This window comes from Bacillus massiliglaciei (assembly GCF_900098925.1).
GTDB classification, from domain to species: domain Bacteria; phylum Bacillota; class Bacilli; order Bacillales; family DSM-1321; genus Peribacillus; species Peribacillus massiliglaciei.
Genome location: NZ_LT622359.1, coordinates 57,672 through 115,342, shown reverse-complemented (window position 1 = coordinate 115,342; position 57,671 = coordinate 57,672). Strand labels below are relative to the sequence as shown.

Here is a 57,671-nt window from a genome sequence, read left to right as displayed (position 1 = left end):
TGTCAAAAAAATTGTGTAGTCTATCTTATCGATTTTCTAAATGGCAAAAACCTTTAACAAACCCGATATAAACAAAAGGAGAAAATAAGATGAATCCAAAATATGAAGCTGCTTTTAAACCATTTACCTTCCGTTCTGGAGTTGAAATAAAGAACCGTATTACAATGGCACCTATGACCAATACGGCGGCACATGAAAATGGTGAAGTATCAGACGAAGAAGTTGCGTATTATCAAGAACGTGCCGGTGGTGTAGGAGCAGTAATCACCGCATGCACATACGTTACCAGGAATGGAAAAGGATTCCCGGGTGAATTTGGTGCATATTCCGATTCCCTAATCCCTAGTTTAAGACGTGTGGCGACAGCTATACAGGAAAAAGGATCAAAGGCGATTTTACAAATTTTTCACGGTGGCAGAATGTGCCCGCCTGAAGAATTGCTAGATCGTCAACCAATTGCTCCGAGTGCGGTAGCAGCGGAACGGGACGATGCCGTGGTACCTCGGGAAATGACTGCAGACGAAATCGATGAAATTATTAAAGCATTTGGTGAAGCAACCAGAAGAGCAATCGAAGCTGGGTATGATGGAGTTGAAATCCATGGTGCCAATACGTATTTGATTCAGCAATTCTTTTCTCCACACTCAAATCGCAGAACTGACAAGTGGGGTGGAACTCTGGAAAAACGTATGTCCTTCCCTCTTGCTGTAGTTGACGCGGTTAAAAAAGCAGTTTCAGAACATGCAACAAAACCTTTTATCATCGGCTATCGGTTATCGCCTGAAGAAAGAGAGAATCCTGGCATCACCATGGAAGACACGTTGCAATTAGCGGACAAGTTAGCAGACCAGGACCTGGATTATCTCCATATTTCTGTCGGCGGCTATTGGAAGGGATCGATCCGTGATAATAACGATCAAACATCCCGTGTTGTTATGATTCACGAACGTGTCGGCGATCGTGTTCCTGTGATGGGTGTTGGAATGCTGCGGACACCCGATGAAGTGATGGAAGCATTTGAAACAGGTGTACCTCTAATCGCTTTAGGGAGGGAATTGATAATGGAACCTCAGTGGGTACAAAAAGTACAAGCCGGCGAAGAAGACAAAATCCGTACAACATTATCTAAAAAAGATCAACAAGAACTGGCTATTTCTGATAAAATGTGGGAGTACTATACTGCCATCCCTGGCTGGCTTCCTATTGTATAAGGAGTTCATTTATCTCATTCCATCTCTGCTTCCTTGAATTGTTCAACATAAAAATGGGAATCGTTATATTAATTGTCCTTGCTCAGCAAGTATAAGAATATACCTTATACTAAATAAGACGGACATAACTAAAATGTCCAACACTTAAAACGAATATTTTAGGTAAGAAATGTTCTATACTAGAAAAAATCCGAACTACTTCAACATTCTAATTGTACAAAGTTGAATTGTAGTTCGGATTTTTCTTCAGCGAAAATACTTTTGTCCCACCTCTCCTTTATGGAGTATGAGAGCAGAATATTTGATTATTTGTTTATAACTAGTAATTATTATTAATAAGATAATCAACAATAGACTCCCATAGAAAGGATTGGATCTAAAGTGAAACTGGGAATAAAAGATAAAACGGCACTCGTGACAGGCGGCAGTAAAGGTATTGGAAAAGCAATTGCCGCCGCGTTTGCCAAGGAAGGCACCAATGTGTAATTTGTGGCCGTGGTGAAGAAGCATTACAAGAAGCAGCAGCGGAAATTGAAAAGCTCGGAGGCAATGTGCTTGCCGTTCAGGCTGATTTAACGAAACAAGCTGATGTGGAACATCTGGTCTCCTCTGCAATCGACCGCTTCAAATCAATCGATATACTAGTAAATAATGCAGGAATAGCCAGTGGATTTGATGATTTTGAAACATTGGATATGGAGGCCTGGCAGCATATATTTGATGTGAATGTATTTGGGACTGTCCGCGTAACTAAAGCAGTTATCCCTTTTATGAAAAAAGCCGAATTTGGACGAATCATTAATATTTCATCGGAATCAGGACTTCAGCCTGATTCGTTTATGCCTCATTATAATGCTTCAAAGGCAGCAATTATCAATTTTTCAAAGAGCTTATCAAAGACATATGCCTCAAAGGGAATTCTCGTGAACACTGTATCACCAGCATTTATCATGACACCAATGCTGGAAAATCTTTTAAAGGATAATGCGAAGCAGCTGAATATAAACTATGAAGAAGCTACTCAACAATTTTTAAAGGAAAACCGTCCACATGTCGAAGTAAAACGGCCTGGAACAGTTGATGAAGCAGCGTCTGCTGTGGTTTATCTTGCTTCTGAACAGGCTTCCTTTATTAATGGTGTAAACCTCCGGGTAGATGGCGGTTCGGTTGCAAGTATATAAATTAAGCTAATTTTTAAGAAAGTGGCTGGGACATAACTAAAAAGGTCAACTCAAAAGGCTAATGATTATAGAATATTATAGCTCTTAAACAGAAAATCCGAACTGATTCGATTTCTAACTTAAAGAAATTTGAATCATAGTTCGGATTTTTCATTACCTTGAGTAAATCATTTTGGCGTCTAAAAAAGATTTAAAAATTCTTTTGCTGCTTTTGATAAGTAACTATTCTTCCTCCAAATTACTTTGGGTTCAGATATTAAGGTCTGATCCTTTAGCTGAATGACTCTAAATCCTCCCAACGAATGGAGGGATAATAATGAGAGAGGTAAGATCGTTGCACCAAACCCAGATGAAACGAGACCAAGTAACATAATTAAATCCTGACATTCGCACAGGATATTTGGTTCTAAATCTAACCGTTGAAATTCATTGACAATTTGTCCATACGCACCTAAACCATAGTTTGGCCGCAGAAGAATCAATGGCAAATCGATGATTTCCTCTAACCTGCATTGTTCTGATCCACTCCATGTCCATTTTTCAGGCAAAACAAGCACATATGGGTCACTTTCCAATGGCATTTGAGAGATACTTTTTTCTGTTATTGGACTATTTGTTATCGCAATCTCAATCTGACGTTTAGATAACATTTTTATGAGATGAATCGTTTCACCTTCCCATACTTTGAAAGTAAGACCAGGATTTTTCTCACGAATATCAACCACCTTAGAAAGAATTAGAGATGCACAATAAAGATTGGATCCCACAGATAAAATCCCGCTGGCGTCTTTCCTCAATTCTTGAATTTCAACCATTGTTTCATCAAGTTTATTTAAAAGTTCTTTTGCTCGAAGATGTAATCTTTCCCCCTCCAAGGTTAAATTGAGACTTTTGTTATCTCGATCAAATAAAATGACGCCTAGCTCTTCTTCCATTTGTTTGAGTTGTCTGCTCAAAGGAGGTTGAGCAATATTTAATTTCTTTGCAGCTGTCGTGATCTTACCTTCTTCTGCTATAGTGACAAAGTATTTTAACTGTCGAATATCCAAGATGAAACCTCCATCATACCTAAATTGTATAGTAAAAAGATAAAACAGATATTTTAAGTATTGTTAAATTAAGTATACACTATGATGTAGTTTAATTCATAAGTTGAAGGAGGGTGACTTTGTTGTTCAAAAAAAATATCATACAATTTCCCAAGCTTTTATCGGTTGGGAATATATCGAATGGATTTGTGGCCTGGCTTTTTGGTTCAGCTGGACCATTATTAATTGTTTTACAAGCTGCTGCAAAAGGTCATTTGTCTGATAGCACAACCAGCTCATGGATTTTCGCCATATATGGAATGGGGGGACTCCTAACGCTCATCGTCTCCTTATATTATGGGCAACCCATAGGCTATGCCTTTTCAATACCTGGAGCCATTCTTGTAGGCTCAAGCTTAACCCATTTTTCTTTCAACCAAGTGGTTGGTGCCTATATTATAACTGGGATCCTTATTTTTCTTTTAGGATTATCTGGCGTTGTTACAAAATTGATGAAGGTTTTGCCTATGCCAGTTATGATGGGGATGGTGTCAGGCGTCTTACTCCCTTTCGGAACTGAAATGATCGGCTCGGTTGTAAAAAATCCTTTACTCAACGGAATCCCGTTACTTGTTTTTCTTGCTCTTTCTTTTTTCTTACGATTTTCAAAAAAGTTTCCTCCTATATTGGGGGCGATCATTGCAGCCATTCTTTGTCTTAAATTTTTGCCGAACGTATCTGTACAGTCTCTCCATATCACAATGGGCATTCCCCATTTTATCATCCCATCATTTAGTTTTTCCGTTGTAGGGGAACTTGTTATTCCATTACTCTTAACGGTTATTGCTATTCAAAATGCCCAAGGGATTGCTATGTTAGAGTCCCATGGCTATCGTCCGCCGATCAATGCCATGACCAATTGGAGCGGAATCGGTACCATTATAAATGCTTTTTTTGGAGGCCACCCTGCCTGTATTGCAGGTCCCATGACAGGCTTACTTGTTAATAAAGAATCAGGAAAACTTGAACATAGGTATGTCGCTGCTATTGTATTAGGAGGATTATCCTGTCTATTAGCTCTATTCTCTCCAATGGCTTCGCAAATTCCACATGTCATTCCTGCCTCATTAATTCAATTACTAGGTGGCATCGCCATGATTAGTGTACTGGTTGACTCTTTGAAAATGAGTTTCTCTGGTCCATTCAAATCAGGCGCTCTCTTTTCCTTTATAATCACAATCTCTGGGATTTCTATTCTTCATATCGGAGCGGCATTCTGGGGTCTGATTGGGGGTACCTTGGCCACCATGTTCTTGGATAAACAAGATTTTTATAAAGCCGAATCAAGTGACCAAAACAATGAAACTAACTTGAGTGAAGCTTTTAGCAAGGACAAAATTTCCTAACACCGTTTCTTCAGACCTCGGACTACCTCTCATGTACAAAGAGGCTGAGACAAAAGGATTCTAGCCAAAGAAAAATCCGAACTTGGATTCATCATTCGAGAAAAAGAATGGTGAATCGTTCGGATTTTTTCGACCCTGCGTATTTAGTGATGAGCATTTTAGTTATGTCACAGATACTTCTTTGTATAGAAAAAAACCTCATTTACATATGATACGGTTTTACCGTAATGCATCAAAATGAGATCCATCTTATTAAGAACAAGGCTATGTAACTTTTATTTTCCCATTATGAAAAAATTCGTGTGATGCTATATGTTCGGCGACTTTTCATTTGTTTTTTATGATCATCGAGGATTTCATCTGGATACTGCCAACCATCCTTTTATGACTACTTTTTCCCCGCATTTTCCTTCTACTCTGATTTTATGCTCCATTTGTTTGATAGTCAGAGTTATTTGAACTTCCAAATAAACGGGTGAGGTAAATGTAAATTCATGCTGACACACCCGCTCTTGAGGAGTGAGAATTTCGTTCGAAACCATCATTAACACTTTTGCTGCTGTTAACATACCATGGACAATTTTATTAGAAAATCCTTGTTGTTTTGCCGTTTCTATATCTAAATGTATGGGATTGTTATCACCTAAAACCACCGCATACTGTTCAACCTCTTCTTCGGTAATTTTAAAGGCAAGCTTTTTCATCTCAAACCTCCCAAAATCAAATCCGACACTCCCTCAAAACAAAGTTGTCCATCATTATTATATAAATAGAGAGTTTGTTTAATAAAAGTAAGCTTTTGACGTTGAAATGAATTTGTGACTTCAACTACCGCTCTATAGATCTCATTTATATACATTATTTGATGTAGGGTACATTTCTGTTTTCGATGAATGCTGGGCTGTTGAAGCTCCCATGGAGTTTCAAACCATTTATAAGCCATCATTGGCATGGTCGGAGGAAGAGGAATTGTTTCGAAACCATAGTCTTTTGCCCCCTCAGCACTCAGATAGATGGAATTTTGATCACCAATCAATTGGATAAATTGCAGTACATCTTCTTGAGTAAAAATAATTTCATACTCCTTCGTTTTCATATTGCCACCTCGAATAGGACTGCTGATCCGATTCCTCCACCGCTGCCTATTGCCGCTAGTACATATTTGACATTCTCTCGTCTTTGTACTTCGTAGAAAAGCCTTGTGACCAAGATACTTCCCGAAGCTCCATAAGGATGTCCTAACGATAAAGCTCCCCCGCAAACATTTATTTGGTCACATGGAATAGAAAGTTCTTTCATACAGGCAACTATCTTCGAAGAGAAAGCTTCATTTATTTCGATTAAGTTAATATCCGCAATGGTTAACCGGTTTCTGTTTAATATGGCTTGAATAGCAGGAATAGGGGATGCTCCGGGATAATTTGGATGTACACCTGAGATTTCACTATCCAAAAATCGCAGGATAGGCCGGAAGCCATTATTTAATGCTATACTTTCTTCCATAACAAGAACAGCTGAAGCCCCGTCATGAATACCGCAGCTGTTCGCTGCTGTAACCGTACCGTTCTTTTTAAATATGGGCTTCGCCCTTTTTAATAGTACCTCAAGCTTTCTTTTTTTAAATAGTTCTTCATCCAGATGGTAATCCCCAATCGGAATGATCTCCTGAGTAAAATACCCTTTTTCATACGCCTCCCAGCTACGCTTGTAACTTAATAGTGCATATTCATCCTGCATTTCTTTCGAAATGGAATATTTTTCCGCCACATATTCTGCAGCAACGCCCATATCAGGGTCGCCAATTTTTTCAGGAGAAAATCTTGCTCTTGATGGAAAGGGAGAGGTACTCGTGCTTTCTACACCACCAGCAATGTAACAACGGCCAGCTCCAGCTTGGATATAGTAACATGCCATTCGAATCGCTTCTAATCCTGCACTGCATTGACGGTCAATTGTAAGTCCCGTTACAGAATGAGGTAATCCTGCTTCTAATGCAGCAAACCGGGCTATGTTTCCACCTGGCCCAACAACATTCCCCAAAATGATGTCATCAATCTTTTCTTCTAGTCCATTCACTAAATACTGGAGAAGCGGTACCGCAAGCTCATGTGGCTGAATTCCCGATAAAATCCCACTCACTTTTCCAATTGGTGTACGTTTCGCATGGACAATTACTGCTCTTTTAATCACTGGTCACCTTGCTTTCCATTTGTTTTATTAGCTCAGCACGAGCAATCTTTCCGCTCGTTGTATATGGCATTTCAGATAGAAAAAACCATTTGCGAGGAATTTTATAAGAAGACAAATACTTTTTACAAAGTCTTTTTAACTCTAATGGGCGTCCCTTTCCTTTCACTGCCGCAGCCACAACCTGACCCCAATACAAATCTGGCAGACCAATTACAGCAACTTCCTCAACATCCGGATGCAAGGAAATCACTTTCTCTATTTCTTCAGGAAAAATATTGATTCCTCCATATAAAATCATATTTTGCTCACGGCCTATAATATATAAATAGCCATCTTCATCAAAATAGCCCATATCATCGACTGTAGCCCATCCCTCTTCATCCTGAATTGAATGAACGGTCCTTCCATTGTGATCAATGTATCCATTTATTATCAGCCCGCTTCTTACATAGATCCTTCCAATCTCATTGGGCTTTGCTAAGACCTGATCTTGCTGCCGTATTTGTACCGCTACGCCGTAACATGGCTTCCCAACGGTTGCTGCCTTTTTCATACCATCTCGATTAGAAAGTACAGTAACAAAACTCAATTCACTGGCTCCATAAAACTCATACATGGTTATATTAGGAAAAATATGACAGATTTCTAATTTTAACCTTTCAGGCCATTTTGCACCCGATGAAAGGATTTTTATAGACTTATTGATTTGAATTCCTTGTTTCAGAAATGCCTCTGCCATTGTTGGAACAACATACATCGTTGTAATGGGATAGGATTGTATCCATGAATGCCCTTCAATAGGAGAAAATTTGTCTAATAAATAGACGGTTCCTCCTAAATACAAAGTGCTGATAGCTCCATAAAGAAAGTGAGAATGCACTAAGGCTCCAGGAATTAATACATGATCCGATTCATTTATTTCGAAGTCAAAACGGTTACAATCAAAGCTCGCCAGCCATGAATCCTGAGAACGGACAAATGCTTTAGGATCTCCGGTTGTGCCAGAAGTGAAGCCAATATAAAAAGGCAAATTTTCTTGTGTATGCCTAATTATGTTTGCTTCAAACCGGAAGATTTCCCGTAAACTGTCATCCAAACTCATTACATTTGGAATAATATGTTTAATCTGATAGTAAATCTCTCTTGTTGTGACAATGATCGAAGGATTGGAAAGTATTACTCTCTTTTCTAATTCAATTGTTTTCCATTTCAAATCATACGGAACCGCAATCCAGCCAGCCTTGGATGCACCTGCAAAGAGTTGCAGGAAAGGGATTCCATTAGGCAGAAGGATTCCTATTGTTTTATTTTCTGAATGCAGTGAGTGCAGCCAATTTGCCGTTTGATTGACTAATTCACTCCATTTTTGATAATTGATTTGTTGATGATTAGTATGAATGGCTATTTTGTTTGAGAAAATTTTAGCAGAAGTTTCATATGATTTAGTTATATTGCCCATCATTATCACCTCTATAGAAAAAGACACATCAAGGTGTATCTTTAGGATTTACATATTTTAGTTGCGTTATTAGAGTAGCTCGCTGCCAGTGATCTTGAAAAAACTGGGTGCTTTCTTAGTCTGTAAACTAAAATCGAAGCTAGTACAGCTTTTAACACATCCCCAGGAAGATAAACTAAACTAACTTTTACAGCATTTAATACTGATATGTGCATGATTAATGCTTGAACAGGGATACCAATTAAATAGATAAGCAGGATTCCAACTGTCAGATTAATAAATAAAACATGGTGTAGTTTTAAATTTGCTATACGTGATAAGAGATATCCAATAACGAATGCTGTAATTGGCCAAGAAATTAAATAACCAACACTCGGTCCAACAAATACATTTAATCCGCCTCGGCCTCCCGATAGAAGAGGTACTCCAACAGCAACTAGCAGTAAAAAGACAGTTTGGCTCATTGCTCCTAATCTTGCCCCTAATACTCCCCCTGCAATAAGGACACCTAGTGTTTGCAATGTAATAGGTACGGGTGTAAACGAAAGAGTAATAGGCGGAACGATACCTAGAGCACCCATGACAGCAGCAAACACCGCAACAAAAGTAATTTCTTTAATTTTCATTTTACGTATTCTCCTCAAAATAAATATATAATTAATTCAATTATGATAATATTCAATCGAATGATATATGTCAACCTTATATTAAAATAGTTAACATTTATTAAGTTAGTTAGTTTGGTAGGCAAGCAAAACAGCACCTTCCATACATAATGGAATGGTGCTGTTTCTGTAACGCATCTAAATAAGAATTTTTTAAACGAATTAAGGAAATAATGAAAGAAAAATAAGCGGAGGTTTTCCGATTATATGAAGAATGGGGATCATTTCGGTTATAAATAAGGGGAATTTTTTCCGTTATATGAAAAATCGAGCTCATTTTGAGGCAAATAAGCGGAAGTTTTCCGATTAAGTAGCGAAAACCCCCACATTTTTCCATTTTTTGGATTGATAGGCGGAATCTCTCCGTCTATTTAAGCGTTTTCTTATGATATTTTCATATTAAGCGAAATTTTTCCGTCTATTTATCAGATTGGGCGTTTAACCTGATCTCCCAATCGATAAGAGCGGACCCTCTTGATCCCAGATGCGGGAATCAGCATCTTTTTATCGACGAGTTGAGAAAGCACCTTTTTTACCGTCTTGTCACTTAACTTCAAATACCTCTCCACTTCTTTAGGAGATATGGATTCTCCTTTTCGAACCGCTAGCCGAAGGATTTCCTTTTCGACAATAGACAAAGATGTCTGGTCAAGTTCATCACCCAGCCGTTGGCCAATCACTTGCTGAACAATCTGTTGGCATTGACGAGGCTTCTCTTTCACTTGATCATAAGAAAAGCGGAGCACGGTCCATCCGTCAATCACTAACTGATTTTGACGTTCCAGGCTGTCGGAAAATTGCCATCTGCTCATGTTCTTTAGGTGAGGCCCATACCCGTCGACCTCAAAACATATCCGGACACCAGGACGAATATAGGCAAAATCCAAATACCTTTTGCCATCCTTGAAATCATCGACTTCATATTCTGGGTGAAGATACTTGAAGTGGTAAAATGTTGGCCACCACACTTGCTTCAAAAACAACATTTCAGCCTGGTTGTGACCTTCTTGCAAGCGCCGCAGCCGTTCACCGGTTCTTGCCTGCAAGTGAGCATTCAAAAAGGCCTGATATCTTCTTCAAATCCCATATATTTCCTCCTAGTTAATTATTTGAACTGCGGACAGATTTTTAAAATAAATGATGTTCATGCGAGTGGCTTAGATTGCAGAAAATAGAAGCGGAGCAGCAAATCTAAAAGAAAAGCACAGAAGAATTTGAGGATACTACTATTTTTCAGTCTAGTAAAAATCTTACATTTGTCAATAAAGAGAGGCGTTTGGCTGAAACTATTGAGTTCTCCGCGGCCTCTCTATTTGAGGTTTTATACCATTTTAATCTGGATGCCAGTTCAGCCACAACTTATACCTTCAGTACTTACTTTTTTTCTTTATTGGCATCCAAACTTCGCTATATACATTTTCATAAGTACCATCATGCTTGGTAAAAGAAATTCCAGGCAGGTCGGCGATTTCATAACCCGATGATGGCAGCCATTCTGAATAAGTTTTCGCAGTCGTTTCTTGAAGAGTAGCAGGGAATGGTCCTTGGTTAGGGAAAATTGCCCACAGACTTTCCTCGATAGAAAGTTGTTCTAAATCAGCAAATGGATTTTCTTTTGTTGTTGCAAAGCCAATCATATGCGTTAAGTGACCTTTTTCTTCCAAGTAACCATCATCAAAATTATAAGATACGTTCAAGACTTGATGGGGGTATACATCGGCTAATTGATGCATCTCGTTTCTTTGCTGTTCGGTAATGGACTGAGCTAGTTCTAAAATTGCATGATTGGCACCTTCAAATTGTATGGGCACCCTTTTCGATACACCGACTATATTAAACTTCTCTTTCTTTTCAATTTTGAATTCCATCGAAAATCCTCCTCTTATATCTATAAAGAATGAAAATTTGGGAAATGATTTTTGAATTTTATTCTTCATTACTTCTGAAGGTAAAAAGCCACACCATTCGCGAAAGGCTCTTGAAAACCCTTCGATTGATTGATAGCCATACTTATAGGCAAGATCGGTAACCTTCGCACCGTTTATTAATTCAACATTCGCTGCTGATAATCTTCTGTTTTTGATATACTCGTTCAATGACATTCCTGCCATATACGAAAACATTCTTTTAAAATGATAATCAGACAGCCCGACTATTTTTGATATTTCTTTTCCGGAGATCTCTCTCGTTAAATTTTTCTCGATGTAGTCCATTAATTGATTGAATTCTTGTAACATTTCATTCCCCTCCTTTACAGTTACATCATAGTGTAACCATTGATTTTTCACTCGATATTTTCTATACGGATTTTATCGGATTAAGAAAAGCCCGCACTTCCTAATGATACGGTTCTTCGTAATCTTACTTTCATCATAGTTCTAAAAAATACGCTACGAAAGCCATCTGGCAGTTTCTATCCACTTGTCTGAGCGGGATCCCTCTTCTCAAATGGCTATGAAAATATTGAACTTCCTGGATAAATGTTGAATTTAAGGAGTACATCTAGAATAATAGACAGAAGAATGTCAATACATACATAAGGAAGTGAACAACATGAGAAAACTAGCTTTGCTATTCTCAGGAGTGCTTCTCCTTTTTTTCCTGGTCTCTTGTTCGGAAAACACAGCTACAACTAATCAGAGTGAAAAAAAGGACGAAGAACCAGCACAGGAAGAAGGCAATTCAGACGAGAAGGAAGCCAAAAAAGAAAAGGAAGAAGAGAAGGCCGCTATTCAGCCATTCAAACCGATGGAACCAGCAGAAGATGCTTCTCCTCTAAAAGAACAGTTATCTGAAGAGGATATGGAGAAGATGCCCTCTGCCGAAGCTCGCGGAGGAGATCGTACCAGGATGATTCCAGTTGGAGAAACATTGGTAAAAGGAGCCGAGGATCAAACCGACGGCCCTTTAAAAGATCATAGAATCGTAGCCTATTACGGACATCCGAACTCTGCCAATATGGGGATATTGGGAGAAATGGAACCAGATAAATTAATGGAAAAATTAAAAGAGCAAACACAGGCCTATTCAGATGCAGATCCTTCGCGTCCTGCTGTGCCCATGATTGAACTAATTTCTACCGTAGCCCAGCGTGACCCGGGAACTGAAGGCAAGTACTACCACCCAACTTCACCTGAGCAAATTGACGAATATGCTGCTCTCGCTGAAAAAAATGATGCGTTGCTTATGCTGGATGTCCAACTCGGAACAGATTCCGTCCTCCATCAAGTTAAATTACTGGAAAAATGGCTGAAGCTGCCGCATGTCCACCTCGCCATTGATACCGAGTTTCATGTGAAAGAAGGAGAAACTCCGGGGCTCAATCTCGGTCAAGTAGACGGAGCTGAAGTGCAAGAAGCAGTGCAGTACTTAACGGAACTGACAGCAGAAAATGAGCTGCCAGATAAAATTATCCTTGTCCATCAGTTTATGGACGAAGCATTAACGAACAAAGATGCTATTCAGCCAAGCGAAAATGTAGAAGTAGTCTTAAACTATGACGGGTGGGGCGATTCCTCCACGAAAATGTCACTCTACCGCAAGTTCGTGCGAAACGAAGCAGTCCAATACGGCGGGTTTAAAATCTTTTATAAAAAAGATAAGCCTGTGTTAAGTCCGGAAGAGGTCTTGAAGCTAGATCCCAACCCGGCGATTATTAATTATCAGTAATTTTAGTTGAAAGCAAAAGTGTCAGGTACCTTCAGTGGTACCTGACACTTTTGTTATGTCTTAGCGAAAAATTCCACCAAGACATTAACAACAAACCATTATTCGGCGTATAACCTTGCCCTTATTAACTTCACACCGATCGACTATTTCAAAACCAACTTCATTAAGTATTCCATCTATATCTTCAGTCGTCACGACAACCATTTTTTTTGCAAAGCGACGTGCACATTGGAGCATTTCCAATTTTTCCTCATCGGAAACGACTGAACAAAGGTTATAAGGCATATCGATAATGGCTATATCGTACATTTCCGTTATGTCTCTGATATCCCTTAAAAATACAGGTCCAGAAAACCCAAAATGCGCGAGGTTATTACGAATGCCTTTCATTACTAAAGGATTGTAATCACTGCCTGTTATATTAATGCCCATAGATGAGGCCTCGATCAATACGGTCCCTATGCCGCAGCATGGATCAATCACAGTAACGCCCGTTAATTCTGGAACTGCAATATTCACCAGCGCTCTTGCTACTCGGGTAGTTAAGGCTGTGGAGTAGTTATGAGGCTTTTGTTGATGAATAAGCCACATACCCTCGTTTTCCGAATAACTCCCGAAATACCATTTTCCTTTTACCTTAGTAACGGCCAATACGATCTCCGGATGATCAAGATTCGCTGTACCTTGAATCAAGCATCCAATTTGTCTAGCGATCGCTTTCCTTTCTTGAAACTCCATTTTATCAAGGGGATCGATACCTCGATAATTGACGCCGATTACCTTATAGGTACTCTTCAATGGAGGCATTTCCTGAACCTTTTGCAAGAGGTCTTCCAAAGTATCACACGTAAATAGAACTTCTATTTTCTCTTTTATAAAAGGACTCCTGCTCGGGTCCATATCCATACTGCTCTCTAATACAAATGAATATAAGGCAGAGCAAAATAATGAACGGACCTCCAATTTACATAAATCCTCTTCTTCTTCAGCATAATTAAATGTATATAAAAAGGTGCTTGGCACTAAATGCTCTTGGATCAAGTTCTTTTTTCTCCTTCTTTCTTCAGATAAGCCTTAAGATACTCTGTTTTTCACAAAATCTCAAAACGCCATACTCTTGATTTGGAGTATGGCTGCCTTGTTTTCACTGCATTTATTAACTATTCTCTTTTACAATTGCTCCGGCATAGACATTCCAAAAACCATCCTCTTGAAGGCTATTGAAGGATCTATTCTATGCTTTTTTGTTTATCTTTAAATGATAACATATTTGCCTGCAAGATTTTTGTTTATTATGAAACCTCTTCCCCGATTAATCCGAAATGCACGGTAAATCTGTTAGCCTCATGAGCTAAGGAAGTTATAAATGAGGTTTTAGAACTGAATTATTGAACTATAAAAAAAGCCTATTCAAGATTTAATGCTCTTGAGTAGGCTTGTGTGCACTTTGGAAAAAAAACCTTATTTACTTATGACCGGTTCACCATTTCATTCTATTTAAGAGTCCGCAATCTATAACTTTAATTGCTTCCCTTCAAATGCTTTAACCTCTAATGGGGCAGTCAAAAAGTTCTTTGCATTTGCTACGAACTTGGTAAAGTGCTCGCTTGCATTATGATTGGCAACAGCTTGCATATCCTCCCAAATTTCCACCATCGTAAATAGATTTTCCTTTTCTGTGTCTTTTTGAAGGCGATATGAAATATTTCCGTTTTCTTCTCTTGAGGCAGCAATTAACGGCTGAATTTCCTCTAGAAACAAATCCTGTTTCGCTGGATTTATATGGAATGTTGCATGAATAATAATCATCGAGCGTCAATCCCTTCTTATTAAAATTCCATTACTTCCATTGCGCGACTTGATCAATAGGCAGACGAACGGATTGATATCCGTTATCTGCTGCTTTACCAATTGAGATTAACATAACCGGAACATAACGGTCTTTATCCAATCCAAATGCTTCTGCAATTTTGTCTTTTTCATATCCGCCGATTGGATTTGTATCGTATCCATAAGCGCGGGCAGCAAGCATGAACTGCATGGATACAAGACCGCCATCTACTAAAACAACATCTTCCATTTCTTCTCGTGAAATCGATTCAAAATAGCTTGAAAAGGACGCGTGAATTCTTTCTTTTACTTCTAAAGGCATAAATCCCTTTTCTACAGCTTCACCGTAAATTTCTTCAAATTTCTCAAAATTATTCATATCACCAAATACAGCGATAACTGCTGATGAGGTTTCAACTTGAGTTTGGTTAAAACGGGCCAGTGGAGCAAGTGTTGCTTTTGCTTCAGGACTTTCAATCACAAGAAAGCGCCATGGCTGCATATTAACAGAAGAAGGAGCACGTGTTGCTAATGTAAGAATTTCTGTCATTTCTTCATGGCTGATTTTTACGGATTTATCATAATTTTTAATGGAACGGCGTTCTGTCACAATTTTATTAAAATCATTCGTTATTTGGGTTGTATTCCTAGAAGTCATTGTTATATTCTCCTCTTTTCGTTATGAGTGTTTTTATAATATTGAAGTTCTTTACGTACTTTTATTCAATTTAGACAAACATATCGTAAAGTGTCTAAAATACTAATTGCCTAAACCTTACTCCACTTTCTTTAAGTTGTAAACTGAAATGCATTGGAAGATCAGAATTTGAATGAACACCATTGGATTATGATATAATTTCCTGATAAAAGGAGTGGTAACTTGAGAAAAATTGCACCTGATGAAAGACAGATGATGAGAAAAGCCTATGTAAAAAAGTTAATCCCTATCGTTCGGACTCAAGGATTCCTTTCCCTTACCACTCAAGAGATCGCAAAAACGATGAATTTAAGCCGGGCTTCCTTGTATAACTACTTTTCTTCGAAGGAAGACATTATTATGGAGCTGACTAATCTCTGTATTGATTATATAAATGAAGCTGGTCAAACCATTTCCAATGAAGAGTTATCTTATCCGCTTCGTTTGCAAAAAGTGTATGAACAAGCTGTTTTTTCAGCTGTCTATGCTTCAGATATTTATTTAGCTGATTTAAAAACAAGCTGTAGGCACCTTTATGAAAAAAAGATGCAATCAAGAAAAGAACAACTTTCTGCCATTCATACATTTTATCGAAATGGCATAAAAGCAGAAGTTTTTAATCAATTGAATCCCTCCATCTTAATTATTCAGGATGAAATGGTACTAGGGAAATTGGTGAATACAGCCTTTTTAGCGGAAGAAGAATTGTCCTTGAAACAAGCTATATTCGATTATTATGTAGCAAAGAAAACCCAGGTCCTAAACCCCGTGCACTTGCAAAACACGAAAAATGAAGATATTCACGCAATGGTAGAAAACATCCTAAACAAACTGGCAGCCATCTAGAACTATAAAGGAGACTCTTACGAGACGGTAAGAGTCTTTAGTTATTTTTTTTGCAACGATACGTTAGCAAAACTCGCTTTATATTTCTATTGAATACTGTTTAAAATGGTTGATAGCTTTTGATTTAAATTCTTTAATTCCTTCATGTCTATGGAGAGATTTTCAGCAATTTTGAAGGAATACTATTGGATGAATTGCAAAGAACTGTAGACAAATGCCTACAGTTCTTTGTTTTTGACGTCTTATTGCTTAAGGAATTAAAACTGCTTAAAACCTCATTTACTTATGGTACGGTTCACCGTAGCAGGGCTAAATGAGGTTTTTTCCCTTGTCCATTTTAGTTAGCTGGCTGAAGGATCTCCCAATCTCTCTTACTCCAATATTTCTTCCGTAAGCAGCTTAAATCCTTTAATCATCGTGTCTTCTTCCACCTCGATCAATAAACAGCGTTTGCCATTGTAATTGACCTGTTTGACATATCTCAAGTCTTAAGGACTGATCGCAATATTCGCTATTTTTGTGCTGATCTTAATGGACTTGGACGCGTAACTCGGAACGATATGGCTTGCTTTCATTTCATACGTTTTGTCTTCAACCACCTGCTGAAATGCCCTTTCCACTATTTTCAGTAAATCGTTATCCAACTTAAATTGTTTTCGAATCTCTGCTATATCTTTGTTATTCATCTCTAATTTTAACTCCCTGGCTAGTAAGATTCGTGTTTTGGACAAAAAAGAGCATCCAAAGCTACAGTTAGCTTTAGACACTTCTATATTATAACAATCTTTAAGATGAAGAAGGCCTATCTATTATGGATTGCCTTTGTTCCTCTTGGGTCGTTATGCATCTCTACATGTTTTGTATATTTTAAAATTAAATTGCTAATAATGTGTATGAATATGGAATTTTCAAGTACGACTAGAAATGTTTTTTCTCAATAAGAGGGGTGGGATGTACATGTTTTGGGAAAAAAAACAAATTGAACGTAAGCTTGTTACTCAATCAATAGCTGAATCAGAATTATCGATAGAAGCTCTGAAAAAAAGCCTCGTTCAAATGGATGATGCAGAATTTGTGGAAATTGACATTTCCGATATTCGAAAAATTCATCTTGTTTACATACGAACTCTCATTGACACAGAAAAATTAAATGAAAGCATTATAAATCCTTTAACTAATTGTTCCAAACCGTCTATTCAAGATTGCATTGTGAATTCCTCAATTATTCACATTCCTATTTTTATAGAGGCAAAAAAACAGTTGTTTTCAGGGTCCATTTTGTTATTTGATTCTTCGCAAAACCTTTGGTTAGCTGTGCCATTACAAAATCCTATTGGACGTGCCATTGAAACATCTGAAACAGAAACCATCCTGTTCGGAGCAAAAGACAGCTTTAGTGAACAAGTAGAACAAAATATTACGCTTATTCGAAGACGACTCCCCATACATGAACTGAAAGCAGAGAAGTTTACTGTCGGTTCTATGAGTGAGACAAGTGTTGTTTTAATGTACATAGAGGGGCTGACTAATCCAGATTTTGTTTCAACAGTCAAAGAGAAGATTTCTGAAATTAATTTTGATCTCTTCTTTGACTCCTCTCAAGTTGCGGCATTCATGGAGGAACATCAAAACAGTATTTTTCCTCAGTTTCAGCAAACTGACCGTCCTGATGTAGTTGCTTATTCTCTGGGATTAGGAAAGATCACCCTTCTGGTAGACAATACACCATTTGCTCTTGTTGCACCCATTACTTTTTTCCATTTGTTCCAATCACCCGAGGACTATATTAATCGATGGGTAGTTGCCAGTTTTTTGCGCATCATCCGATATGTCTGTTTTCTTCTGTCAGTCTCATTGATTCCTATCTATGTGGCATTGACAACTCATCACTATCAAATGATTCCTATGCAAACACTTCTGGTCTTGGTCGACTCAAGGAGTAAGCTTCCTTTCACTCCTTTTTGGGAAGCATTTATCATGTTAATTTTTATTGAAATCATAAAAGAAGCAAGTTTAAGGATGCCTACAAAAACAGGTCAAACACTTGGGGTTATTGGTGGTATTGTGATTGGCCAAGCGGCTGTTGAGGCTGGATTCGCTAGCAACGTATTAATTGTCATGGTTGGGATCTCGACGATAGCTTCCTTTCTTATCCCCAACTACCTTATGACAAAAGCAAATTCATTAATGCAATTGATGCTTCTTGTTTTTTCTTCTTTACTTGGAATAATTGGGATTGCACTAGGAATCATTGCTATTTTAGCCCATCTTAATAGCTTGTCTTCAATCAAGCAACCCTATTTTTCACCAGTTTCCCCTTTCTTTAGAAAGGATTGGATAGACTTATTCATTCGAGGGCCATTAACCAAGATGTTGGAGCGTCCAGAGCATCTTAAACCTCTAAAACTGAAGAGATATAAAACTAGGAGATGACTTGATGATGATGGAAACCCACCAATTATTTAAAAAGAATGAAACCTATAATGGGTTCTATGCCATGTTGTTGGTAAATCGCCTCCAAATGCTATACTTTTTTCTGATTATGCCAAATATCTTAATCAATCCATATATGATTTGGGTGCTTATAGCTGTCGGGATATTATCCCAATGTATTTGATAAGCTAAAACTGAGCCACCATAGCAATTGAAAAGTGAGCCACTTTTATATGAAAATAATCCTAACTTCATAGAGTTAGGAGCGTATAGAGGTGATTTCATTGGAGAAGAAACAGAAAGTGCTACTTGCCTTTCATCAAGAAGATAAGAGTCAACGTCAAATTGCAAAGGAGCTTGGGATCTCTCGCAATACTGTAAAAAAGTATATTCAAGAAGATCTTGAAAAAAGACAGCTAGATATAAGGGAGTTACCAATTACAGATAACTATCTAACGCCTCCGTCGTATAAAAAACGGAAAGGAAATAAACGTGCATTAACACCATCCGTTATGAAACGTATTCGAAAAATGTTAAAAGACAACGAGTACAAACGACAACATCAAATGCACAAGCAACAACTAAAAATGATTGATATTCATGAAAAGTTATTAGATGAAGGCTTTGAAATTAGTTACACCACTGTTAGAAATTTTGTGAATAGTGAGGAGAAACGTCAAAAAGAAGTCTTTATTCGTCAAAAGGCAACTGCTGGTCATGAGATTGAATTTGACTGGGGAGAAGTAAAATTATTCATTGATCAAACCTTACGTTCTCTTTCAATGGCGGTCTTTACCCTACCATATAGTAATGATCGATTTGCTTATTTGTATGAATCAGAAACAATAGTTTGTGTACAAGATGCACATGTAAAGTGTATTAACTATTTGGGCTTTGTACCAGAGGTATTCACATACGATAATATGCGAACTGTTGTAAAAAACTTTATAGGAACCGATCGTGAGATTACTGATGGTATGAAAAATCTATCGATGCATTATCATTTTAAAATACGACTATGTGAACCGAGAAAGGGAAATCAGAAAGGGCATGTGGAGCGTAGTGTAGAATACATCCGCCGGAAAGCATTTGCCCATCGAGATGCGTTTACAAGTATAGAAGAAGCTCAGGCCTATCTAACAGAAATCATCATGAAATTAAATTCTCGTAAACATTATAAGAAAAACCAAACACACCATGAATTAAAGCTAGAAGAACGTGCAGCTCGGCAAGTAAGTGCAGATATTATTCCATTTGATGCATCTGAGTTGTTTGAATTTAGAGTAGACAAATACAGCACAATTACTTATAGACAAAATCGTTATTCTGTTCCAGAAGGACATGTTGGAGAATGGGTCAAAGTAAAAGCAAGTGCGGAAAAAATACTTATTTTTAGTGAAAAGGCGTGTATCGCGACTCATAAACGAAGTTGGCAGAGCCACCAGTGGGTAATGGATATCTATCATTATTTACGGACATTTGAAAAGAAAAAAGGTGCATTGGCTCAAAGTGAATGTTTGAGTCAAGCACCAACAAAAATAAAAAAATTATACAAAGATTATTATATTGGAAATGAGCGAGATTTTCTAGAGTTACTTATCTATTTAAAAGAACATAACAATCTAGAAAAAGTCTTAGCGGCGGTTGAACAACTTGAGAAGAACCCTATGGTTCAAATATCAACAGATAAGATTATCTTCTTAGCTAATCAAGGCGAACACATTCATAAAACTGTACATTCCAAAAATGAGGTCACCACCCAATCTCTTGAAAATCTTTCAGCCATTACAGCATTATTCGAAACTAAAAAGACAGGGGTGCTTCATTAATGGATAAGCGACAAGAAATGATTGAAATGTGTAAAGAACTTCGACTACCAAGTATTCGGGCATTTATTCAAGAAGATGAAACGTGGAAACAACATCAGACAGCAGAGGATTTTTTATATCACGCATTGGTACAAGAGATGCAAGATCGAGAAGTGCGAGCAAAAGCGAATCGGATTCGTTCTGCAAATTTTCCTGAAAAGAAACTATTAACCGAACTAGAGATAGAGAGATTACCGCAGAATGCGGCCTCTCGCCTCTCACATTTAAAGAAATTAGATTTTATTCAAGAAAAACAGAATGTCTTATTAATTGGATCACCTGGAACAGGTAAAACTCATATTGCGATTGGTTTAGGAATTGAAGCTTGTTTAGCTGGGTATAAGGTGTATTTTACAACCGTTTCATCACTAGTCAATCAATTAAAGGAGAGCCGTTCTGAAAGAACGTTACGTTCATTTGAGTTGAGGTTTGAAAAGTATGATTTAGTGATTATCGATGAGCTAGGTTATATTTCTTTTGATAAAGAAGGTGCAGAATTATTATTTACTCATCTTTCCCTACGTGCAGGACGAGCATCTACCATCGTTACAAGTAATTTATCATTTGATCGCTGGGAAGAAGTTTTTCATGATCCAGTTTTAACAGCAGCTCTAACAGATCGACTAACACATAGAGCTTATATGATAGACATGGTTGGACCATCGTATCGAATATTAGATACAAAAGAATGGCTAGAAAATAGTTCAGTTTAAGTGGCTCAGTTTTTAATTAATAAATGGCTCAAATTTTACTTGCGAAATACATCCCAACTAAACCTTTTTCTTTTATCGAAGTGGCTTTTAACCCGTTTATCTAGCAATGGATATAATGGATTTGTCCAATTGTTTGGGAAAAAATTGGTACGATTTCTCTCTTTCATCGGGTTGTTCTTTATTCTACTTAAACTTTCCGTCATAACGTTAGGATTCAGCGAAATTGTTCAAACATTTATACTTCCATCAACAGATACAAATTATCTTGTCTTTTTTATTTTGTTGTTCTGTTTTTATGTCGCAGGTAAGGGCGTTGAACATACCATTCGTTTTGTGTTGATTTCTTTTTTCTGTACATTTTGGATAATCACATTTTTCGTTTTTTTCTTCTTTCCCCCAATAGCTCAACTCAGTGATTTGTATCCACTTATTCCAATGGAGTGGAAAGTAGAAAATTGGAAAGCTTTTTTTTTAATTTTGTCTTCCTATTCTGGTCCAGAATTTCTGGTATTTTTGGGGCCATGGCTTAAAACAAATAATAAAACCTTTCGCTATTTGTCTTACGGCAACGCTATCACCGTTGTAGAGTATGTATTCCTATTTATAGCATCCCTATTTTTTTTCGGTTCCAATTATTTAAGTAAAACTCAATATCCAATTATTAATATGTCCCGTTATTTTCAAAACCCAGTGTTTGAACGAATTGATATGATCATGCTTTCCTTTGAATTATTTAACCTAGTTTTTGCAGTTTCTCTATTTCTACTATTGTTTTATGGAGCATCTAAAATAGCTTTTGGTAAAATGAGCAAGCCGTCCAGTGGAAAAGGTTTGTTATTCAGTGTATTCCTTATTTTTATCGGAATGGTTCTTGTGAATGAATTATTTTGGAAGTCTTGGGAGAAGCAGAACTTTTTACTTAATCTTCGAATTATAGTTGGAAGCATAAGCTATTTTCTTGTTCCACTTGTTATTGTTTTAGTAATGAAAAAAGAGGCGGGTAAAAAACATGCGTCTACATAAAAAGATATGTAAAAGATTGATACTCCTTTTTATGACTTTTTGGTTATCTGGCTGTGCCTCTTTTACCGAAAACAACCTTATTGAAGAAATTTCTCCCGTTACCTTTTTGTCAATTAGTAAGGGGGATAAAGGGAAATTAAAAGTCAGTACAATTATGCCTCCTCTAAGTAAAGAAAATAAGTTTGTTATGTCACAAGAAGTCAGCTTATTAAAGGAGGGAGTACAGAAGTACAACTTAAACTTCTACCAGGAAATTAAATCCGGACAAATGCGGATGCTGGTAATTAGTGATGAACTTGGAAAAGACGGGATTATGTCCATTATAAATGTATTATTGACTGATCCGGATATTTCTCCGAGAATCTATTTAGTTATCGTAAAAGGAAATTTTGATGAATACTTGGAAAGTCAATTGGACAAAGATGAAAACTTTGATTACTCGTTTTACCGAATGCTGAAGCATTATGAGGAAAAAAACCAAGGAGAATTAACTGTCGTTAATCTTCATCAATTTAAAAATTTTCTCTATACTCCTTATTCAGATCCTTTCTTGCCTGTATTCAAAATAGAAGAGGATGGGATCAACTATGAAGGTACAGCCTTGTTTAAAGATGACAAGCTAGTTGAAACTATTTCATCTTTAGATGATCGTATCTTCCAGCTGATAAACAACGACCACTACTTAAAAGTTTTACCGATTCAAAAATTTAAAATTGTACTGGGTCATGTTAGATCTAAAATAATAGTAGATATCGATAGCAGCTATTCTACAATGACCTATACCGTGAATATAGACACTAGGATTGAGGAATACCGGGGAGAGAAGCAATTATTTGACCCAAAGCAGTTAGAAAATATGAAAAAAGATATCGAAACCCATCTTGAAAAACAAACACATGAACTAGTTAAAAAGATGCAAGAATTGAAAGTGGATCCATTACAGCTTGGCATACAAACAAAAAGACCATTCTCAAAACCAATGGAAGAAAAAAAATGGATTGAAATGTTTGAGAAGATGGACATTAAAATAAAATACAATATTAATATCGATCCTTTGACGGATGCAAATTCAAAAAGGCAAAACCTTTAATTTTCCCTATCGAATAACCCATAACGCAAACAAAATGCCCTAGAATCTAAAGATTCTAGGGCATTTTGTTTACAATCTATTGCTTTGCGTAATTTCTGTCATATTATACAATAACACAAGCTAGCGTTGTGGTCGAAAACTTTGGAAATAACCATGATTTCATCACATCCGCCTGGCTTTCCTCCAAAAATGTCTGCGGCTATTCTTTTACCATTTGTTTGCTACCAATAATCGATGAGCCTAATTGTTGCTGGAGAGCATCTAAGTAAATCTGCCTTTTTAGATGAGTAAGATACTCTCAATTGAATCTGGTTGAAAAATCAATTATATAAATAGGTGTTTTTCATATTATACAGCTTAATTTTATTGGTCAATGTTAAACTGTTCCTAAAAATTTTCTATAGATTAGGTAAGTTTAATGCTGTATTAATATTATCGAGATCCAAATTGATTTGTTCGTTCATATCCCAAGCGTGGTACCATCCCTTTTCTACCATATAACTAGAAATTTGTTCATATCAAGAGGTTTTAGCTGCATCTGGAGTAAATCTTCCAATACCTCTGTTGACATACACATTCAATCCCCTATCTCTTTGTCTATCCTCTAAAATTTCTATATAATGTCCAAAGGCATTTTTCTAGTCGGTTGCGGAAATACCTCATCAAGTCTATTTAAATCCTCTTTTGTTAATTCAATTATAGTAGCTTTCGCATTTGCTAGTACATGTTCTTCTTGAACAGCTTTTGGAATAGCTAGACAATCGTTAGAACGGATTGTCCAAGCGAGAGCGATTTGTAAGGGTTGTACAGCGTATTTTTCTGCAATCTCTTTAATGGTTGGATCCGTTAACAATTGTCTTCTTAATGAACCTCCTTGAGCTAGCGGGCTATATGCCATAATAGGCATGTGATGTTCTCGCTGCCATGGTAAGAGATCATAATCTATACCCCTTGAACCAAGATGATATAACACTTGATTAGTCATACAATTTTTTCCGTTAGTGGTGTTCCATAACTCTTTCATATCATCGGTATCAAAATTGGAGACTCCCCACCTTACTATTTTTCCTTCCTTGCGTAGCTTTTCCATTCCTTCAATGGTTTCTGCTAATGGCACACGTCCTCGCCAGTGTAAAAGGTACAAATCAAGATGATCGGTTCCCAGCCTTTTTAGACTGTTTTCACACGCTTTGGCAATCATATCTAATCCCGCATGATGAGGATACACCTTTGATACTAAAAAGACGTCATCTCTACGTCCTTTAATTGCTTCACCGACTAAGCGTTCAGAATCGCCATCACCATACATTTCCGCCGTATCTATAAGTTTCATTCCTAAATCTATTCCGAGTTGTAAAGCTTTGATTTCCCTTTCTCTCATTTGAGGATTTTCTCCCATGTACCAAGTTCCTTGTCCTATTCTTGGTAGAGAAGTTCCATCAGGCAATGTAACTACACGACTTTCAAGGGAATTTTTTATTTTTGTTAATTTATTTTCGTCCTGTACACTCATTAAAAATCAACACTTCCTTTTGTATCTTTTTATGTGCCTAATGAACAAAAAAAGGCGGCAATACTCTTTTGCAGTGTTGCCACCAGTAAATCACTCAATTCTTACCTTATTTCTATTTTAGTTAGAGCTGCTGCTTGGTAGGGTGGTAAGCTTCGGTTCAACATCCATTTAGGCATTATACTAAGTGAGCTCCACCATCAATAAGAACAGCCGTCCCAGTAGTAAAACCATTTTTAGCAAGGTATACATAGGTTTCAGCTATGTCTTCCGGCTTTGCAATCCGTCCAACAGGGAGCTGTTGTGCAATGCCGTTGAACAGTGCTTGCCTCTGATCATCTGACATTCCAGCATAGATTGGAGTATCTACAATTCCAGGTGAAACCACGTTTACCCTAATAGGGGCTAGGTCTACGGAAAGTCCTCGAACCAATCCTTCAATGGCTGAATTGATTGCCGCTAACGTAGTAGCGCCTTGAGGAGGACGAACGCCATATACACCAGAGGTTAAGGTGATTGAGCTCTCATTGCTTAAATATGGAAGTGCTGAACGGACAGTAATATATTGCCCCCAGAACTTACTATCAAACGCCTCTTTAGCACTTGCCACAGGCAGTTCGCTAAAGTGCCCCATTGCGCCTTCACCTGCTGTTACCACAAGGTGGTCAAATTTTCCAACCTTACTGAAAAATTCTGCTACTTTTTCTTCGCTTCGAAAATCGATTTCAATTGCTTCTACACTGCCACGAAGAACTTGTTTTGCTTCATTTAATTTGGAAACAGAACGGCTGGCAATGATCACTTGAGCAGATTGATCTAGAAACGCTTTAGCAGTTGCTAAACCAATACCAGAAGTACCCCCTAAAACAACTACTCGTTTACCATTTAATGACATAATAAAACCCTTCCTTCTTAAAACCCTTTTTGTATTGATCATTCATTGTGAAATTTATTTCTAAAACGATACTATTCAGTACCTATTATTCAGCTAATAATTTTAAGGATTCACGATTAAAGGCAGGAATGTCATCCGGAAAACGGCTTGTTACAATATTATTGCTTACCACAACTTCTTCATCTTTGTAGTTAGCACCTGCATTTTTGAGATCGTTCCTTATTGATTTGAAACCTGTTATGTCGACGCCTTTTAATAGGTCTGTATCAATTAATACTTGTGGGCCATGGCAAATCGCAAAAACAGGTTTACCTTCTTGTATAAATACTTTTGCGAATTCACCAAAACGGTCATCTTCACGTAATAAATCAGGAGAGAAGCCGCCAGGGATTAGTAAAGCATCAAAGTCTTGAGGATTAACTTCCCCAATTCCTTTATCTATTTTTACTGTTTCACCTTTTTTACCAGTAATATCTTTTCCAGCCTGTATGTCGATTGTGATCACTTGATGACCAGCATCTTTAAATGCTTGTGCTGGTTCTGTGAATTCTACATCTTCAAATAAGTCTGTTATTAGTGTAGCGATTTTTTTGCTCATAATGATAAGCCCCCTTAAATTTGGAAAAGCATCGTTGGTATTATTCTCATTTAACACAATAAATATAAGTAATCTACCGTGTTTAGTATATGTTACTGCTAGATCTATGGGAGTATAAAAACAATTAGTATCGCTCTGTCACTTGTTTAATGATGATGATGTATTTTGGAAGATTTCGTGATGTCAAATCCTGCTTGCGGCACATAGAAATACTTGATCAGATCTCCTTTTAATTAAGGAATCCTGTAAACAACCTCATAACCTGATCTCACGGTTTCACCCATATTCAATGCCTTAGAAAAATCATCAAGAAGGTTTCCTTGCTGATGTCCTCTTTTTACCTTTCGCTTTTTATAATTTCTGCCAGAAGCTCGTATGAATGCAGGCGAGCTTTGTGGTCGTAAACTTGGGCAATGGCCATGATTTCATCAGCCTGGCTCTCCTTCAAAAATGTATGAAGCTTGTCCTTTATCGTCTGCTGGCTGCCAACAATCGATGTGCCTAATTGCTGCTCGAGAGCCTTTAATTGGTAGCTGCTGGCCACTTCGGATATGTCATCTACCGGTGGTTGAAGCTGTGTAAGGTTGCCGCTCATCAGATTCAAAAATTGCTGCTGCAGGGTTGTGAAAAGGAGTTTTGCCTCTTTATCCGTTTCTGCTGCAATGATATTCAATGCCACCATCGCATACGGCTTATCGAGAACATTCGAAGGCTTAAACGCCTTACGATAGATCTGTAGAGCACCCAGAGTGTTAAGTGGCGAGAAATGGGAGGCAAACGCGAATGGCAAACCCAGTTCTCCGGCCAGCTGCGCACTGAAGCCGCTTGAACCCAGCAGCCAGATTGGAATATTCAAACCTTCACCCGGAATCGCTTTTATAGGATTTCCTTGGGCCAAGGATGGATCAAAGTAACCGCGGAGTTCCGCTAATTGCTCAGGAAAGTCATCTCCGGTACTTCCCAAGTCGCGTCTCAATGCACGAGCGGTCCCCTGATCTGTACCGGGTGCCCGCCCCAGACCAAGGTCAATTCGCCCAGGATATAAGGATTCAAGAGTGCCAAACTGCTCAGCGATGACGAGTGGAGCGTGATTCGGCAGCATGATTCCTCCTGAACCAACCCGGATTTTTAATGTACCGGCTGCCACATGGGACATCACCACAGAAGTGGCGGAACTGGCGATAAACGGCATATTGTGGTGTTCAGCGAGCCAAAAACGGTTGTAGTCAAGTTTTTCAACATGCTGTGCGAGTTCTAATGTATGGCGGAAAGAATCAGCAGGAGTACTTCCGGCTGTTATCGGTGAAAGATCCAGCACCGAGAATGGAATTTCGTTTAGTTTAATTGCATGTTTAGACATAAGTTCATCTTCTTCCCTTATCTAATTTTATTAAAAGCTAATCTCATACTGGAATTTCATGAGTCGGAAAGTAAGGCCGCACAAACTCTCCAAGCTCCTGTATGACTTCCTCGGGAGGGCGCTTTGAAAAATACAATACAAATGCCAGGTGATTGACACCAATGGATTGAAATTGATATAAAATTTCTAATAACTGTTTGCGCCCTACACGAAATCCTAAAGGAATCGGAACAGGAAACGGATCGGGATTTTCCGATAAAACGATAAATAAAGTCTGAGTGAAAGGTTTAAACACTCCTGGGGCGTGAATTTCCGACAACTCGCGATACTCGTTAATCAATTGAGTTTGTTGTGGGATAATCCTCGGGTATTGGATCCAACCGTCCCCATTCTGGGCGATCCATTCAATCGATTGATTGCTGAATCCTGTCACCATGGTCGGAATCGAAGAAAAAGGCTTGGGGATCATTCTCATATCCGTTCCATCGATGACGCCTAAATCGCTGTTGATTGTCGGACTGTCCTCCTTTAATAGCCGTTCAAGGAATGCATAATTCTTTTTAAACAGCCCTCCGCTTTCGAGCTTGGATATTCCCAAAGCTGTGAAATCTTTATCCCGGTCTCCTGAAGCCACTCCCATGATCAGCCGTTCGGGAAACAACCGGTCAATAGATGATGCTTCCTTTGCAACTCTGACAGGATGGCGCAGAGGGAGGGCCACACTAGCCGTCCCAAGTGCAATATCCTTTGTATGGGCCGCAAGATAGGTCAAATAAATCCATACATCAAACATTTGACCATTATCATCAATATTCAAATTCTGAATCGTAACGTCCCGAAGCCACAATGCCGCGAAACCATGGTCTTCAATTTTGCGGGCAAGCGACAGCTGATTTTCCATAATCGGATATTTGGACATCCTTGCCGTCGGAATCGCGAAACCAAGCGTCATTTTATCCTTTTGATACAACCTGTTATATGCTCGATGCTGTAATAAACTCACTTCAATTCTCCTTAAATTTTTGTACCAATGTATTTTTCGAACTTTTTAATCGTCTCCTCATTACGGCGATAATACGTCCATTGTCCGATTCGCTTTATTTCAACAAGTCCGCTTTGCAGCAGAATCGATAAATACTGTGAAGTAGTGGATTGCGAAATCCCCGCCTTGCTTCGGATATCCCCTACGCAAACCCCGCCTTCAAATCCTTCATCAGCAATAATATGGGCTTGCGGTGAAAAATGACTGTGGGGATTTTTTAACATTTGAAGAATGCTCACCCTCGTCTGGTTCGACAATGCCTTAAAAATTTCAACGGCTTGTTCATCATTTAAGCTTTCCAATTCCTGCTTCAATGTCATTTGCCTCTTTCTATATCGATTATCACTATATCCCAATGGAAGCTGCATAGATGATTTGAAAGCATCATGCCAAATCGATAATTTACGATATTACCATATTAGCCATCTGATCCTTCCAAATCAAATGATTTGTTTCGAAGGAGATACAGCGAAAAGCTCCCATCTTAAAAAAGACCACTAAAAAATCTACAAATAACAGGTTTGTTCGACGGTTCCGCCACTCCATCTTTGAACTTATTCCATTTTTTTTAGCTTATACACTACTCTATTTGATACAAGGTCTGCAATATTGTTCCTGTATTCCTGATAATGAGCAGACTGAATATGGTATTCCAGCGCTTCCTCATCCTTTCAAACTTCATATAAAACGAAAGTTTGGTCTTCAGATTGGTGCAAGTCATACTTTATACAACCTGCCTCTTCCCTTGATGCCGCTTGTACCTTTTTGAGTTCTGATAATAGTTGCCCCTGCAGGCCTTCTTTTGGTTTTAATACAGCAGTAATTATAATATGCTCCATTTTTATCCCTCTTAATAATGAGTGGTTTGCCTTTCTTTTATAAAGTTTTTAAGGTGGCAGTGGAGTTTATGTTCTTCCCAGCATCGTGTAAAAAATATACCCTTTTAAATCTCTTATCCGCTTCAATTATGTAAACTTTTAACTGTTTACTCTTAACTTTTTTAGTATGACCAAAAAGTTGAGGCTTGTTTTCGATTGAATTTGATTGATATTCAACTAAAAGACGAACTAGTAAAACTATATAAATATCGTAACACGGTTCATGTTGAATCTGAGTTAATTTTTGGTGTATTTTCCTTACATTTGGATAGCCAAAAGCCTACGGAATTAATTCCGTAGGCTTTCGTTTATATGAAAATTCAGCGAAGAGACTGTAGAATTAGCTTAATGCTTTTACTAAAGCTTCTCCAAATTCTTTAGCGCCATCTGGACCATCACCAGTGATAATATCATCATGAGCAACAACATGTTTTTCAACATATGTTACTTTATTCGCTTTTAATTGGTCTTTTTGTATATCTACTGGATAGCAAGTTGCTTCTCTTCCAATAAGTAAACCCGTTTTAGCTACAGTAACCGCACCTGCACAAATTCCTGTTACAAGAACTTTATTAGTATACGCTTGTTTCAAGTAGTCTTGTAATTCTTGATTTTCCCATAAATGATCGTTAGTACCAGATCCACCAATAACAGATACAACATCATAGTCAGAAGCAGAAACGTCTGAGAAAATGACCTCAGCGGTTGCTTTACCTTCATAATCCCCTATGATTTCACCTGTTTTTGTACTTGCAATTGTCACTTCAATTCCGTTGCTTTCCAATTCCGCTTTTGGTTGAAATAATTCGTCTTCATTGAATCGTTCTGGTGGTATAATTAAAAGTGCTTTTTTACTCATTAGTAGTTCCTCCTCATTAATGGAAAAGATTTGCCGGTAAGACGACCATTTCATTCTACTGCTTGTTTTCTTCACTGTGAAGAATGCACTTTTTTGTAAGGAGGTTACCGACAGGTTACAATTGATATAAATAAGGAGGTAAGAATTTATGCCAGGTACATTTAGAGATGAAGTTAAAGAAAAGATCATAAATGGTGATTATAATTGTGAAAAAGAACTTACCTTATCAATTATAAGTGGTAAATGGAAAATTGTTATTTTATGGCATTTAGGGGTAGAAGGACCACATCGATTCAGTGATCTCCAAAGGCTTTTTCCAAAAATATCTCATAAAATATTAACGAATCAATTAAGAGAACTGATGGAAGATGGAATAGTTCATCGTGAAGTTTATCCAGAAGTTCCACCGAAAGTGGAATATTCCATGACTGAATTGGGGATGACTTTACTTCCTATCGTTGAAATGATGTATGAATGGGGAAAAAATCGGATAGCAGAAATCATAAAAGAAATGGATATTTCGGAATTAAACAATTAAGCATAAGCTTACATTTACAATGTTGCTTTACAAAACCTATTAGAAAAGAAGCACCTTCACTTAACTGTAAGGAAGGTGCTTCTTATGCTTAATTGCGCAGTATTCGGATCATTTATGCTGTGGATTGGTTCAACTGAACGGGGATTGTGTTTTCTTTTATTTAAAATAAATTATACATAAAAGAACTATAGGAAAAAGTTTTCATTCCACTAATGATGAATCAAGGGTCTTATTAAAAAATAACCAAATCATTTCCAAAACTTTATAATCCAAAAGGCTGGCTAAAAGAAATTTCTTTTTTTAGTCAGCCTTTTTGCTTTACTAGCCTGTCAACATCCTTTCAAAGTGCTAGTCAATTTAAAAACTTGATTAGATAAATTAACTGTTTTTCAATGTTTAGATTCTTATATTCCCTCAAAAACCTCATTTACTTATGATACGGTTCACCGTGACAATTTAAGAGGCAAAGAAAACAGTTGTCAACTGAGATTGGCAACTGCTTTTTTATTCGGATTGCTAAATTGTTCATACTAGGGAATAATCTATTACTTTAGTTAATTCCCTAAAGATATACAAATATTCTTTTCAGTTGGTTATTTTCCTATATTAATAGGTAGATTTTCCAATCAAACTTCGTGCTGAGTCATAAAGATTATCATAATGAAAAACAAGAATGTTATTTAATAATTTCATTTGTCGTTTGACTTGATATGTCCTTTCGTTAAAATCACTTCTTCTTCCTGCTATTACTGCATAGTGAATACGAGTGCTATCATATTTAAGAAACTCTGGAGGTAAGTCTTGATTTGGAGATTTATATTTTCTAAACGTTTCATAGAGTGAAGAATAATTTGCTTCTAACCAATACTTCCAGTCAATAACTTGTCTCTCCCCTTTTCTTAAAGCATCACCGATATGACCATTATTTAGGGTAACATTTTTATTCGGATGCTCTAATTCCACAAAGATAAATTCATAGCCTCCTGAACTTTTACCGATAAGAAGATAATCTACTTGATAGGAGTTTCCTAATTGAAATTCTGGAATAATGAAAGCATCATGGTGTCCAAATGAATAGCTTCCTTTCATAATTGATGCCATGATAAAGTATGCCTTTTGCTCTTGAATCCAATTGAGAACAGATCTTTCATTAGAAGAAGGATTTTCTATTAGACTATGGAATTCTTGAATTAAAGCTGATAAATATTCAACATTTTGTAAATCAACAATATCCAGATGATTATTTGGAAAAAGGCTAATGTAATGCCTTACTGCTACAGGGAATTCCCTGTATAAACTTTTCCGTATTGCTAATTTTCCATCACCTATTCTCTGAATAATCTCCTTTTCTTTTAATATTTCCCACTCCTTCATTTCTTCCTGAGTAAGGGAACAGTAATCTCTTGAATAAATCTTCAATGTACCTCTCTCCTTTTTACCAAAGTAAGAAAAAAGAATCGGTGTATACCGATTCCTCCTCTTTTTCAATAATGTTGTATTCTAAAATGAATTACCCGACTCCTAACGCCTTAAATACAGCATCAATCGGATCAGAATAGAATATTGGTTGTACTTTAATTAACAAATCAGATGGAACTGTTTGAAAGTCTACTACCGATGATGCAGGAATTAATACCTTTTTAGCTCCCGCATCGATACAAACCTGGAGGACATTAGCCAGTTCTTCTACCTTCTCTATTGTTCCTCCTACGGTCATGTTACCTAATACAACTGTGCTTTCCTGTACAGGCCTCTCTAAAGCACCAGAACATAATCCTATTAATTCAGCAACAGCTAATTGAGGAGTTAATCCAATTCCTTGCAAATCAGCTATATGCATAAGATAATCTTTTGTTTTAATCGATATCGTACCACTAATGCTCTTACTATTTGCCGTAAAGTAACGATAAGCTGTATCCAAACTTTCTTTTACAGCACGATTAGAACCAACACCCGATTTTTCAAATTTACCTGATCCCGATACAACCTGATTTTCGAGTTTGAAGACACCAATCATACCAGATTCACCTACACCAACTGAATAAACATGACCTGGTTTTCCCATCCCTTCAGGAATTAACTTGCCTCCGCCCTGCTCAGGGACAGAAACATGTTCTTCTTGTAAGGATTCCTTGTCTATGTAGGAGAACATTACATCATAAAATTCCATACCGCCAATTTTCTTTAGTTGTTCTTTTACACGTCTACGACCTTCAAGAGCATATTGTAGAACTTCTTCAACATCCTCTCTTGTATATTCCCCATGAGGGTACAATAACTTTATAAGGCCAGAAACAGTTTTTCTTACACCAATTACATCACGTTGATTTAGGTTATTACCAAGTTTAAAGAACTGATCAATCGAGTCCCCGAATGACCGCTTTCTCATTTCTCTAAAATACTCAGCTAAATAATCTACAATAAATCCATAGCGATCTGTAAAGAAATCAGGTCGCATTTTCGGAATCTCCCAACCAGGCAGGTAATAGTGCATTCGATCAAAGAAAGCTGAGTCGTTATTCATTCCTTCTGGAAAAGGAGCAAATAAATGAGATGTTTTGATTAAAGAATCAACACTTTGGTTGATATTACCTACAAAAACCATGGAGGCACTGGCAGTTTTCTCTTCTTTCCCTCTGGCAAAAGAACCGCTTGCCATATAATCCTTCATGATTTGAATTCCGTCTCTATCCTTAAATTTAATACCCGCTACTTCATCAAATGCCACGACATCCCACATACCAACAAGACCAACCGTTCTTGAAGACATATTGTAAAAGAGATTCGCTACTGTTGTCTGACCACCCGATACCAAGATGGAATTGGGGCTTATCTCTTTATAAACATGTGATTTTCCCGTTCCCCTGGGGCCAAGCTCACACACATTGTAGTTATTTTCAACGAGTGGAACAAGCCGTAATAATAAATGCCATTTTACACGATCATTTATTTGAGTAGGCTCCATTCCTGTTGAACGAATTAGAATGTCAATCCATTCATCTTTTGTGAATTCCTTTCGCCCCTCAATTATCTCGTTTAAATCCATATTAGGCATTTGGATTGGTTTTAAGTTGCTAATGCTAAATGGACTCATATTTTTCTGCTCTTCATCATAATAATAGTCCATTTTTAACATACACCAGATGCCCCCTGCTAAGAGTTTATCAAACTCTTTAACATAGTTTGATGAAATGGGAACATCTTTTAACCCTAAGTTGGAGAATTCCGCTTCATAGGTATCCTTTTTAGGGTTTAGTCGAACAGTTATCTTATCGATGATGGAATACTGACCGACTTCTCGGATCTTACTTTTGATTTTTTCAGCTTCATCAGGGCGTACAAAGTTTTCCGAAAGAATCTTCTTTACTCTGGCTACCCCTTCTTTTATACTCTCTTCTTCATCAGTGGCCGCATACATACCTAACAGATATTCCAAAACATATACAGGTACGTTCGCTCCCTCTTTAATGAGCTTAGTAAGATCTTTTCTGACCACTCGACCAGCAAAGACTTCATTTAATTTCTTATCTAAGTCCAGTGCATTTAGTCCGCTCTCCAATAATATCCCTCCCTTATCTTAAAAATCAAATTCACTAACAATTCCTAAGTTAATTGTAAAAGGTATTCTTTCAAGAATGACACCCGTTTCTACATCTTTTATTGTTAAAAAGTATGACTTATTTTTATCATAGGTAATCGTTTTAAGAGCAAATCGTAGTTTAAATGTACGTTCTTCTGGATTATCCGATGTTCTATCACCAATAATAGTTTCCTCATTGGATATCACAGAACCGTCTTCGTCAGCCATATAAATTAATACTGACCTTGGCACAACCTTTTCTTCTACCTTTTCTGTTTGGAAAAAGGATAGATGGAATAGACTATTGGTAATCTTGCGAGTTGTGTTCGTTAGCTTAATATCTACCTTTACGATTTCACGACTGTTAGTTTGTCCTCTGCGAATGTTTTTGTAAGAGATTAATGGTACAACAAGTTCCTGTAGACTTGCTCCACCATGAACAAAATTAACACCCGAACCTTGTATCTTAAAGCGAATCGTTGATTTTGGCACATACGCTGTTAATTGTTGCTCATTCTTGATGATTGAACTTAGATTAACATTCAATATGCCATCCATCTGTCTTACCTCTTTAGAAAGCATGTATCTTCTTTTTACTTCAATGGTCTGGATATCCTCTTTTTGGATCTTATCACTTTCAACTAATGGTTCCCTTTGATAAACAAAGCCATGGTCAGCAGTTATCAATAGGTTGGTTCCTGACAAATCATCTCTAATGATTTTAACAAGTGTAGAGATTTCATCAATGGCCTTCTCCACTGCATTAAAGGTATAGACTTCCGTTGTGGCTTTATCGCCATGAGCATCAATCGTATCATGATAAATATAAATTAGTTTCTTGCCTTTAAAGTATTCTCTTCTTCCTGCCTTATTCATTGCCATCATTTCTTGGGCATGAATTGCAACACTATCGGGTACAGCAGACTCAATTATCTCTTTTCGATTTTCCAATCCACTTGAAGACTTACCATCTACTAAGACTCTCACATTTTCATCAATATCTATATTCCGATGTGGTAACAAAGAAGCCATTCCTAATTTTGTAACAGATGGTAAAACTCCAAGTAACGGTTCTATTTCACATGCACCCATTGTTTCAGCATTCAGTTTATCCGCTATCTCTACCCCGACCTCGTAACGAAGAGCATCTGAGATGATGACAAACATTCTTTCGCCTTTTCTTACTTTAGGTTCCACATAACGTCTATAAAAATCTTGCTGATTCGTCACTCCTGGAAGCTCCCACTTATCTCTTATTTCATCTAAGGACTGTGACCAATGTGAACTTAAATCTCCCATGTACCAATTGGTGTATAAGTTTTCAATCATGGCTTTCAATTTTTTAAGAATTTCACTATTTGGTTCGTTATCAAAAGCTACGTAAAACTTACGGTAGTATGTATCCATAGCGTTATATTCTGTAACATAGCTCTTCCACATTTCACTCGTTGATGCTTTTGGTATTCCTGACTGGTACTTTTTGTAGAATTCATACATCTTCACAGTATAGAATAAGGCTTCATAAATAAACTGATATCTTTCATAGAAGTGTTTAACTCTTCTTAGATTGATTAGCTTACTATATTCTTCGTAATCCTCATGACCTGCTTCTAAACTATTTGCAATGAAAATAATGATTGCCTTATCAAAATAAGGAAACGTATCTGCTTGCTTGAAAACATCAATTGATAGAGCATTGACAATATCGGTTATCTTTATTTCCTGTTCGATGCTTTCGGCCAATTCATTATAAATAACATAGTCCGTCTTATGGTGCATCCAATGGTCTATAAACACTAACCCGTTTGGTTTGTTTCTCTCGGAAATAAAGCTCTTAACATTCGAAAGGTGCTGTTCATCTATTGCATGGCTTAATGCAGTAATTGTTAAGTGCATAAACAATGTCTTTAATGACTTCTCTTCCCGATCATAGCCGTACATGTTAGAAGCGTATTTCCAAAATACAGTGACATCAAAATACTTCTCTATTAACCCTATATATTTGTTGTCTTGTTCAATTAAGCTGTCCTTTAAGATCGTCTTAGTAACTTCTTCAAAGTCTGGTGTTTTTAAATTACAAAGCACACTCATAATGGCTATTTCGATTGCTTCCTCTGTGTAAGATTGAATTCCATATGACTTAAACTTCTGCGTATGTTTCTTATTAAAGAATTTCTCGTATTTTTTTACAGTAGCTCTTAATGAAGGATCAATACCAATGTCATCTAATAATAAAGAGAGCTTATCCGCATAAAACTTTTTTGAATAATATACAGTGTCAATTAGCCAGTTCTCTTCAACATCAATTTCGTCATTTGTATAAACAAGGTAAGGGGAAGTAGGATCTTCTTCTTCCAGTAAATACTTTGAATAAAATTGGTTTTGCTCCGTCAATTTATGTATCTTCACATTATCCAAGGAAAGAGTGTCTATTTCTTCAACAAATTCTTTATCCTTATCTACCCAAAAGATAATCTTTCTTTGTTCACCGTCATTTAGCGACTCTTTGAAAGTTGTCGTCAATGTTTTAATGATTTGATCTAAATTCAAATGAACTCACCCCTTTACAAAAAACTTCATAAAACAAGGATACACCAGTCATCACTGGTATATCCTCATGACTGTCTTTATATTTTTGCTACAAGCCCTTGAAACTTCTCATAATTTACAACAACACCATCATCTAAGTCTATTTCAATCTGCATATCTGCCATATGGTGTAACAGTTCATCGTAATCTTTTAGCTCTTCAATCTTTTTATCTAATGCCTTTAGTTCCTTCTTAGCGTTACTAATTTCTTTTGTTGTAGAGTGACCTTCAATAATACTTACAAGGGACTTTCTTTCGGTATCTAATCTAATTTGATATTCATGTAAGTAATCCATACGGATTCGAGATAAGGTTGTCTGATCATAACGGTGCATATATATCAAGCAGTTGAATGCTTTTTGTTTTCCTGATGTGAACAACCAATAAATTGGTCTTTTCTTATATGTTTTTACATGATCTTTAAAGAATTCATTAAGGAAATAACGTCCTATAGTCTCTTTTGCAGTTTCACTTTTTTTCCTTCCAAGGTTCTCTGCAATAAAATCCAGATTTTCATGCAATGAGTCTTCACCAAATGAGGTTTTTACAAAATCAATAAATTTTGAAACAACATCATCTTCAAAATACGCACCTGGTAATATAGGAACTATATTATCTTTATCAATGGAAAAATTTTTGTATCTATTTGGATCAAACTCTCCACCTGCGTATATCAAACCCTCAGTATCAAGCGAGTATCTTCCAAAAATGCAACCAACTGCGTATGAAATAAATGATTTTATATCACTTTCTGAACCTTCCCTTCTGATAATCACATTTTCTTCATCTACAACAGGTGAGATCTCATTATTTAATCCATATATATCAATAAATATTTTGTTAATTTCTTCTTCATTACTTTTTAGAAGTTTAAACCTACCTTGAACACTTTCATTCCACAACTTTAAAGAATCTTCTATTGTTGAAATCCCTGAATTAATAAGCAAAGGATGCACTTTAAAATCCCAAGAAATTTCATATGAATCCCAGTCTACCTTGCATATCTCTATATTAATTCTCGCTAAATCATCTATTCTCTTCTTTATTCTACTATCCTCAGTAAAAATAATTGGTAGGTTAGCAATATTGCCAGTTTGAAAATGTAGCGTAGGATTCAACATAATTAAAAATTCATATGAAATTTTAGAGCAAAGGAAAGCAGTTATATAATAAATGTCTTCCTTTGAAGGAAACGCCATAGAGCCAGTAACATCAAAGATAAACCCACTTTCCAAATATCTTACCCCGAAGCTGGATCCACTAATGTCAGACCAAGTTAACCCCTCTTTAAAAATGTAGTCTAAATTCTGTATATACCTTGACCAATGTTTTCCCTTATTTCTAATTACGGCATAATCTTTAATCTCTTTTCCATCGTCTTCCCAATTAATCACGTAATCAAGATTACCATACCATTTTCTGAACTTACCACCTTTATTGTAAGGAAACCACTTATTATAACTATTGAGAGCATCTTCACGGCTTTGGTAATTAAAACCTATTTTTTTGAAATCTACCTCAAACCATTGTCTTAAAAATCTATTATTATCTCCAGTATTTTGACCGACCCTCGGTTTAGCAATTTCTCTTATAGATATAGATTTATCAAATATTCCCCTTACTCTCTCACTAACCCAATATGCAATTGGTAATCCCTTTATTTGTTTAAAACTTTCATTATTACAAATATACTTATAATTTACCCTTGAATTTTGAATAGCTTCAATTGTTTTTACTTGCTTTTCTTTTGCCCCCTTAAAATCAACCAATCTTAAAAAGATTCCAGTCATTTTGGGAATATAACCGTTTCTTAATACAAATGCAGTTGTCTGGACGACTTCTCCGCCTATATCTTCAAATGCCCTTGTTCCTAAGTGCAACATAGAACAAATGTTTTTATTTTTTAGTATCTTATCTCTTAACTTTTCGTAACTAGATATAAACATCCAAGAGTGTTGATTAATTAGCGAAAATAACGCAAACGGTTTCAAGTAGTGATCTATTTCCATAAAAGAAGCAAAAGTGTCAAGTTTTGAATCTGGGTATTCCTTAACAAGAAATTGAGATAACTTTTCATTCATATATCTATTCCCCATGTAAGGTGGATTAGTTACTAAAATGTCATACCGAGTAGTCATTATCTCTGCTTGAATAATAAGTTTTGGTAGAAGTTCTAAAACCTTCTTTCTTATTTCCTCCTCAAATAAATCTTTAGGAGGATTATTATTAATGTTTATTAATCTTTCATTTAAGAAGTTCTTTTCATAAGTATCCAACCTAATTAATGAACCAATAGTCTTTGCATCTTGAAATTTATTGATAAAGTTACTAATTTTTTCATATAAGGTGCCACTATCTTCTCCTGCAATAAAAATGATATCCTCTTCATTAAGATTATTGGTCTCTTGAATTGAGGCTAAGTTTAATTTTAATCCTTCTCTCTCAATACTTCTAAAGAATCGCTCATTATATTCTAAGGCCTTCATTACAACGGAGAAACATGCAAGCTGATATGCTCGATCATCGATATCTAAACCGTATATGTTATTTTCAATAATTAATTTTGGTATCTCTCTCTCCATATATCCACACTTGCTATAGATCTCATAAAGAACATCAAACATATAAACAAGAATATGACCGCTACCCATTGCAGGATCAAAACATTTGATATCCTCTACATTAAGCTCTTTATTAATATATGGAGTAAGTTTTTCTTCAAATTTTGTTTCGGAAATAGAGCTTTCAAGATAGAATTCCCAATTGTTTAGTAAATCACTATGTTCTGGATGTGATTCAATCCAATAATGGCCTAATGAGTTCTGAACCATATACCTTACAATCCAATCAGGTGTAAAAAGCTGAGTTGCAAACGGAATCTCTTCTGGCCTATATTTCTTTTTCTCTTTAAAGACTCTATCTTTCTCTTCCGCAATGTAATATTGATATAACCAACCAATAACTTCAACCTTCATCCAATTATCTTCTGGAATAACATTGCAATCAGTCATTTCACGAATAAAAGAATCCTTTACTAACAAGCCCTCTGGAAATAGAATTTCTGTGTAATCATCTATTGTTTCAAACATAAACGGAAGGTAACGGTTAAGGTCATTGCAATGCTTAATAATCAGATACTTGAATAGCTCTTCTGTTTTATTGTTCAATTTCAGTTCATACACGTACTCTTTATCAATCTCTAAATCGAGTGATAACGCCTCATTAACCATATCTGGATCAGCACTATTTGGATTAGTTGAAGATAAAACACGTACATCTGTAGGTAGATACTCATTGACTTCCATATAACGCAGAGCTGTAAAACGGTTAAACCAGGTATAAGCGACTTCTTCCATCACTCGTTTAAATCCTATTTGGTTAATCCGACCAATGAGTCGGTCTCTTTGCACTTTTTCTTCCTTTGAAAGCTGTTGGCCATCTATATAGATAGCATCCGAGCTTTCAATTTCAGCTTTCTTTATGTTATCCTCTGTAATTCCAATTTTCATTGCCTTTGCTTCGACTTTTTTCAGTAACTCTTTTCTGGCATTGGTCGCAAAGGCTTTTAATGTAGATTTATTCATAGTACCACCTAATTTACTATATTTTTGTTACAAGCCCATTAAACTTCTCATAATTTATAGCAACGCCGTCATCTAAGTCTATTTCAATCTGCATATCCGCCATATGGTGCAACAATTCATCATATTCATTTAGCTCCTCAATCTTCTTATCTAAAGCCTTTATTTCTTTTTTAGCATTACTTATTTCTTTTGTAGTTGAATCTCCCTCAATAATACTTACAAGAGACTTACGCTCAGCGTCTAAACGAATTTGATATTCATGTAAGTAATCAGTACGAATACGTGATATTGTAGTCTTATCATAGCGGTGCATATAGATTAAGCAGTTAAATGCCTTTTGCTTACCTGATGTAAATAACCAATAAATAGGGCGTTTCTTATACGTTTGAACATGGTCTTTGAAAAAATCATTTAAGAAGTAACGTCTAATCGTTTCTTTAGCAGTTTCACCTTTTCTCTTACCAAGTGCTTCTGCTATAAATTCCAGATTTTCTGTTAAAGTTTCTACTCCAAGAGTAACTTGTACAAAATCAATAAACCTTGAAACAATATCATCTTCAAAGTAAGCTCCTGGAAGAATCGGTAGGATGTTGTCTTTATCTACTTGCAACGATTGATATTTAGTGGGATCAAATTGTCCTCCTGCATATATAAGACCTGATTCATCAATTGAATATCTACCGAAAATACAACCAACTCCATATGATATGAAACTTACTATATCATTCTCTAATTCAGCTTTAGTAATGGTTATATCCCGCTCTTCAACCTCTATTGTTAAATCAGTTTTTAAGTCATAAGTTTCAAAAAATATCTCGTTAAGTCTTTCTTCATTGTGTTTCATAGTTTTGAACTGTTTCTCTTTAAACTCTTTCCAACGATTGAATGCTGACTCAATATTTTTTATACCAAATCCTATAAATGGATGTTTCTGAAACTCCCATGAAGTTTCAAAAGAGTCCCAATCTAACTTGGCTATTTCTATGTTTTCTTCTACAATTTCTTCAAATTGTTTGCTTTGTATTATCACAGCTGGTAGCTTATTAAAATAACCAATATCAAAGTGCATGGTAGGACTAATTAATTTAATTATTTCTTCAAAAAACTTATTGTTTAGAACTCCTAATATATGAGAACTTTTTACATTTTCATTAGGGAAGGAAGAATGACCAGTCGCATCAAAAATAAAACCTTCTGGGTAATATCTGAATGCGTTCTTACTTGACGTTACATCAGACCAGGATACAGATTCTTTAAAAAAGTAATTAAGATTTTGTGGTCGAGATTTTAGTTTTCCTGCTTCAGTCCTAAATTCCCTAATCTCTAACCCATCCTTCTCCCAATTTACAACAAATTCCTGATTACCATACCACTTTCTAAATGAACCACCTTTATTATAAGGAAACCATTTATAATTCGAGTTCTTCGCCAATTCTCTTGAAGTAAAATTGAATCCGATTTTACTAAAATCACATTCAAACCATCTTCTTAGAAATCTATCATTATCTGCTGTTTTTAAACCTTGCTTAGCCTCAATAATGTCAGAAAATCTTTTTGATTTTTCAAAAATTGAGATAACTTTTTTATTTACCCAGTATGCTATTGGACTTCCTGGAATTTTACTGTAATTTACTTGATTAAAGCTATAACGATACTTAACATTAGGGTTTTGACAAGCCTCTAAAGTCTTAATAGATTGATTTTTAGCACCTCTAAAATCTGATAACTTTATATAATCTCCCTCTGTATTACTAAAATAGTTCCTCAAAGTAAATGTGCAAATAGGTACAGTTGCTTCCTCAAACCCTGAATATTCAAGTTGAATCAAGCTACTAATATTCCTATTTTGATTAATATTATTTCTTAGCTTTTCATAAGAAGAAATGAACATCCAAACAAAAGGTGTCATGAAACCTATATGTCCATTTTCATTTACAACATTGAAACTGTATTCAATAAACGCAGAGAACAGATCTGTTTTTACATCTTGATAATATAGTGATAAATAGTTTGACAGATCATCAGTTAAATACTTATTTCCTACATACGGTGGATTTGTTACAAGCACATCATATTTATTATTCATTATAGAAAATTGTTTTACAATATCCTTATATAAGTTAAGTAACCTATCTTTCATTTCCATTTCAAACAGGTCACCATAATTTTTATCTAACATTGTGATGCGTTCTTGTAAAAAATTTAAATCAGAAAGATGAAGTTTTATTAAAGCACCAATAGTTTTTGCATTTTGAAATTGCTTCAAGAACTGCTCCATTAGTTCAAATTTTTCTTCAGAAGGCTCTCCTGCCAAATAAGTAATATCTTCATGTGTTAGATTATTAGTTTCTTGTATTGACGTTAAGTTTAGAGTCAATCCATCCCTCTCAATACTTCTAAAGAAACGATCATTATACTCTAAAGCCTTCATTACAACCGAGAAACATGCAAGCTGATATGCTCGATCATCAATATCTAAACCATATAGGTTATTTTCAATAATTAACCTTGGAATTTCTCTCTCCACATATCCGCATTTGCTATAGATTTCATACAGAACATCAAACATATACACAAGAATATGACCGCTACCCATTGCAGGATCGAAACATTTAATGTCCTCGACTTTTAGCTCTTTGTTAATATATGGAGCAATTTTCCCCTCAAAATCTGATTCAGGATTAGGGTTTTCAAGATAATACTCCCAATTACTCAGTAAATCTCTATGCTCTGGATGTGACTCTATCCAATAGCGGCCTAAAGAGTTCTGAACCATATAGCGTACAATCCAGTCAGGCGTAAAAAGTTGAGTAGCAAATGGTATTTCTTCTGTTTTGTATTTCTTTTTCGCTTTGATAACACGATCTTTTTCTTCTGCAATGTAATATTGGTATAGCCAGCCGATAACTTCAACCTTTCTCCAATTATCCTCTGGAATGACTTCAATATTAGTCATTTCACGAATAAAGGAATCCTTGGCTAACAAACCCTCTGGAAAGAGAATTTCTGTATAGTCATCTATTGTTTCAAACATAAACGGAAGATAACGATTAAGGTCATTGCAATGTTTAATAATCAGATACTTGAATATTTCTTCTGTTTTATTGTTCAGTTTTAGTTCATACACGTACTCTTTATCAATCTCTAAATCAAGTGAAAGTGCTTCATTAATCATATCTGGATCAGCACTTTCTGGATTGGTTGAAGATAGAACACGCACATCTGTAGGTAGATGCTCATTAACTTCCATATAACGCAAAGCAGTAAAACGGTTAAACCAAGTATAAGCTACTTCTTCCATTACTCGTTTAAATCCTATTTGGTTAATCCGATCAACTAGTCGGTCTCTTTGGTCTTTTTCTTGTTTTGAAAGCTGTTTGCCATCTATGTAGATGGCATCCGAACTTTCTATTTCAGCTTTCTTGATGTTATCCTCTGTAATTCCGATTTTCATTGCCTTTGCTTCGACTTTTTTCAATAGCTCTTTTCTGGCACTCGAAGCAAAGACTTTTAATGCAGATTTATTCATAGCGACAACTCCTGCTTAATCAATAAACTCAATATGTTTATTGGATTTGATAATATCCTTTAGCTTATTTGAAAGTGTACTTATATACATATCAACGTCATCTTCTGAACTTAATGTTTTGATCGCAAGAAGTTCAGTTACCTTGACCTTTTGTTTTTCAATTGTAATTGTAGTTCCACCTGTAGGATTATCAGTTCCACCCGTACCTGTTCTTCCACTATCACCACCGTCATCTCCACCTTGACTATCTTTCCATTCTTGGATTTCTTGGCGGATCTTGCGTTCATGGTTATCCTTGAAACTGTAACTTTGAGTAATTGTAGCATCTACCTTAAATATGTCAGTGAAGTCCTCCACATTGTTCATCAAACTGTCATAGTAATCACTGACACGTTCCCTTGTCATACTTGATACACCCTCTTGTTTAGACATTAACGCAAGATAGTCGTAATCAATTTTAATTTTTTCTTTTGCATTCTTTCTCTTTTCTTCCAAAACCATTTCGATTTGTTGTTGAATCGCATCATATAAGTCTGGAATTTGTTTTATCTTTCCATATGGTTCTGGATCAGCAAGAATGTCCTTCAATTTATTGGCAGTTTGATCTACATTATCATTTATGAAGTATGGCTTATTTTCTTCATACTTGTTTACGGCTAAGAGACCTTTGTCGAAAATATTCTTTTGATTTGTATTGAAGAAGCTCTTTAAATAACCCATATCATATTCCCAATTACTCAAGTCTTTTTTCAACTCACTTAACTTCGTAAAGAACGAAGCATTATCTAAGCTATTATTGAAATGACTAAAATACTCTAACCCTTTATCAAGCAAACTCATACCAGGGTATTTTCTACCTTCATAGCGAGCTTTTAGAGCGTCAATTTCTACTTTCTGCTGTTCAATTAATGATTTAATTTCCTTCACCAAGCCGTCTTCATCATCTGGTAAATCAGTCTTCTTAAATACATCTTTACAAACTTTCTTCGCTGTTTGAATAAGAGCTTCATCTACTTTTACACGTTTTAACACGATGGCTTTATCAGCCTCTGATGACTTGGTGATTACCGTAACAATTTTACTTGCACTTTCTTCAGGCTCTAAATACTCCGAATTGTAGCGAATACGAATCTTTTGCTGTTTTAGCAAATCAGCAATTGATCGCTGAATATCAAGTGTACGCCAACCATAAGGCTTATCATTAAAGCGATCAACAATAATTTGTACTCGGACTTGTTTCTTAATTTGATCTTGAAGATTGATAAAGTCTGTTATCTCCTTCAACGCCAATTCGTTCGGTACTTGCTTCATTTCATTGCTAAAGGTCATTTGCTCTTCTTTTGCATTTAGGATAGCAAGGATGTCTCTATCACTATCAATAAATTGATTAATGTACCCTAACTTTGTATAAACGTTCTCTACTAATGATTGTAAAGAAGCATTAATTTTTTCCTTAACTGTAGAGCCTTTGATGTCGGCGTTATTGCCATTAATATAAAACTTCCCTGCTTTAATCGCATCTTCTAACATCTCTCTTACTCTACGTCTTCTTTCACGAACCTCTACTTGTTTGTTATTTAAGATGTTTTGGATGCTTTCTGGAAGCTGTGAAATGTTCTTCTTCTTGCGGTATTCCTCAATTTTCAATACTTCTTCCATTTCTTCAACGTAAGATTCATTTCCACCAAGTTTAATGATTAACTCGTCATTTCCAGATGAAATCAGCATTAGCTCTTGCTCGGACACTGCATAGTGGTCTGAAATTGGTGATAAAATGTTAAGCCCTATTGCTGATGTTTGGTTTCCGTAATTCTTTTCATCCATCTTTTGATTATAGGAGAATGAATATTGTGCAGAATAACGGTATTTCTTTTCATCATAAAGGTCTTGGAAGATATAGTTGGCAAGCTCTCTTTTTATTAGGTCTTCATCCACATTGATCGTTTTGATTTCACGATTAATGTCCTGCTCGTCATCTGTAAGGAAAATATAATACTCTCCATTTTTTTGAACCAAAGTTTGGTTAATGAGCTTCCTTAAAGCCACCTTAATTTTCTCTTTTAATTCTAACTTATCTTCATCAATGCTTGTTACCATTAAAGTTGCAATATTATCTATGTTTGCAGGTAACTCTTTAATGTATTTAATCATGAACAACACTTTCAATAATTCCATGTTGAATTCATCATCTCTAAGAGCAGGGTTATCATACGCTCCATCTATAACCCTTGAAATAGAAGGATTTAAGAATTCCTTGATTGTGTCATAAAAAGCATAAAAAGGAATGACAGCCCCTTCCTCAGCATCCTTATAACGTAACCCCGCTTCTTTAAATGCTGATAGCATGGAGCGTTCCCCTTCGGAAAGGTGCTTCCCTGAAGAACCATGCTTACGTACTTGTTCAAATACGATTTGAAGTAGCTTAAACTGGTAAGGAATGAATGGGTACACATCCGCAAATTCTTGCTCATTATCATATCCACGTAAATCAGCGGTACTTTCTTTGAAGCTGATTAAGTTTTTGAGAATGGCACTCTTTTCAGGGAAGAGCAATCTGAGCTTATCATTTGCTACTTCCTTTTTAAGAAGGATACGCTTTTTAATAACTTCATCAACTGAAATAGAAGATAAAGATAGTCTTGTATCAAAGCGACCTTGGATACGGGAAAAATCGTCTCCTTTAACCTTTACAATGCTATCAATGCTTTCTTGGGATGTAACCATGATCCAAACTTTACCTTGACAATGTGTCCCTAAATCCTCGGCTACTGTTTGTAGATTGAGCATCAGGTTTCGGCTATCTCCAATAAACTGACCAATTTCATCGACTAAGAATACAAGATGAAAGTTCTTTCCCTTTTGATCTATGTACTCCTTAACATCCTTGGCGAACTTTTCTATGCTAATTTCAAAGTTATTTACGCCATTTTCAAACCAGTTACGAGCTGATTCTTCTGACATCTCTGTAACTTTCGTTAAGGCCCCAATAACGAAATCAGCATCAAAATAGAAGGTGTTTCGGCGTTCAACCCATTCCTCGCCTGCAAGGTTCTTGAACTCCGCCTTAAATTCTTCAAATGCACCTTTTTTATCCAAGTATTTTTCCATTTCAGCAACGCCAGGAATATCGCCAAAGTACCCCCTATGCTCATAGAAAACTTTCATAAACACACGTAGAATAGCATCCTCCTTAGACTTACTATCCATTCCCGCCTTTGAATCAATATTGAAAAGAATGACTTCCGTTTCTAAATTAGCTGTACGGTTCATATTGGCTAAAATAAGAGGATCTTGAATTTTATCTTGAAAGAATTCAATGGCTTTTTTATCTTTAACTTTTTTATTTTCAAGCAAATAAGCTAAGATTTTAAGAAAGTGTGATTTACCTGAGCCGAAGAAGCCTGAAATCCATACACCCATCTTATCTGTAGCTCCGTCAATTCCTTTTTGATAATTCTCATAGAATTTGGATAAGTGCTTATTAAGCTCTCTTGTAACGACATATTCATCAAGTTCTTGACAAATATTAGTTTCATCGGTTTGTGCTACCTTAATAACGCCTCTTATGTCACGTTCAATATCCTTTTGAAACATATCTTTAATAATCATCGAAATCCCCCTTTTCCCTATTCAACTAATCGAAAAGCTCGGTAATAGTTATCATCTTTAAATTTACCAAATAATTGAAGTGATTGACCATCATATTTACCAGGAAAAAACATAATGACTGGTATTTTATCTATTACTTCTTGTAGATTATTTAAAATATTATGTGAGCGAACAAACGGATATACTTTTCCTACTCCTGTTAGAAAAACAACATTATAATCACCAAGTTGCTCTTTAATTTTATTCAAAAAAATATCAGGTTTAGCAAAAGTAGTCATGGCTTTAAATAAAGCGTCTTTCCCCTGCTTTTCTTCTACTTGAAATACTCGGTCAAAAATTCGTTTTTCTTTTGCGATTTCAAGTAACATCTTATAAAGATCAAACTCGATAATCCTTCGGTTAGAACCTTCATAACTGAATTCCTTTTTAAAATCAATAATTCGATCACGAACAATTAGCTCGTCACTTGGCTCATAATCAAATACATAAAAACTAATTTCATTACCAAGTCCTCGCCCATCAATGAACTTGTCCGCTTTAATTTTAGGAATAACCCTGTCGAGTCTTGCGTTCAAATTGCTCATAATAACACCTCTCACACACCCATCGCTCGGACAAAATGCTTGTCTCCAATACGCAATAAATGTTCTTTTATACGATCATCTAAAAATAGACGATTTAATTCTCCTGACCGTTTATCTTTCAATATCCCAACTTCAAGCAATATTCTTATAAATACCTGCTTTAATTTATTTACAGTTTGCTCGCTAAAGCCAGCTACTTTTTCATCTTGCTCTGCTTTATAAGTGAAATATGTATTTATGTCTTTCTTTTCGAACATATAATCATTGGTTTGAAGCTTTTCCTTAATTACCTCGTTCATGAACTCAAAAAATAAGAGGTCTGTCTTCATAATGGCATATAAGTTGATTGTCTTCCCTATATCTACTGGTTCTTCGAGTATCATCCGTTGCATATCCTTATCCAAAATACTAGCCCTTTTCAACAGAGAAGGGATCATCCTTTTCAGACTTGATGTTTTTTCATACTGAAAGATGTTGTCTGAAAGGATTTTTTCCTTTATTTCTTTTTCTGATAACCCGTCTTCTATTAATCGAATTACTTGCTTAAGTTCAAGAAATAAAAAAGATGCTCCGGTTAAATTCGCACCATATAATAATTCTTTACTCATAAACCAAACCCTTCCTTAACCTTAGTATTACTTATGCCCTTGTAAGATCAATATTCTCTCCACTACCTCAAGCCTTCTCTTTCCACATTGTTGCCTTAATACGGTCGTAAATTCATTACTTCTAATAACTTTGCTTTTATTGTTCATGTATATCCCGTTGATTTTTGAAATTAACTCGTTCTCGTTAAGAGTATTGTCCCAATAGGCATCTATAATTTCATTGAAAGCAACTGCTAATTCACGCTGTGTTTTGTAGAACAACTTCAGTTTCAAGCAAACCACCTCAAAAAAATATTATTCTACTCTTATTTTATTCTTACTATCCAACAATCACAATAAAATCTAAGGATTTTGTAAATAGATCATCCTTTAAAATATTGACAATAGTTCACTAAATGTAAATGAGATCATAACAATTTCATTAGTTTGAGAAAAAACAGGCTAAAAATATGATTATTAATTTTTCTACATAAAGTATAGATTCCTTTTCTTGCGGTAATAATGATTTCATTTAATGAAAGATGGGAAGAAAATATGGCCCCAAAAACAAAATGGAACCTAAAGACTGCAACAGAATGGATCCAAAAACATGGATTTCACTATAAAGCCTTAAGCAAGGTTAAAGATCCAAAAAAGGTTATATTCATATACCAATGCCAAAATGGAACTATTGATGAGTATGATTTATCTGAGATAAGAAGGCAAATTACAAAAGGCATTATCCCTTGTAAATGTTGCCGCAGGAAGATGAGACTTAAAGAAGTGATGGAATCATTACAGGAGCGTAATCTCATTCCAATTGATCTAGAAAGGGATTATGAGGGATCAACTTCATATATTGAATGTTTTGATAAAGGTGGATACTTGGTTTTTGCACAAGAGGTGAACTCTAGGGGGGTTACATATTCTCCATTTATCTTTAGTAACCCAAACTCCATTATAAATGTAAGAAAATTAGCACTCGATATCGGTTTTAAAGAGTTAGTCTCAAAAAAATATATTAACTACGATGCAGCCTATATTGCAGAGGATCATGATGGTCTGTTATATCATGTGTACATTGGAAAGATGCTTGATATTAAGCGAGATGGCAAAGATTTTAGAGAGTTTCAAAAGTATAGACTTCGAAGTCCTTTCCTTGAGCACAATATTCATCTTTCGGCATTAAAATATGGATATTCTCCTTTACCAGATACATTAAATGTGAACAAAAAAAGCATAGTAGCTATAAATCCTGATGGATATCTTATTGAATATAATCCTTACCAATTGGAAGGAATACCCTCAAAACCACCAAATCCTTTTGATTCACGATGCAAATTTTTCTTTGAAAACATACAACAGCTAATAATTAAAATAGGATTACCTCTTAAAGTGAATAAAAAACGAAAAATATTAGTGACGGATGAAGGTTATTTGTGCCCCCTACGACAACAAGAACTTAAACAGGGCAAAATGCCTGAAGTATTTGACGAAAGCAATCCTTTTTCAATGAGAAATATCCGGTGGTTTTGCCGTATTAAACGTCCGGACTATCGACCTGTAAAAGGGCAAAAGTATAAGGGAGCCAAAACGAAGTACCTATTTATATATCGTGGAAGGGATTTAAAACCCTATGCCAACCCAGTGTTCGAATGTGATTGGAGTAATTTTAAAAGTGCGAAAGGTCATCCAGATAGGTTACGAGAAGTATGTAGAGATGGGGTTAGCAACAATTTTAGCGAGTTGCGACAGGTAGTTTATAACAGTGAATGGCGAAAAATGTCGATGAAGATAACGGGGGGATGTTGTATTTTATCTGGAGTTCCCCTAAAGATTGAAGTTCATCATCTCGTAAGACCCTTTTATGAGATTGTAAAGGATGCTATACAAAGGGCTGGGTTAGATCAAGACTCGGACAATGAATATGAATATACTAATGAGGAAAGAAAGAAAATCGTAGATGAATTTGTAATACTGCATGCACGGGAGCCACTAGGTGTTCCTTTAACAAAAGATATCCATCTATGTTTTCATCGCTGGGTTGAAAAGGAGAGTTTACCCGTGAATAAATCTAGTTTTAATAAATTTAAAAAGGTATGGAAAAAAGAATTTGAACATTGGAAGACATTAAGGGTATCGTAGGTGAACGTCGCACTAAAGATTTTGATATGACAGTTGATATTAGTTGAATTATTAATTGAATTGGGTTTCTAATCCTTTTAAGAGATTTTATTATCTGTAAATACATTGCATTATTCTATATTGACTTGCATTGCATTGCATTGCATATATTTATTAACAAACTACATTGAAATTGTTCCCACTGTTCAAAATTAAGATACTCCTACATGTACGATCAGGAACTCTGATCGTTTTTTTATTGAATCTACCTAAACTATATATCTAATTATTATCTTTATTTTTATTTATACTAACGTTAGTCCTTACTTATTATTATAGATTTTATATAGAGTACTTGAGGCATTACTAAAGAATGTTGTATCTAACTCGATACCAATAAATTCTCTATTAAGATTGATAGCAGCAACCCCTGTAGAACCTGAACCCATAAAGCAATCTAAAACTGTATCTCCATCATTTGAATGGGTTCTAATTATATTCTCAAGAACACTAACAGGCTTTTGACATTGGTGAATTCTTGACTTGCCACTAACTATCGGTGCTAGGTAGGACCCTTTATCATATTCAGAGTTGAATGTTCTCTTTGTTCCTTTTGTAAAAGAAATAAAATATTCTCTTGAATTTGATAAATAGTTAATTTTTGAATTTCTAGGTACTGGGTTAGTCTTTTCCCAGAATCCTATTCTTGGTTGTGTTAGTTTTAGTCTCTTAGCAACCTCAAAGATATCTTTCATTTTGAAGATATCGTAGAAAATAATCATAGTTCCTCCTGGAACTAAAATTCTTTTAAACTCTTCTAATAAGGATACCCAATCAAAACTATCCTTATCTAAATCCCAGTCACCAAATTCCAAAGTTATGGAGCCATATTTACCTTGGTTTCCACCACCCTTTTGAAAATTTGTCTTCCTTGATATAAAGAAGGGTGGATCTGTACAAATCAAATGAACTGAGTTACTTTCAATTTTTTTAATTTCAATAAACGCATTACCATTAACAAGTTTCAAAGAAATACCTCCAATTTTTAGTCTGCAATTAAATTGCGAAACTTTGGAGATAACCCTTGTTAAGTTTTTATGTTTATCATTTTTCTTATAGATACAAGTTTAAACAAATACTGTAACCAGACTTTTATTTAAATTAATAGTATTGATAATACTTAAGGTTACAAGGTTACAGGTTACTGATAAATAATATACAGTAATATTTCCAGATATAGAGAACTTTATATAGTAAAATTATAATCATTAGTAACCCTAAGAACTTTGTAACCTATTTGGACTGTTCCCTTATAAATTAATTAACTATCAGGTTACAAAACTAGTTACAATGATTTTATTGTTGTAACTTCTTGTAATTGATCATCATTTTAAAAAAGCCCACAGATTACAGTTAATCTGTAACCTATGGGCCCTACTTTAATAATCTTTCTCCCCTGTATCTGAAAAATCAAATCCTAACTCAGTTAATAAATCTTGATTAACTTCAATAGCTTTATAAGCTCTCCCACCTAACTTTTTAGTTTGAGACTCTTTACCATCTGATGAACTAGGAATTATATAACCACGTTTGAGCCATTCGTGCTTGATTGCCTTCGCTTCTGGGCCTAAAAATTTATTAGTGTAGGAAGTTGTTAAATAAAATCGGTTGCTCTTGTCGAAAAGCCCGTTAATTTGTGTAGGCTCAAAATAACCATAGTGAATAGAACTTCTAAATGAATCCAAGCTTTCTAGAATATCTTCCATAAGCTGTTTAGGTTTATCTACCTCTCTATTTTCAATACCGGCGACTTTAAATAATCCTTCAAAAGAAGTCGGATCAATATTAAAATCCATTAACTCATTTAGCAAAGTTGCAACAAAGTGAATTATTGCATAATAACTTGCAATTCTAATTAAAACTTCATTCGAACCAGCGAGTTTAATATAATTGTTTTTTAAATCATAGAATGTTGATTTGTAACTTTCTTTGTATTCCGGATCAATTTCCATCCATTTCTGTATAAAGACCCTACCAACAACACCGTAGTTATTGTTAATTCCCTTATATAATTTTTCCATAAATTCATTTGAGGGCTTACCAAATGGTTCATCATTAATAGGTACAACCCTACCAGCAACACCGCCACCATTTGTGTATTGGAGAATGGAACTCTCTCCTGTAGAAAGTAAGATAGTTCTCCAAGTTAATTCTTTCTGAATTCCCTTTAAACTTCCCCTTCCTCTACTACGACCTCCAGAGAATTGATAGATAACTGATTCTAATTGTTTAGGATTGGCTTTTTTTGTATCATCCATAAATAGAGGAAAACTATTTAAAAATGCAGCTTTCCGCTCAATGCTTACTCTCGTTGATTCCCACTCATTAATTAATTTTGATGTTCCCCATACAGTTGAGGATAATCTTAATAAAGTTGTCTTTCCTTGGCTTGTATGTCCTGAAAAATCAACAATAAATGAGTCAATTTGAAAATCGTGAAGAAGTGGTGCCGTAAAGGAGGCGACTAAATAAAAGAGGGATTTCGATAAAGGTTTTACTAGTTCAAGAACTTCTTGTCTCCAAGATTCAACCGTACCTTTTTCCTGAATAGCTTCTAAAATTTGTTTCTCACCGGCATCATTAGGCACAATTATAATATCATTTAAGATTAAAGGATGGATAAATCCATTTTTTATATGTCCTAACCTATTTACCATTGTCTCTTGCTTTATTTTATTTTCACTTAGATATTTATCGAAAAAACTAATCATTTGTTTATAATTATTTTCGTTAACACCTAGTCCTTTTTCAGATAAACTTAATAGCTCTTTTTTTACACTTAAAACAATTGAAGATACAACTTCTGTTTTGGTCAAATTGTCATCTTTCCAGCATAATATATACGAAACAGTATTATCCTCTATATTGTTTAATTTTTTAATTATGTATGGCACCTGCCGGCATAATAATCGCCCTTCTCCTTTAACATTTATCCATAACTCATCTTTTTCAATAAAAAATGGTTCTGGGATTATACCAGGTTTTGTTAGAGTATCACTAATTTCCTTATTATTATTTTGATCAGCTTTATCAAGAAATTTTAAGGCATCCTCAACATCTTCTAGATTCACTCGATCTAAGTAATTCTGATTTACATTATTCGTTATGTTGTTTTTCAAATATAACCCACTTCTTTCTTTTTAAAATTTGATAAGAAATGGTGTAAAGCTTATTTCTTCATATTCAACTGTATTTAATTCCTTATAATAAACAGAACACCAATATGTCTAACAGCATTATAGCTTCTACGATATATAAAAGTTGATCACCTCCTTGGTAGTTAACTATTCCCAAATAAAAAAACATACCCTTTAAAAATAAGTAGTTTCGTTTTCTGCATGGTAAAATATAGTTAAAGATTACGAAAATTCCGTTCTTCAAGGAAGCAGTTTTGTGGAACAAGGATTGTTATGGTAATCCTAATCAAAGCTTTAAACCATACGCTAGTTGCAATCTGTAATACGTAGTAGACGTAAAATGTACAGAAGATACCCTTATTAAAATTTAATTTAATGAGGATGCTGGATTTTAATGGTAATATATAAAAACAGTAGAGAAAAAAGTGGTAGGGAGGAAAAACATTGTGAGTCAAAAAGTTGGTTCTAAGAATTTTGAACTGGTTAAGAGTAATCCAAGTAAGAATAACAACATTGGATCATCTGGAATAGAACTAGTAACTAAGGTAGCACAGCAAGTACCAGTAGAAGTTTGGAAAGCAGGAGCATCTGCTCTATTTGATCAGTTTAAGAAACACTTAGATAATGAGCGAGAAGGAAAAAAGAAAATTAGAGATACTAGAATTGATTCACTGTATTTAGAAATCAAAAATTTAATTGAAAATATCCATAAAGAAGAGGCTAAAGAAGACTTCAATCAAGAAAGAATTAATAAATGGTATGAACGTCTTGATAAGAAAGAGCTAGAGCTGAAAGAAATGCAGGATGATGCTGATGGTTTTGCAAAAGGATTGTTAAATCTTACAAAACAATTTGTTGAAATGAGAATTAAAAGGTAGTTCAGACATATAAAAATACGTTTCTACATAACTGAACTAAAATATCCTATTGTAAATGAATTAATTTGCCTGTTTATGGAATACTATATATGACTAGAGTAGCGAAACTCGGTCAAGACCATCATTTCGTTACGAAAAAGGGATCACTGGTTTTCAAGTGATCCTTTTTTACTTCAAAAATTTACTCTTTACTCTCCATTTTCTTTATAATTGGAAAATAGCGATACATACCAATTTAATACCACCAACCAACTTTCAAGTTGATACCGAAAAATCGTTTTGTTTTTTGGTAAGTATCAGGTTTCTCCCATTCCCTTGCTATTTGAATAATTGGGTGGTTGTTACTTAAGGTAATTTTTTCAATTTTAAACTCTTTTGGTTCACAAGTATATAGACGTTCAAAGAGCTCCCTTTTATAGTCCTCTTTTTTCACTTTCATCATCAACCTTTGTAGTTTTATTAATAAATTTATAAAAGTAGACTTCTATAGCATCATCAATTCTTTTTTTGTCGAGAAAAGTATAAACTGACTTTTCTCCTTTTTCCTCTAATTCAATGGCTACACGTCTCATTTGTATATAATGTTCAATAATATCCAATAAATCATCTTTATTAGCATCTAACATATCGTCATATTGCTCTTTAAACAAATGTGCATCAGATACTTGTGGTCTGTGTTTCCAATCATTCATCCTTATTACCCTTCTATTCCTATTTAACTCCGTATAAAAGTTACTCTTTGCTCCCTTTATACCATTATTAGCTTAGTCTATCCAAATAACTTTCATCTCTTTCTATTCCAGGGCAATTTCTAGGTAAATTTATCACTAAGTTATCATAAATAACCTGAATCCGGTCGTTTTCTATTTATTCTGCTTATAATTTATATATATTGAACATTAAAAAATGATAGGAATAGGAGAAATTTATGGCACTAGTTAATGATTTAGCAAAATCAATCCAAATATTAAATAATCAAATTGAAGGGATACTTAGGCCTTTAGATTATGAAAGTGACAACATTATCCTGAACGATGAAAATCCTGATCAGCGTTTCTTACGTAATGAGTACGGTTGTAGACGTCAAGTCGAATTTTACACTTTTTGCTCATTTCCTTTTTACACTTCGGCTGAAAATATGCTTTTCCGATTTCTCATACGATGACTTTCCTCATCTTCTCTACCGTGAATGACTTCCACACGATGAAGTAATCTATCCAAAATTGCCGTCATAATGCCTTGATCCCCAATTAAATTGCCCCATTCATCCGGACTTTTATTTGAGGTCAGAATAATCGAACTTCGTTCGTATAAATGGTTAATTAAATGGAAGAATAGGTTCGCCTCTCTCTGATCCATCGCCATATACATCAAATCATCGATAATTACTAGGTCAGAACTTCTGATCCGTTTAAGTTGTACCTTTGATTTGTTCAGATATTCTTCCGTTTTTAAGAGTTGAATAAGTTCACCCATCGTGACGAAGTAAACATGGAATCCTCTGTGAACGGCTTCGAGCCCCAATCCAACTGCGATATACGTTTTACCAATACCGGGTGGGCCTAATAGTATTAAGTTGTACTGCTGCTCTAGCCAACTTAACTCTCTAAGTTGGGTTAACTGACGGGCAGTCAGAACGTTTTGGTCTTTTAGTTCAAATTCATCTAATGACTTCACGAAAGGGAAACGTGCCCATTTCATTCTTTTTTCTAGACTTTTCGCTTCACGTTTTGCTAATTCATACCGCGTAATAGACTCCAAAAACTCCAAGTATGTCCATGAAGCTTTTTCGGCTTCGCGAAGAAGCTGTGGTAGCTCCTCCGCGGTTTCTGCTAATCGTAACTGACGAAATTGATCCTGCAGTTCATTCACTGTTTTATGCATTATGCTCGCCCCCCTAAAATGCTAGTATACGTATTTAGGGATCGAGTAGAAGCCTTGATACTAGAATGTTTTGCTGGCTTGGCAGAAAGGGATTCTATCTCCTGTACTGGCTGTTGATTTGATGTATACAGGTGATGTGCAATGTCACGAAAATCGTTGGCACTAACCAATTTTTCTGTCATACACTTGGTCATAACCGAGTCAATAAACGCTGGATATTTTTGAACCACCTGCTGAATGATTGCGAACTGATCCCGTCGATATCTTGGGTATTCTTTACTGATCTTATCAAAATATGCAGCTGCCTGTTTCTGATCTTCAAAAGAGGAAATCAAAAGTTGTTTAAACTCTTCAATTCCTTTTGATCGATCACGTGTATGATTGCGATTTTGAATTAGCTTTCCTTTCTCTACACTGATGTCATGCTCGGCGATGATTTCACCTTCTGCTTGTTTTCGAATCACGAGCGTCTGTTGTTCTCTACCTTTAACTTCAATCAAAACAAGATTTTCAGAATTTGTTTGATAAGTCCCAAGT

At 35.7% G+C, this 57,671-nt stretch carries 47 protein-coding genes and 3 pseudogenes (1 of these 50 only partly in view); 14 read left to right on the top strand and 36 right to left on the bottom strand.

The window, feature by feature from the left end; genetic code table 11:
- The first annotated feature begins 89 nt into the window (after positions 1-89).
- Both BQ4305_RS12510 and BQ4305_RS12500 read left to right on the top strand, forming a co-directional pair.
- A complete protein-coding gene (locus tag BQ4305_RS12510; RefSeq protein WP_110928114.1) occupies positions 90-1,211 on the top strand; it encodes an NADH-dependent flavin oxidoreductase in 1,122 nt (373 codons plus the stop codon).
- Positions 1,212-1,592: 381 nt separating this feature from the next.
- A pseudogene (locus BQ4305_RS12500) lies at positions 1,593-2,392 on the top strand (SDR family NAD(P)-dependent oxidoreductase).
- A 179-nt stretch (positions 2,393-2,571) separates the two neighbouring features.
- On the opposite strand, the gene BQ4305_RS12495 reads toward BQ4305_RS12500, so the two are convergent.
- Positions 2,572-3,441 carry a LysR family transcriptional regulator gene (locus tag BQ4305_RS12495; protein WP_110928111.1) on the bottom strand — a complete coding sequence of 290 codons (870 nt, stop codon included), beginning with the start codon at positions 3,439-3,441 and terminating at the stop codon, positions 2,572-2,574.
- Between the two features lie 122 nt (positions 3,442-3,563).
- Here BQ4305_RS12495 and BQ4305_RS12490 point away from each other — a divergent pair, with 122 nt between their 5' ends.
- Complete coding sequence (locus tag BQ4305_RS12490) at positions 3,564-4,826, top strand: benzoate/H(+) symporter BenE family transporter (protein WP_199880679.1); 1,263 nt, start codon at positions 3,564-3,566, stop codon at positions 4,824-4,826.
- Between the two features lie 356 nt (positions 4,827-5,182).
- Here BQ4305_RS12490 and BQ4305_RS12485 read toward each other — a convergent pair whose 3' ends face one another.
- The 7 genes from BQ4305_RS12485 to BQ4305_RS12455 form a co-directional block, all read right to left on the bottom strand.
- Positions 5,183-5,530, bottom strand: coding sequence for a MaoC/PaaZ C-terminal domain-containing protein (locus tag BQ4305_RS12485; RefSeq protein WP_110928109.1), 348 nt, complete (start codon positions 5,528-5,530; stop codon positions 5,183-5,185).
- Positions 5,527-5,922 (bottom strand): MaoC family dehydratase, encoded by a 396-nt coding sequence (locus BQ4305_RS12480; protein ID WP_110928108.1) that lies wholly within the window; start codon positions 5,920-5,922, stop codon positions 5,527-5,529. Before BQ4305_RS12480 ends, BQ4305_RS12485 begins: the two co-directional genes overlap by 4 nt.
- Positions 5,919-7,013: an acetyl-CoA C-acyltransferase gene (locus BQ4305_RS12475; RefSeq protein ID WP_110928786.1), complete on the bottom strand. Its 1,095-nt coding sequence runs from the start codon at positions 7,011-7,013 to the stop codon at positions 5,919-5,921. The genes BQ4305_RS12480 and BQ4305_RS12475 overlap by 4 nt, the downstream gene beginning before the upstream one ends.
- Positions 7,009-8,478: an AMP-binding protein gene (locus BQ4305_RS12470; RefSeq protein WP_234396950.1), complete on the bottom strand. Its 1,470-nt coding sequence runs from the start codon at positions 8,476-8,478 to the stop codon at positions 7,009-7,011. Before BQ4305_RS12470 ends, BQ4305_RS12475 begins: the two co-directional genes overlap by 5 nt.
- 38 nt (positions 8,479-8,516) lie before the next feature.
- Positions 8,517-9,101, bottom strand: a complete 585-nt coding sequence (locus BQ4305_RS12465; RefSeq protein ID WP_110928106.1) for a biotin transporter BioY — start codon at positions 9,099-9,101, stop codon at positions 8,517-8,519.
- Positions 9,102-9,565: 464 nt separating this feature from the next.
- A complete protein-coding gene (locus BQ4305_RS12460; protein ID WP_110928105.1) occupies positions 9,566-10,198 on the bottom strand; it encodes a hypothetical protein in 633 nt (210 codons plus the stop codon).
- Between the two features lie 309 nt (positions 10,199-10,507).
- A complete protein-coding gene (locus tag BQ4305_RS12455; protein WP_110928104.1) occupies positions 10,508-11,377 on the bottom strand; it encodes an AraC family transcriptional regulator in 870 nt (289 codons plus the stop codon).
- A 316-nt stretch (positions 11,378-11,693) separates the two neighbouring features.
- Between BQ4305_RS12455 and BQ4305_RS12450 the strand changes: the two genes are divergently transcribed.
- Positions 11,694-12,809 carry a hypothetical protein gene (locus BQ4305_RS12450; RefSeq protein ID WP_110928103.1) on the top strand — a complete coding sequence of 372 codons (1,116 nt, stop codon included), beginning with the start codon at positions 11,694-11,696 and terminating at the stop codon, positions 12,807-12,809.
- 84 nt (positions 12,810-12,893) lie between these two features.
- Here the strand turns inward: BQ4305_RS12450 and BQ4305_RS12445 are convergent, their stop codons facing one another.
- The 3 genes from BQ4305_RS12445 to BQ4305_RS12435 form a co-directional block, all read right to left on the bottom strand.
- Positions 12,894-13,850 carry a TRM11 family SAM-dependent methyltransferase gene (locus BQ4305_RS12445; RefSeq protein WP_234396949.1) on the bottom strand — a complete coding sequence of 319 codons (957 nt, stop codon included), beginning with the start codon at positions 13,848-13,850 and terminating at the stop codon, positions 12,894-12,896.
- Between the two features lie 471 nt (positions 13,851-14,321).
- Positions 14,322-14,618, bottom strand: coding sequence for a putative quinol monooxygenase (locus tag BQ4305_RS12440; protein WP_110928102.1), 297 nt, complete (start codon positions 14,616-14,618; stop codon positions 14,322-14,324).
- 31 nt (positions 14,619-14,649) lie between these two features.
- Positions 14,650-15,297: a nitroreductase family protein gene (locus BQ4305_RS12435; protein WP_110928101.1), complete on the bottom strand. Its 648-nt coding sequence runs from the start codon at positions 15,295-15,297 to the stop codon at positions 14,650-14,652.
- A gap of 222 nt (positions 15,298-15,519) precedes the next feature.
- Here BQ4305_RS12435 and BQ4305_RS12430 point away from each other — a divergent pair, with 222 nt between their 5' ends.
- Positions 15,520-16,182 (top strand): TetR/AcrR family transcriptional regulator, encoded by a 663-nt coding sequence (locus BQ4305_RS12430; protein ID WP_110928100.1) that lies wholly within the window; start codon positions 15,520-15,522, stop codon positions 16,180-16,182.
- 371 nt (positions 16,183-16,553) lie between these two features.
- Here BQ4305_RS12430 and BQ4305_RS12425 read toward each other — a convergent pair.
- Positions 16,554-16,802, bottom strand: a pseudogene (locus tag BQ4305_RS12425) (DUF4317 family protein); the annotation flags it as partial.
- Positions 16,803-17,139: 337 nt separating this feature from the next.
- On the opposite strand from BQ4305_RS12425, the gene BQ4305_RS12420 reads away from it, so the two are divergent.
- The 6 genes from BQ4305_RS12420 to BQ4305_RS12395 all read left to right on the top strand — a co-directional run bounded on the left by BQ4305_RS12420 (position 17,140) and on the right by BQ4305_RS12395 (position 23,309).
- Positions 17,140-18,615, top strand: coding sequence for a spore germination protein (locus BQ4305_RS12420; RefSeq protein ID WP_110928099.1), 1,476 nt, complete (start codon positions 17,140-17,142; stop codon positions 18,613-18,615).
- Between the two features lie 4 nt (positions 18,616-18,619).
- Positions 18,620-18,799 (top strand): hypothetical protein, encoded by a 180-nt coding sequence (locus BQ4305_RS12415; RefSeq protein ID WP_234396948.1) that lies wholly within the window; start codon positions 18,620-18,622, stop codon positions 18,797-18,799.
- A gap of 100 nt (positions 18,800-18,899) precedes the next feature.
- A complete protein-coding gene (istA, locus tag BQ4305_RS12410; RefSeq protein WP_199880677.1) occupies positions 18,900-20,444 on the top strand; it encodes an IS21 family transposase in 1,545 nt (514 codons plus the stop codon).
- Positions 20,444-21,196: an IS21-like element helper ATPase IstB gene (gene istB, locus BQ4305_RS12405; protein WP_110928097.1), complete on the top strand. Its 753-nt coding sequence runs from the start codon at positions 20,444-20,446 to the stop codon at positions 21,194-21,196. The genes istA (BQ4305_RS12410) and istB (BQ4305_RS12405) overlap by 1 nt, the downstream gene beginning before the upstream one ends.
- Before the next feature lie 129 nt (positions 21,197-21,325).
- Positions 21,326-22,219 carry a GerAB/ArcD/ProY family transporter gene (locus tag BQ4305_RS12400; protein ID WP_234396947.1) on the top strand — a complete coding sequence of 298 codons (894 nt, stop codon included), beginning with the start codon at positions 21,326-21,328 and terminating at the stop codon, positions 22,217-22,219.
- Positions 22,206-23,309 carry a Ger(x)C family spore germination protein gene (locus BQ4305_RS12395; protein WP_110928096.1) on the top strand — a complete coding sequence of 368 codons (1,104 nt, stop codon included), beginning with the start codon at positions 22,206-22,208 and terminating at the stop codon, positions 23,307-23,309. Before BQ4305_RS12400 ends, BQ4305_RS12395 begins: the two co-directional genes overlap by 14 nt.
- 398 nt (positions 23,310-23,707) lie before the next feature.
- Here BQ4305_RS12395 and BQ4305_RS21875 read toward each other — a convergent pair.
- From BQ4305_RS21875 to BQ4305_RS12350, 9 genes and pseudogenes are all read right to left on the bottom strand, one after another.
- Positions 23,708-23,827: pseudogene (locus BQ4305_RS21875) on the bottom strand (spore coat protein); the annotation flags it as partial.
- 95 nt (positions 23,828-23,922) lie between these two features.
- The gene (locus tag BQ4305_RS12385; protein WP_107932124.1) at positions 23,923-24,822 is read right to left on the bottom strand and encodes an aldo/keto reductase; all 900 of its coding nucleotides are present in this window, start codon (positions 24,820-24,822) and stop codon (positions 23,923-23,925) included.
- A 175-nt stretch (positions 24,823-24,997) separates the two neighbouring features.
- Complete coding sequence (locus BQ4305_RS12380; RefSeq protein ID WP_025727352.1) at positions 24,998-25,714, bottom strand: SDR family oxidoreductase; 717 nt, start codon at positions 25,712-25,714, stop codon at positions 24,998-25,000.
- A gap of 85 nt (positions 25,715-25,799) precedes the next feature.
- Complete coding sequence (locus BQ4305_RS12375) at positions 25,800-26,312, bottom strand: type 1 glutamine amidotransferase domain-containing protein (RefSeq protein WP_025727351.1); 513 nt, start codon at positions 26,310-26,312, stop codon at positions 25,800-25,802.
- 337 nt (positions 26,313-26,649) lie between these two features.
- The gene (locus BQ4305_RS12370; RefSeq protein WP_110928095.1) at positions 26,650-27,672 is read right to left on the bottom strand and encodes an LLM class flavin-dependent oxidoreductase; all 1,023 of its coding nucleotides are present in this window, start codon (positions 27,670-27,672) and stop codon (positions 26,650-26,652) included.
- 43 nt (positions 27,673-27,715) lie between these two features.
- Positions 27,716-28,675, bottom strand: a complete 960-nt coding sequence (locus BQ4305_RS12365) for a TIGR03571 family LLM class oxidoreductase (RefSeq protein WP_110928094.1) — start codon at positions 28,673-28,675, stop codon at positions 27,716-27,718.
- Between the two features lie 11 nt (positions 28,676-28,686).
- The gene (locus BQ4305_RS12360) at positions 28,687-29,034 is read right to left on the bottom strand and encodes an ArsR/SmtB family transcription factor (protein WP_051476243.1); all 348 of its coding nucleotides are present in this window, start codon (positions 29,032-29,034) and stop codon (positions 28,687-28,689) included.
- Positions 29,035-29,385: 351 nt separating this feature from the next.
- Positions 29,386-29,553, bottom strand: coding sequence for a putative quinol monooxygenase (locus tag BQ4305_RS21870; protein ID WP_234396946.1), 168 nt, complete (start codon positions 29,551-29,553; stop codon positions 29,386-29,388).
- A gap of 379 nt (positions 29,554-29,932) precedes the next feature.
- A complete protein-coding gene (locus BQ4305_RS12350) occupies positions 29,933-30,451 on the bottom strand; it encodes a DJ-1/PfpI family protein (RefSeq protein WP_110928093.1) in 519 nt (172 codons plus the stop codon).
- 148 nt (positions 30,452-30,599) lie between these two features.
- Here BQ4305_RS12350 and BQ4305_RS12345 point away from each other — a divergent pair, with 148 nt between their 5' ends.
- Positions 30,600-30,989, top strand: coding sequence for a winged helix-turn-helix transcriptional regulator (locus tag BQ4305_RS12345; protein ID WP_025731573.1), 390 nt, complete (start codon positions 30,600-30,602; stop codon positions 30,987-30,989).
- Between the two features lie 606 nt (positions 30,990-31,595).
- On the opposite strand, the gene BQ4305_RS12340 is transcribed toward BQ4305_RS12345, so the two are convergent.
- From BQ4305_RS12340 to BQ4305_RS12300, 9 genes are all read right to left on the bottom strand, one after another.
- Complete coding sequence (locus BQ4305_RS12340) at positions 31,596-32,408, bottom strand: Shedu anti-phage system protein SduA domain-containing protein (RefSeq protein ID WP_234396945.1); 813 nt, start codon at positions 32,406-32,408, stop codon at positions 31,596-31,598.
- 91 nt (positions 32,409-32,499) lie between these two features.
- Positions 32,500-34,548 carry a protease Lon-related BREX system protein BrxL gene (gene brxL / locus BQ4305_RS12335; protein WP_110928092.1) on the bottom strand — a complete coding sequence of 683 codons (2,049 nt, stop codon included), beginning with the start codon at positions 34,546-34,548 and terminating at the stop codon, positions 32,500-32,502.
- An 18-nt stretch (positions 34,549-34,566) separates the two neighbouring features.
- A complete protein-coding gene (gene pglZ / locus BQ4305_RS12330) occupies positions 34,567-37,119 on the bottom strand; it encodes a BREX-1 system phosphatase PglZ type A (RefSeq protein WP_110928091.1) in 2,553 nt (850 codons plus the stop codon).
- A gap of 77 nt (positions 37,120-37,196) precedes the next feature.
- Positions 37,197-40,742 (bottom strand): BREX-1 system adenine-specific DNA-methyltransferase PglX, encoded by a 3,546-nt coding sequence (pglX, locus tag BQ4305_RS12325; protein ID WP_110928090.1) that lies wholly within the window; start codon positions 40,740-40,742, stop codon positions 37,197-37,199.
- Between the two features lie 16 nt (positions 40,743-40,758).
- On the bottom strand, positions 40,759-44,271 hold the full coding sequence (gene pglX / locus BQ4305_RS12320) for a BREX-1 system adenine-specific DNA-methyltransferase PglX (RefSeq protein WP_110928089.1): 3,513 nt from the start codon (positions 44,269-44,271) through the stop codon (positions 40,759-40,761).
- Between the two features lie 15 nt (positions 44,272-44,286).
- Positions 44,287-47,880 carry a BREX system P-loop protein BrxC gene (brxC, locus tag BQ4305_RS12315; RefSeq protein WP_110928088.1) on the bottom strand — a complete coding sequence of 1,198 codons (3,594 nt, stop codon included), beginning with the start codon at positions 47,878-47,880 and terminating at the stop codon, positions 44,287-44,289.
- 17 nt (positions 47,881-47,897) lie between these two features.
- On the bottom strand, positions 47,898-48,464 hold the full coding sequence (locus BQ4305_RS12310; RefSeq protein WP_110928087.1) for a DUF1788 domain-containing protein: 567 nt from the start codon (positions 48,462-48,464) through the stop codon (positions 47,898-47,900).
- An 11-nt stretch (positions 48,465-48,475) separates the two neighbouring features.
- Positions 48,476-49,072, bottom strand: a complete 597-nt coding sequence (locus BQ4305_RS12305; RefSeq protein ID WP_110928086.1) for a DUF1819 family protein — start codon at positions 49,070-49,072, stop codon at positions 48,476-48,478.
- Positions 49,073-49,099: 27 nt separating this feature from the next.
- Positions 49,100-49,354 carry a TIGR04540 family protein gene (locus BQ4305_RS12300; RefSeq protein ID WP_234396944.1) on the bottom strand — a complete coding sequence of 85 codons (255 nt, stop codon included), beginning with the start codon at positions 49,352-49,354 and terminating at the stop codon, positions 49,100-49,102.
- Between the two features lie 252 nt (positions 49,355-49,606).
- Here BQ4305_RS12300 and BQ4305_RS12295 point away from each other — a divergent pair, with 252 nt between their 5' ends.
- Entirely contained in the window at positions 49,607-51,196 is a 1,590-nt protein-coding gene (locus tag BQ4305_RS12295; RefSeq protein WP_110928084.1) for a hypothetical protein, read from the top strand.
- A gap of 302 nt (positions 51,197-51,498) precedes the next feature.
- Here the strand turns inward: BQ4305_RS12295 and BQ4305_RS12290 are convergent, their stop codons facing one another.
- Entirely contained in the window at positions 51,499-52,203 is a 705-nt protein-coding gene (locus tag BQ4305_RS12290) for a DNA-methyltransferase (protein WP_199880676.1), read from the bottom strand.
- A 411-nt stretch (positions 52,204-52,614) separates the two neighbouring features.
- Positions 52,615-54,354: a DUF927 domain-containing protein gene (locus BQ4305_RS12285; protein ID WP_110928082.1), complete on the bottom strand. Its 1,740-nt coding sequence runs from the start codon at positions 54,352-54,354 to the stop codon at positions 52,615-52,617.
- A 464-nt stretch (positions 54,355-54,818) separates the two neighbouring features.
- On the opposite strand from BQ4305_RS12285, the gene BQ4305_RS12280 reads away from it, so the two are divergent.
- On the top strand, positions 54,819-55,250 hold the full coding sequence (locus BQ4305_RS12280; protein WP_110928081.1) for a hypothetical protein: 432 nt from the start codon (positions 54,819-54,821) through the stop codon (positions 55,248-55,250).
- Between the two features lie 235 nt (positions 55,251-55,485).
- Here the strand turns inward: BQ4305_RS12280 and BQ4305_RS12275 are convergent, their stop codons facing one another.
- From BQ4305_RS12275 to istA (BQ4305_RS12260), 4 genes are all read right to left on the bottom strand, one after another.
- Complete coding sequence (locus BQ4305_RS12275) at positions 55,486-55,683, bottom strand: hypothetical protein (protein WP_110928080.1); 198 nt, start codon at positions 55,681-55,683, stop codon at positions 55,486-55,488.
- The gene (locus tag BQ4305_RS12270) at positions 55,664-55,942 is read right to left on the bottom strand and encodes a hypothetical protein (RefSeq protein ID WP_110928079.1); all 279 of its coding nucleotides are present in this window, start codon (positions 55,940-55,942) and stop codon (positions 55,664-55,666) included. Before BQ4305_RS12270 ends, BQ4305_RS12275 begins: the two co-directional genes overlap by 20 nt.
- A gap of 427 nt (positions 55,943-56,369) precedes the next feature.
- Positions 56,370-57,134, bottom strand: a complete 765-nt coding sequence (istB, locus tag BQ4305_RS12265) for an IS21-like element helper ATPase IstB (protein WP_076259518.1) — start codon at positions 57,132-57,134, stop codon at positions 56,370-56,372.
- A protein-coding gene (gene istA / locus BQ4305_RS12260) for an IS21 family transposase (RefSeq protein ID WP_110928029.1) crosses the window boundary here: on the bottom strand, positions 57,134-57,671 show its final stretch. 1,007 nt of this gene lie beyond the right edge of the window; the window shows 538 of its 1,545 coding nt (coding positions 1,008-1,545); its start codon lies beyond the right edge, outside the window; its stop codon occupies positions 57,134-57,136. The genes istB (BQ4305_RS12265) and istA (BQ4305_RS12260) overlap by 1 nt, the downstream gene beginning before the upstream one ends.

Coding starts and splice junctions, on each gene's coding strand:
- BQ4305_RS12510 (WP_110928114.1), top strand. CDS start 90: ATGAATCCAAAATATGAAGCTGCTTTTAAACCATTTACCTTCCGTTCT.
- BQ4305_RS12485 (WP_110928109.1), bottom strand. CDS start 5,530: ATGAAAAAGCTTGCCTTTAAAATTACCGAAGAAGAGGTTGAACAGTAT.
- BQ4305_RS12480 (WP_110928108.1), bottom strand. CDS start 5,922: ATGAAAACGAAGGAGTATGAAATTATTTTTACTCAAGAAGATGTACTG.
- BQ4305_RS12470 (WP_234396950.1), bottom strand. CDS start 8,478: ATGATGGGCAATATAACTAAATCATATGAAACTTCTGCTAAAATTTTC.
- BQ4305_RS12465 (WP_110928106.1), bottom strand. CDS start 9,101: ATGAAAATTAAAGAAATTACTTTTGTTGCGGTGTTTGCTGCTGTCATG.
- BQ4305_RS12455 (WP_110928104.1), bottom strand. CDS start 11,377: ATGTTACAAGAATTCAATCAATTAATGGACTACATCGAGAAAAATTTA.
- BQ4305_RS12450 (WP_110928103.1), top strand. CDS start 11,694: ATGAGAAAACTAGCTTTGCTATTCTCAGGAGTGCTTCTCCTTTTTTTC.
- BQ4305_RS12440 (WP_110928102.1), bottom strand. CDS start 14,618: ATGATTATTATTCATGCAACATTCCATATAAATCCAGCGAAACAGGAT.
- BQ4305_RS12435 (WP_110928101.1), bottom strand. CDS start 15,297: ATGACTTCTAGGAATACAACCCAAATAACGAATGATTTTAATAAAATT.
- BQ4305_RS12420 (WP_110928099.1), top strand. CDS start 17,140: ATGTTTTGGGAAAAAAAACAAATTGAACGTAAGCTTGTTACTCAATCA.
- BQ4305_RS12415 (WP_234396948.1), top strand. CDS start 18,620: ATGATGATGGAAACCCACCAATTATTTAAAAAGAATGAAACCTATAAT.
- istB (WP_110928097.1), top strand. CDS start 20,444: ATGGATAAGCGACAAGAAATGATTGAAATGTGTAAAGAACTTCGACTA.
- BQ4305_RS12395 (WP_110928096.1), top strand. CDS start 22,206: ATGCGTCTACATAAAAAGATATGTAAAAGATTGATACTCCTTTTTATG.
- BQ4305_RS12385 (WP_107932124.1), bottom strand. CDS start 24,822: ATGAGTGTACAGGACGAAAATAAATTAACAAAAATAAAAAATTCCCTT.
- BQ4305_RS12380 (WP_025727352.1), bottom strand. CDS start 25,714: ATGTCATTAAATGGTAAACGAGTAGTTGTTTTAGGGGGTACTTCTGGT.
- BQ4305_RS12375 (WP_025727351.1), bottom strand. CDS start 26,312: ATGAGCAAAAAAATCGCTACACTAATAACAGACTTATTTGAAGATGTA.
- BQ4305_RS12370 (WP_110928095.1), bottom strand. CDS start 27,672: ATGTCTAAACATGCAATTAAACTAAACGAAATTCCATTCTCGGTGCTG.
- BQ4305_RS12360 (WP_051476243.1), bottom strand. CDS start 29,034: ATGACATTGAAGCAGGAATTGGAAAGCTTAAATGATGAACAAGCCGTT.
- BQ4305_RS21870 (WP_234396946.1), bottom strand. CDS start 29,553: ATGGAGCATATTATAATTACTGCTGTATTAAAACCAAAAGAAGGCCTG.
- BQ4305_RS12350 (WP_110928093.1), bottom strand. CDS start 30,451: ATGAGTAAAAAAGCACTTTTAATTATACCACCAGAACGATTCAATGAA.
- BQ4305_RS12345 (WP_025731573.1), top strand. CDS start 30,600: ATGCCAGGTACATTTAGAGATGAAGTTAAAGAAAAGATCATAAATGGT.
- pglX (WP_110928090.1), bottom strand. CDS start 40,742: ATGAATAAATCTACATTAAAAGCCTTTGCGACCAATGCCAGAAAAGAG.
- pglX (WP_110928089.1), bottom strand. CDS start 44,271: ATGAATAAATCTGCATTAAAAGTCTTTGCTTCGAGTGCCAGAAAAGAG.
- brxC (WP_110928088.1), bottom strand. CDS start 47,880: ATGATTATTAAAGATATGTTTCAAAAGGATATTGAACGTGACATAAGA.
- BQ4305_RS12310 (WP_110928087.1), bottom strand. CDS start 48,464: ATGAGCAATTTGAACGCAAGACTCGACAGGGTTATTCCTAAAATTAAA.
- BQ4305_RS12305 (WP_110928086.1), bottom strand. CDS start 49,072: ATGAGTAAAGAATTATTATATGGTGCGAATTTAACCGGAGCATCTTTT.
- BQ4305_RS12295 (WP_110928084.1), top strand. CDS start 49,607: ATGGCCCCAAAAACAAAATGGAACCTAAAGACTGCAACAGAATGGATC.
- BQ4305_RS12270 (WP_110928079.1), bottom strand. CDS start 55,942: ATGAATGATTGGAAACACAGACCACAAGTATCTGATGCACATTTGTTT.
- istB (WP_076259518.1), bottom strand. CDS start 57,134: ATGCATAAAACAGTGAATGAACTGCAGGATCAATTTCGTCAGTTACGA.